The sequence below is a fragment of the Streptomyces sp. NBC_01635 genome (assembly GCF_045209715.1).
GTDB classification, from domain to species: Bacteria; Actinomycetota; Actinomycetes; order Streptomycetales; family Streptomycetaceae; genus Streptomyces; species Streptomyces hirsutus.
Genome location: NZ_CP109277.1, coordinates 5015475 through 5073145 on the forward strand (window position 1 = coordinate 5015475; position 57671 = coordinate 5073145).

Consider the following 57671-nt stretch of genomic DNA (forward strand, 5'->3'; position numbering starts at 1 on the left):
GACGATGTCGAGGTCAGTGCCGGGGAGCACGGCGGATCGATCCGCATGAGGTGGTCCACCACGCCGCCGGCCACCTTCCCCGTCTGACCCGGCTGACTCGACCGACTCGGCCGACCGGACGTATTCGGCTCACCCGACTGCGCCGGTCCCGTCCGATCGCACCTGTCTCACCCGACTGCGCCGAATCACCTGATTCGCTCGCTTCACCCGAACAGCGACCCGTGTCGAAGGGCCCCACCCGTGGGGCCCTTCGGCATGTGCGGGTGTCATCGCCCGCGCCTACAGTGGGCCCTGTGCCGGCCGTCCCCGCCGAGCGGCCCCTGTGGGAGCAGTCCCGGTGCGAGCGGTCCGCAGTACCGTTCACCGCGTGAATTGATTCACGATCAGCCGGGTGATCGAAGAGGTTTTTGCGTGATCACCGAAAGGATCATTCGCCTGATCAGGTGAATGATCCGTCGAATGCCCCAGTGGTATTACAGATTTCGGTTGCCGGGCCGTCCGGCGATCATTGCGCGAAGAGCATGTGCGGCGATTTACATTTAACGCACTCTGTTTTGATCAGGTTCCTGGTACCTACAATCCCGTCCACATCTTGAGCTCAGCCCAAGCGTCAAGGAGGACGAATGGCGGGGCTTTCCCTCTCACATCAGCCGAGCCAACCCATCTCCCTCGCGGCTGCCGTGCTGACCGACGACAACCGCGTGCTCGTGGTGGTCATCGGGGTCGTAGCGCTGGCGGCACTGGCCGTCGCGGGGGTCCTGGTGCGCCAGGTCCTCGCGGCCGGCGAGGGCACCGACAAAATGAAGGAGATCGCCGCGGCGGTCCAGGAGGGCGCGAACGCCTATCTGGCCCGCCAGCTGCGCACGCTCGGTGTATTCGCCGCCGTCGTGTTCTTCCTGCTCCTGCTGCTGCCCGCGGACGACTGGAATCAGCGTGCCGGACGATCGGTGTTCTTCTTGATCGGAGCGGCGTTCTCGGCGGCCACCGGATATATCGGCATGTGGCTCGCCGTCCGCAGCAATGTGCGAGTCGCCGCGGCGGCCCGCGAGGCCACACCGGCTCTCGGAGAGCCGGAAAAGGATCTCACCGCCGTCTCGCACAAAGCGATGAAGATCGCTTTTCGCACGGGCGGCGTGGTCGGCATGTTCACCGTCGGGCTCGGCCTGCTGGGCGCCGCCTGCGTGGTGCTCGTGTACGCGGCCGACGCGCCGAAGGTGCTCGAGGGCTTCGGGCTGGGGGCCGCGCTGATCGCGATGTTCATGCGGGTGGGCGGCGGCATCTTCACCAAGGCCGCCGACGTCGGCGCCGACCTGGTCGGCAAGGTCGAGAAGGGCATTCCGGAGGACGATCCGCGCAATGCCGCGACCATCGCCGACAACGTGGGCGACAACGTCGGCGACTGCGCGGGCATGGCGGCCGACCTGTTCGAGTCGTACGCCGTGACGCTGGTGGCCGCGCTGATCCTGGGCTCGGCCGCGTTCGGCGACGCCGGACTGGCCTTCCCGCTGCTCGTGCCCGCGATCGGCGTCCTCACCGCGATGGTCGGCATCTTCGCGGTGGCCCCCAGACGCGCCGACCGCAGCGGCATGAGCGCGATCAACCGCGGGTTCTTCATCTCCGCGGTGATCTCACTCGTCCTGGTCGCGATCGCCGTGTACAGCTATCTGCCGTCGTCGTACGCCGGCCTCGACGGCGTCACCGACGCGGCGATCCAGGGCAAGGACGGCGATCCGAGGATCCTCGCGCTCGTCGCGGTGGCCATCGGCATCGTGCTCGCCGCCCTGATCCAGCAGCTCACCGGCTACTTCACCGAGACCACCCGGCGTCCCGTCAGGGACATCGGGAAGACCTCGCTCACCGGCCCGGCCACCGTCGTCCTCGCCGGGGTCTCCCTGGGGCTCGAATCGGCCGTCTACACCGCCCTGCTGATCGGCCTCGGTGTGTACGGGGCGTTCCTGCTCGGCGGCACGTCGATCATGCTGGCGCTGTTCGCGGTGGCGCTGGCCGGCACCGGCCTGCTCACCACGGTCGGTGTGATCGTCGCGATGGACACCTTCGGGCCGGTCTCCGACAACGCTCAGGGCATCGCCGAGATGTCCGGCGACGTCGAGGGCGCCGGCGCCCAGGTGCTCACCGACCTGGACGCCGTCGGCAACACCACCAAGGCCATCACCAAGGGCATCGCCATCGCCACGGCGGTCCTCGCGGCGGCGGCCCTGTTCGGCTCGTACCGTGACGCCATCACCACCGGCGCGCGGGACGTGGGCGAACGGCTCAGCGGTGAGGGCGCGCCGTTGAGCCTGATGATGGACATCTCGCAGCCCAACAACCTCGTCGGACTCATCGCGGGCGCGGCGGTCGTCTTCCTCTTCTCGGGGCTGGCGATCAACGCGGTGTCGCGTTCGGCGGGTGCGGTGGTCTTCGAGGTGCGGCGGCAGTTCCGCGAGAAGCCCGGGATCATGGACTACAGCGAGAAGCCGGAGTACGGCAAGGTCGTCGACATCTGCACCAAGGACGCCCTGCGCGAACTCGCCACGCCCGGTCTGCTGGCCGTGATGGCCCCCATCTTCATCGGGTTCACGCTCGGCGTCGGGGCGCTCGGCGCCTTCCTGGCGGGCGCGATCGGCACGGGCACGCTCATGGCGGTGTTCCTCGCCAACTCCGGTGGCGCGTGGGACAACGCCAAGAAACTCGTCGAGGACGGCCACCACGGGGGCAAGGGCAGCGAGGCCCACGAGGCGACCATCATCGGCGACACCGTCGGCGACCCCTTCAAGGACACCGCGGGGCCGGCCATCAACCCGCTGCTGAAGGTGATGAACCTGGTGGCGCTGCTCATCGCGCCCGCGGTCATCCAGTTCTCCTACGGCGCGGACAAGAACGTCGGCGTGCGGGTGCTGATCGCGGTTCTCGCGCTGGCGGTGATCGTCGGCTCGGTGTACGTGTCCAAACGGCGCGGGATCGCCATGGGTGACGCAGGCGATGCCGAACCGGATTCCAGAACGGCCGATCCGGCGGTGGTGTCGTAGGACCGGCCACCGAGGACAGCACAAGGTGCGGGCGGACGGCGCGTGTTGACGACGCGTCGCCCGCCCGCGCTGTGCGCTGCGCGCCCCCGCCGTGAGCCTTCTCTCGATGGTGCAAATGGCTCTAAACGTGATCTTAATGGACGTTCGACGAGGAGATGTCGCGCATCTGCCGTGTATGTTCCGGGGCCGGGAGCCATGGAAGGGGCCGATCCGGTGAACAAGAAGCTCGCGGCCGCGCTGTCCGGCGGCGCGGTACTGGTACTGGCGCTGACGGGATGCGGCGGCGGTGACGACAACAACGAGAAGCTGAACTCCTGGGCGGACCAGGTCTGCGGCGCGGTGCAGCCGCAGGCGAAGAAGATCCAGTCCGCCAACGCCGCGATCCAGAAGGAGACCTCGGACAACAGCACCCCGGAAGAGGTCCAGAAGACCGACTCCAAAGCCTTCCAGGACATGTCCGACGCCTACAAGGCGATCGGTGCGGCCGTGACCAAGGCGGGGGCGCCGGACGTGGAGAACGGCGAGAAGAAGCAGACGGACGCGGTCAAGGAGCTCAACAGCATCTCCGCGTCGTACGCCTCCCTGAAGAAGCAGGTCGACGGACTCGACACGGACGACCAGGCGAAGTTCGCCGACGGCCTGAAGGACATCGCCACCGAGCTGGACAAGCTCAGCAAGAGCGGCAACGACGCCCTCAAGACGCTGGAGGAGGGCGAGGTCGGCGAGGCGATGGCCCGGCAGGCCAGTTGCAAGACGGCCACCGGTTCGGGGCAGGCCACGACGGGCTGACGGCGCGACAACACGACAGCGCACAGCCGCCCTCACCCCGCGCCCCCGGAGCCGCCGCGGCAGTCGCTGCGGTCACGGCGGCCGCCACCGCCGTGACCGCCGTGACCGCCCCGGCGGTCACGGCACGCGCGGGGTGAGGGCGGCGGCCACAATGGAGGGTGTGAGTAACCCCGGCCTGCCGCCCCTGCCCTCGTCCGACCGTCCCGACACCGCCGCCCGTCTCCGGGACGCGCTGCTCGGGGCCTCCTTCACCGCTGACGGACTGCTCGAACTGCTCGGCGCCCCCGCGTACGCGGCGCTGGCCCGCAGCGAGACCGTGCCCGCCTTCCGGGCCACGCGCGGGGACACCCCGCTGGAAACCCTCGTACGACTGTTCCTGTTGCAGCAACCCGTGCCGCACGCGCGCGTGGCGGCCGTGCTGCCCGTCGACGCCTGTCTGGAGGACGGGTGGCTGACGCGCGCCGGCGCGGGCGACGTCGTCGCGACCGTGGACGTACGGCCGTACGGCGGGCTCGCGGACGAGGACTGGTTCATCGTGTCCGACCTCGGGTGCGCGGTCGGCGGCGCGAGCGGCATCGGCAGCGCGCACGAGGGCGTCGTCCTCGGCGTCGGCGGGGCGTCCACGACCCTGGCCGGCATCACCGTCCGCACGCCCGTCGCCTCCGCGCTCGACCTCGGCACCGGCTCCGGCATCCAGGCGCTGCACGCCACCCGGCACGCCACGCGCGTGACGGCCACCGACGTCAACCCGCGCGCGCTGCGCATCACCGCGCTCACCCTGGCCCTCTCCGGGGCCCCGGCCGCCGACCTGCGGGAGGGATCGCTGTTCGCGCCGGTCCGCGCGGACGAGAAGTACGACCTGATCGTGTCCAACCCGCCCTTCGTGATCTCGCCGGGCGCGCGGCTCACCTACCGCGACGGCGGAATGGGCGGGGACGATCTGTGCCGCACGCTCGTTCAGGAGGCGGGGGAACGGCTCGGCGACGGCGGGTTCGCGCAGTTCCTCGCCAACTGGCAGCACGTCGAGGGGGAGGACTGGCAGGACAGACTCAGGTCGTGGGTGCCCCGTGGGTGCGACGCCTGGATCGTGCAGCGCGAGGTGCAGGACGTCACCCAGTACACCGAGCTGTGGCTGCGGGACGCCGGAGACCACCGCGGTGACACGGCCGAGTACCGGGCGCGGTACGACGCCTGGCTGGACGAGTTCGAGGCGCGCGGCGTGAAGGCGGTCGGCTTCGGCTGGATCACGCTGCGCAGGTCGGGCAGCGACCGGCCGTCGATCACGGTGGAGGAATGGTCGCATCCGGTCGAGCAGCCGCTCGGGGACACGGTGCGGGCCCACTTCGAGCGGCTCGACCATCTCCGTGCGCACGACGACGCGGCACTGCTCGAAGCGCGCTTCAGGCTGGCCGCCGAGGTGGTGCAGGAGCAGGTCGGGCTGCCCGGCGCGGAGGACCCGGAGCATGTGGTGCTGCGCCAGAACCGCGGCATGCGCCGGGCCACCCGGGTGGACACCATCGGCGCCGGCTTCGCGGGTGTGAGCGACGGCACGATGAGCGCGGGCCGCATCCTCGACGCCATCGCCCAGCTGCTCGGCGAGGACCCGGTCCTGCTGCGCGACCGCACACCGGCCCAGATCCGGCTGCTCGTGGAGCAGGGCTTCCTGGAGCCGGTGAAGTGACGGGACGGGCCGGTCGGTCCTGGGACCGGCCGGGGGAACGCGGGTCCTGAGGCCGGTGGTGAGGCCGGTGGGGCGTGTGAGTCCTGAGGCCGGTGGTGAGGCCGGTGGGGCGTGTGAGTCCTGAGGCCGGTGGGGCGCGTGGGTCCTGGGAGGCGGCGGGGGCGGGTGGGTCCGGAGGCCGATGAAGGGGTGACAGGGGCTCGGGAGGGTGGTGGGTTCGCCAACTTTCGAGTTGTTTCGGACACCTCGCCGAGGGCCGGCCGCCGTCGCTCCCGCCCCCGTCGCCCCTGCGTTCACTTCCGGTTCGCCTTCCCGCCGCTCGCGCGTGCCAGCCTCACCCCGGGCCCGGCATCAGCGGCCGGGAAGAAGGGCACGGGAGACCATGGAGAACGGACCGGCGATCTTCGCGGGGATGGTGTTCTGCCTGTTCGGAGGTGGGTTGTTGGCCTGGATCGCGACCAGTGTCCGCCGGCATCGCCCCGTGGCCCACGGTGTGAGTCAGGTCGCCTCGGTCACCGTCGCGAGCCTCGTCTCGCTTGCCTCCCTCGTCGTCGGGGCGTGGTGTTTCACCTGGCTCTGAGCAGCACGGGCGAACAGGGGATTCCGGTGAGCGAGAGGTCGCGCTCCGCATAGGGGCGGGCAGGGTCTGGACAGTCCGGGCGGCAGGAACGGTGCAAGTCGGGTTACCGTTCGAGTGGCCGTTGCGGGCTTTTCCCGTTTGACACGGGGGCGGGATGTACCGTCACACTCCGCAGCGTCACGAACCGTGAGTGCAGACCCGACCCCGGGACGACAGCCCGGGGGGCCCCAGCGTCGATCCGGAGAGAAGAGCGAAGTTGTCCCCGACCAGCGAGACCGCGAAGAGCGGCCGCCGACTCGTCATCGTCGAGTCGCCTGCCAAAGCGAAGACGATCAAGGGCTATCTCGGCCCTGGCTACATCGTCGAGGCGAGCGTCGGACATATTCGCGACCTTCCCAACGGCGCCGCGGAGGTGCCCGAGAAGTACACCGGTGAAGTCCGCCGTCTCGGTGTGGACGTCGAACACGACTTCCAGCCGATCTATGTGGTCAACGCCGACAAGCGGGCCCAGGTCAAGAAGCTCAAGGACCTGCTGAAGGAATCCGACGAGCTCTTCCTCGCCACCGATGAGGACCGCGAGGGCGAGGCCATCGCCTGGCACCTGCAGGAAGTGCTCAAGCCGAAGATCCCGGTCAAGCGGATGGTCTTCCACGAGATCACCAAGGACGCGATCCGCGCGGCCGTGGCCAACCCGCGCCAGCTCAACCAGAAGCTGGTCGACGCCCAGGAGACCCGCCGCATCCTCGACCGTCTTTACGGCTACGAGGTCTCGCCGGTCCTGTGGAAGAAGGTCATGCCCCGGCTGTCCGCCGGCCGTGTCCAGTCCGTCGCCACCCGGCTCGTCGTCGAGCGGGAACGCGAGCGCATCGCGTTCCGTTCCGCCGAGTACTGGGATCTGACCGGCACCTTCTCCACGGGCCGCGCCGAATTCGAGGGGAGCGAAGCGACTTCGTTTGAGGGTGGCGGTGGGCGACGGGAGGGCGCCTCCGATCCGTCCTCGCTGCTCGCCCGCCTGCAGACCGTCGACGGCAGGCGGGTCGCGCAGGGCCGCGACTTCGACTCCCTGGGACAGCTGAAGAACGCGAACACCCTCCAGCTCGACGAGGCGAACGCCCGCGCCCTGGCCGCCGCCCTGGAGAACACCCGGTTCTCCGTGCGGTCCGTCGAGTCCAAGCCGTACCGCCGCTCGCCGTACGCCCCGTTCCGTACGACGACGCTGCAGCAGGAGTCGAGCCGCAAGCTCGGCTTCGGCGCGAAGGCCACGATGCAGATCGCGCAGAAGCTGTACGAGAACGGCTACATCACCTATATGCGTACGGACTCGACGACGCTGAGCGAGACGGCGATCACCGCGGCCCGCACCCAGGTCACGCAGTTGTACGGCGCCGACTACCTGCCGCCGCAGCCGCGTACCTACGCCGGGAAGGTGAAGAACGCGCAGGAGGCGCACGAGGCGATCCGCCCCTCCGGCGACCGCTTCCGCACCCCTGCCGAAACCGGCCTGACCGGCGACCAGTTCCGGCTCTACGAGCTGATCTGGAAGCGGACCGTCGCCTCCCAGATGAAGGACGCCACCGGCAACTCCGTCACCGTGAAGATCGGTGGCACGGCGGCCGACGGCCGGGACGTCGAGTTCACCGCGTCCGGCAAGACCATCACCTTCCACGGCTTCCTGAAGGCCTACGTCGAGGGCGCGGACGACCCGAACGCCGAACTCGACGACCGCGAGCGCCGGCTGCCGCAGGTCGCCGAGGGCGACGCCCTCACCGCCGAGGAGATCACGGCCGACGGCCACGCCACCAAGCCCCCGGCCCGCTACACCGAGGCGTCGCTGGTCAAGGAGCTGGAGGAGCGGGAGATCGGCCGCCCGTCGACGTACGCGTCGATCATCGGCACGATCCTCGACCGCGGCTATGTGTTCAAGAAGGGCACGGCCCTCGTGCCGTCCTTCCTCTCCTTCGCCGTCGTCAACCTGCTGGAGAAGCACTTCGGCCGGCTCGTCGACTACGACTTCACCGCCCGCATGGAGGACGACCTCGACCGCATCGCGCGCGGCGAGGCGCGGTCCGTGCCGTGGCTCAAGCGGTTCTACTTCGGCAAGGGCGCCCCCGACAGCGAGTTCCCCGCCGGTGGCAGCGGCAGCGGCGCGGCCGAGGCGGGCAACGGCGACGGGGACCACCTCGGCGGCCTCAAGGAGCTGGTGACCGACCTGGGCGCGATCGACGCGCGCGAGGTGTCGTCGTTCCCGGTGGGCGACGGCATCGTGCTGCGGGTCGGGCGCTACGGCCCGTACATCGAGCGCGGCGAGAAGGACTCCGAGAACCACCAGCGCGCCGACGTCCCCGAGGACCTGGCGCCCGACGAGCTGACGGTGGAGTTCGCCGAGGAGCTGCTCGCCAAGCCGAGCGGTGACTTCGAGCTGGGCACCGACCCGGCGACGGGCCACCCGATCGTCGCCAAGGACGGCCGCTACGGCCCGTACGTCACGGAGATCCTCCCCGAGGGCACCCCGAAGACCGGCAAGAACGCGGTCAAGCCGCGCACCGCCTCCCTCTTCAAGTCGATGTCCCTGGACATGGTGACGCTCGACGACGCGCTGAAGCTGATGTCGCTGCCGCGCGTGGTCGGCACCGACGCCGAGGGCGTGGAGATCACCGCGCAGAACGGCCGGTACGGGCCGTACCTGAAGAAGGGCACCGACTCGCGGTCGCTGCAGTCCGAGGAGCAGCTCTTCACGATCACGCTGGAGGAGGCGCTGGCGATCTACGCCCAGCCCAAGCAGCGGGGCCGGGCCGCGGCCAAGCCGCCGCTGAAGGAGCTGGGCGAGGACCCGGTCAGCGGCAAGCCGGTCGTGGTGAAGGACGGCCGCTTCGGCCCGTACGTCACCGACGGCGAGACCAACGCGACCCTGCGCTCCGGCGACAGCGTCGAGGCGATCACCCAGGAGCGCGGGTTCGAGCTGCTCGCCGAGAAGCGCGCCAAGGCACCCGCCAAGAAGACGGCCAAGAAGGCCCCGGCCAAGTCGGCGGCCGCCAAGAAGACGGCCGCCAAGAAGGCTCCGGCGAAGAAGACGGCGGCCGCCAAGAAGACCGCGGCGAAGAAGACCACGAGCGCCGCGAAGACGACGGCGGCGCGGAAGACGACGGCGTCCACGGCCACGTCCACGGCCACCGCGACGAAGTCCGCCGCCGCGAAGAAGGCGACGGCCGCGTCGAACGGTACCGACGCCGAGGACTGAGGATTCTTCAGGGCCTGATGAGTGTGCGGGAGTTCCCAGGGGCCCCGGAGTCCCCTGGGACTCCGGGGCCCGGGGACTCCGGCGAAGCTCCCGCAAAGCTCCCGCGGAACCCTCAGGACCTGCCCGTCCCCCGGTACGGATCTTCGCGAGGGTTCGGAATGCGAACGCCCCGGCCACACTTCGGTGTCGGGACGTGCGCATGTCAGGGCAGAAGCCCGAGGTATCGGTGCGGGCCGATAGGCTGAACGCATGACGCGATCCGAGCCGCCAACGGCCCCTCAAACGGCCCCCGACGACGCCCTGGTCGCGGACTCCCGCGAGCGCGCGGTCCGCGCCCTGCTGCGTCGCCCGCAGCTGAAACGCCTCTGGAGCGCGCAGCTCGTAGGCGGTGTCGGCGACGTCCTCGCCCTCCTGGTGCTGGTGCTCCTCGCTCTCCAGGCGGCGGTCGCCGAAGGATCGTTCGGCGGCGGCTACCGGGGCGTGGCGTTCGCAGTGGCGACCGTTTTCGGGGTGCGGATCCTCGCGACGCTGCTGTTCGGCGCCGTCCTCCTCGGCCCGCTCACCTCGCTCACCTCCCCGGGCGGCCCTCTGGACCGCCGCTGGACCATGATCGTCGCGGACGGACTGCGGGCGGTCCTGCTCATCGTCGCGCCGCTGTGGATCGACTGGACGCCCGACGACGCGCTCGCCCTGCTCCTCGTCACCGCCTTCGTGACATCGGTCGCCGAGCGGTTCTGGACGGTCTGCCGCGAGAGCGCGGCGCCCGCGCTGCTGCCCGCCCCGCCCCTGGAGGGCGCGACGGTGCGGCCGCTGCCCGACCACATGGACGCGCTGCGCCGCCTGTCGCTGCGTACGGGCTTCGTGGCGGTGCCGGCCGCGGCCCTCGTCCTCGTCGTCGCGGGACTCCTCAACAACCTGCTGGGCACGGGCATCGACTGGTTCGAGCAGCACCAGGCGGCGCTCGCCTCGTACGTCGCGGCCGGACTGTTCGCCGCGTCGCTGTCCATGGTGACGTTCCTCGAACTGCCCGGTACGCGCACTCCCCGCGCGCGGTCGCCGCTGGAGGGGCTGCGCAGCCCGAAGAGCGGCACCGGCTCCGACAAGGGCCGCACCGGTGCCGTGCCGCTGCTGGTGCTCGCCTCCGCGTCCGTGGCCGCCGTGGTGTCGGCGGCCGTCGCGGTGTTCGTGCTGCACGCCACGGACCTGGGCGGCGGGCCCGTGCTGTACGGCCTGCTGGTGGCCGCGCTGACCGGCGGTGTCGTCGTCGGCATACGGACGGCACCGGCCCTGCTGCCGTCGCTGTCGCGGCGCCGGCTGCTCGCGCTGGCACTCGCCTGCACCGGCGTCGCGCTGCTCGCCGCCGGACTTGTACCGGACGTCACCAGCGTGCTGCTGCTCGCCGCGCTGGCCGGTGTCGGCGCGGGCACGGCGGCCAACACCGGGCACACCCTGCTCGACCAGGAGACCGAGGACCAGCGGCGGGCGCGCACGACGGAGCACCTGCACGCGGTCGTCCGCCTCTTCGTGGCACTCGGCGTGGTGATCGCCCCGCTGGTGGCCGCGGGCATCGGACCGCACCGGCTGGAGAGCGGCCGGTTCGTCTTCGCGCACGACGGCGCCGCGTTCACGCTGATGCTGGTGGGGGCACTGCTGCTGCCGGTGGCCGCGCTTGTCCTGGCCAAGGTCGACGACCGTTCCGGGGTGCCGCTGCGCCACGACCTCCGGGACGCGCTGCTCGGCGGCGACGACCCCGAGCCCGCAGTGGCGGGCGACGGCTTCTTCATCGCCCTGGAAGGCGGCGACGGGGCCGGGAAGTCCACCCAGGCCGAGGCGCTCGCCGAGTGGATCCGGGGCAAGGGCCACGAGGTCGTGCTCACGCGTGAGCCGGGGGCGACACCGGTCGGCAAGCGGCTGCGGTCGATCCTGCTGGACGTCTCGAGCGCCGGACTGTCCCACCGCGCGGAGGCCCTGCTGTACGCGGCGGACCGCGCCGAGCACATCGACACGGTCGTACGGCCCGCCCTGGAGCGCGGCGCGGTCGTCATCTCCGACCGGTACATCGACTCCTCGGTGGCCTACCAGGGCGCCGGGCGCGACCTGTCGCCGACCGAGATCGCCCGCATCAACCGCTGGGCCACCGACGGCCTCGTACCGCACCTCACCGTGCTCCTCGACGTGGCGCCGGAGACCGCGCGCGAGCGGTTCACCGAGGCGCCGGACCGGCTGGAGTCGGAGCCCGCCGAGTTCCACGCGCGCGTGCGGGCCGGTTTCCTCACGCTGGCCGCGGCCGACCCCGGCCGGTACCTGGTCGTCGACGCCGGTCAGGAGCCGGACGCGGTGGGTACCGTCATCCGGCACCGGCTCGACCAGGTGCTGCCGCTCTCCGAGGCCGAGGTCAAGGCCATCGAGGAGGCCCGGCGCAAGGCCATCGAGGAGGCCCGCCGCAAGGCGGAGGAGGAAGCGGCGCGCAAGGCCGAGGAGGAGCGCCTGGAGCGCGAGCGCCAGGAACAGCTGGCACGGCTGCGTGCCGAGGAGGAGGAGCGCAAGCGGCGCGAGCTGGAGGAGGCGCAGCGGCGCGAGGCCGAACGGCAGGCGGAGGAGGCCCGGCAGCGCGCCGAGGAGGCCGCCCGCCGTGCCGAGGAGGAGCGGCAGCGGCTCCTCGCCGAGGAGAAGGCGCGCGCGGAGGCGGAAGCCCGCCGCAAGGCGGAGGAGGAGCGCCGCCGCAAGCAGGCCGAGGAGGCGGAGCGGCTGCGCGCCGAGGCCGAGGCACTGCGCCTGGAGAAGCAGCGCAAGGCCGAGGAGGCACTACGGCGGGCCGAGGAGGCCCGACGCCTCGCGGAGCGGGCCGCGGCCGCGGCGGAGGCGGGGCCCTCCCCGGTGAACTGGGCCGACGCGGCGCGTGGTGCGGATGCGCCGAGCAGGTCGGACGCCTCGCGAAGGTCGGGCGCGTCCGACGGTACGGATGCGTCCGGTGGTCCGGATGTGCCGAGCGGGTCGGCCCCGGCGGACGAGACGGCGGTGCTGCCCAAGGTGACGGGCGACGCGGCGGGAGAGGACGGGCCGGGCTCCGGCGAGTCCTCGGGCCGGTTCCGCAAGGGCGGGCGTGACTCCGCGTGGGGCGGGAGCGAGGGACGGTCCGGCTGGGTCAGGTCCTCCCAGCCGTCCGAGGCCGAGGCGACGACCGAGCTGCCGCAGGTGTCGGTCGCGCCGGGGGCGGCCGACGAGACCGAGGTGCTGCCGGCCGTGCCGCCGCCGAGCGCCACGGAGGAGACGGCGGTGCTCCCCGCGATCACCCAGGACGAGGACGAGGTGGCCAGCACGCGCGAGCTGCCCCGGGTCGACCTCGAGAACCTGCCGGACCGGCGCAGGCAGCGCTCGGACTGGGCCGAGGAGACCCCGCTGGACGACCTGCCGACCCTGGCGGACGAACTGCTGGGCCAGCGCGACAGTGAACCGGGTGAACCGGGTGAACCGGGTGAACCGGGTGAACCGGGTGAACCCGACGAGGGCGGCCGGGGCAAGGGCAAGGGACGGCGCCGCTGACACGAGCGGCGGCCCACCGAGGTGCCGATGCCGGGCGGGGGCGGAACGACGGCCCCCGCCCAGCGCCGTTCCCCGGGCCGGTCCCGCCACCGGTCCGGGACTGTCGGTGGTCACCCCCACAATGGTTTCGGGCAGTGCCTCCACTGCCCGGATCCGGACAGTGGATCCGGCGGTGGAATCGGCCGGTGGACAATGAGTGGCGAACGCGACGAGCGTGACGAACATGACGGAAGGGCGGTGTGACCCATGACCGTGTGGGACGACCTCGTCGGGCAGCAGCGGGTGAGCGACCAGCTCGCCGCCGCCGCGCGGGACGCCGATGCCCTCGTCACGGCCGCGGCGGCCGACGCCCCACCGCCGGAGGCGTCGAGGATGACGCACGCGTGGCTGTTCACCGGACCGCCCGGCGCGGGGCGGAACCAGGCGGCGCGCGCCTTCGCCGCCGCGTTGCAGTGCGTCAGCCCCGACCGCGCGCTCGGCGGGGCCCCGGGCTGCGGATTCTGCGACGGCTGCCACACCGCCCTGATCGGCACCCACGCCGACGTGAGCACGATCGCCGCCGTCGGCGCGATGATCCTGGTGCGCGACATGCGCGACACCGTCCGCAAGTCGTTCACCGCACCGGCGAACGGCCGCTGGCAGGTGATCCTTGTCGAGGACGCCGAGCGGTTGAACGAGAGTTCCGCCAACGCCGTCCTCAAGGCCGTCGAGGAGCCCGCGCCCCGCACGGTCTGGCTGCTCTGCGCCCCCTCCGTCGAGGACGTCCTGCCGACGATCCGCTCCCGCTGCCGCCACCTCAACCTGAGCACGCCCTCCGTGGACGCCGTGGCCGATCTGCTCGTACGCCGTGAGGGCATCGAGCCGGACGTCGCCGCTGCCGCGGCCCGCGCCACCCAGGGGCACGTCGACCGGGCCCGCCGGCTGGCCACCGACCCGGCCGCCCGCGAGCGCCGGGCCGCCGTACTGAAGCTGCCGCTGCGCGTCGAGGACATCGGGAGCGCGCTCAAGGCGGCCCAGGAACTCGTAGACGCCGCCGCCGAGGACGCCAAACAGCTGGCCGAGCAGAGGGACACCAAGGAGACCGACGAGCTGAAGGCGGCTCTCGGCGCGGTGCAGGGCGGCCGGATGCCGCGCGGCACCGCGGGCGTGGTCAAGGAACTGGAGGACATGCAGAAGCGCCGCAGAACCCGTACCCAGCGGGACAGCCTCGACGTGGCCCTGACCGACCTCACCAGCTTCTACCGCGACGTCCTCGCCCTCCAGCTCGGCTCCCGCGTGGCCATCGCCAACGCGGACGCGGAGGACGCCCTGGAGCGCCTGGCCCGGGACAACTCCCCCGAATCCACGCTCCGCCGCATCGAGGCCATCGACGCCTGCCGCGACGCCCTCGACCGCAACGTGACCCCGCTCCTGGCGGTGGAAGCGATGACGATGGCCCTCAGAGCAGGTTGACCCGACCCGACCCGACCCGACCCGACCCGACCCGACCCGACCCGACCCGACCCTGACCCCGAATCCGAATCCGAATCCGAAAACCGCGTCCCGTAGCCCGAAAATCACGACGCGCACGGCACGCGAAACCCACACAGGGCGCTCGTTCCATCGCGCAGAGTTACGCTCGCAGCATGTACACAAGGCGCATCCTCCGCAGGACCCGTACCGGAGCCACGCTGCTTGCCGCCGCCGCGCTCCTGGTCTCCGGCTGCTCCTCCGGAAGCACGACGAGCACCACGAGTTCCGCGAGCTCGGCGGCGAAGGAGGAGGCGGCGGCGCTGGCCCCCCTGCCGCGCTCCACGCCCAAGGCGCTCACGCCGTACTACGAGCAGAAGCCGGCCTGGCGCGACTGCGGAGTGCCCGGCTTCCAGTGCGCCACGCTGAAGGCCCCGCTCGACTACGCGGACCCGGCCGCCGGCGACATCCGCCTCGCCGTGTCCCGCAAGAAGGCCGAGGGCCCGGGGGAGCGGCTGGGCTCCCTGCTGGTCAACCCCGGCGGCCCGGGCGCGTCGGCGATCGACTACCTCCAGGCGTACGCGGGCATCGGCTACCCCAAGGAGGTGCGCGCCCGCTACGACATGGTGGCCGTGGACCCGCGGGGCGTGGCCCGCAGCGAGCCCGTCGAATGCCTGGACGGCCCCGAGATGGACGCGTACACGCAGACGGACTTCACGCCGGACGACGAGAAGGAGGCGGACACGCTGGTCGCCGGGTACCGGAAGTTCGCCGAGGGTTGTGGGGCGGACGCGCCGAAGCTGCTGCGCCACGTGTCCACCATCGAGGCGGCCCGGGACATGGACATCGTGCGGGCGGCCCTGGGCGACGAGAAGCTGAACTATGTCGGCGCCTCCTACGGGACCTTCCTCGGGGCGACGTACGCGGGCCTGTTCCCGGACCGGACGGGCCGGCTGGTGCTGGACGGCGCGCTGGACCCCTCCCTGTCCGCGCGACAGCTCAACATCGAGCAGACGGCGGGTTTCGAGACCGCGTTCACGGCCTTCGCGAAGGACTGCGTACGGCAGAGCGACTGCCCGCTCGGCGACCGGAACACCAGCTCCGAAGAGGCCGGCAAAAACCTGAAGGAGTTCTTCGCCAAGACCGACGCCCAGCCGATCCCCACCGGTGACGCCGACGGCCGTGAGCTCACCGAGTCGCTGGCCACCATCGGCGTGATCGCCGCGATGTACGACGAGGGCGCCTGGCCGCTCCTGCGCAAGGCCCTGACGGCGGCGATGAAGGAGAACAACGGCGCCGGACTCCTCGCCCTCTCCGACAGCTACTACGAACGCGACGCCGAAGGCGAGTACGCCAACCTGATGTTCGCCAACGCCGCGGTGAACTGCCTGGACCTCCCGGCCGCCTTCGACTCCCCGGACCAGGTGAGGGACGCGCTCCCCGACTTCGAGAAGGCGTCCCCGGTCTTCGGCGAGGGCTTCGCCTGGGCGGCCCTGAACTGCACGTACTGGCCGGTCGCCGCCACGGGTGAGCCCCAGCGCATCGAGGCGAAGGGCGCGGCGCCGATCGTCGTCGTCGGTACCACGCGCGACCCCGCGACCCCCTACCGCTGGGCGGAGGCCCTGGCCGGCCAGCTCGCCTCGGCCCGCCTCCTCACCTACGAGGGCGACGGCCACACCGCCTACGGCCGGGGCAGCGACTGCATCGACTCCGCGATCAACGCCTACCTCGTCGACGGCACCCCGCCCGCGGACGGAAAGCGCTGCTCATAGCGGGTGCACCCACCCCGGAGGCAGGCCCCCCGGCCCGCCTCCGGGGCAGGTACGAAGCACCATTCGAAACTGTGTAGACTTACCGACGTCGCTGACCGCACCATGGTGCCGACAGCGCGCCGCCTTAGCTCAGATGGCCAGAGCAACGCACTCGTAATGCGTAGGTCTCGGGTTCGAATCCCGAAGGCGGCTCTGTGAAAGCCTCAGGACTCACTCGCCGTGACCTGGGGCTTTTGCTTTTCCGTGGCCTTTCCCGCCGAGGGTTGAAGCGCTTGGCGAGCCCGTCGGCGGTGATGCGAGGCCGAGGTGCGGCCATTTCTGCAGCGGCGCTGCAGAGGTGGGGGTCGGGGCGTGTGAGCCGTGAGTCGGCGAGGCGGTTGCGGCTTTGTTCGATTCCACAGGCGCCGAGGCCTGCTGACGATGTCGCGGCGGCGATGGCGGGGCGCGCGAACTGGGTGGATTCGCGGGACCTGGGCTTGGAATGTTCCATGGCTGTGGCGGCAACTGGTTTCGCTCTCCCCGAGCGTTTCTGGTCCAGGGGCCGCCGCTGCACGCGGGAGCTCCGCAGAGCAGTCAAGGTGTACTGCTACGCCACCATGGAGGAACCAGAGGCGGTGGACCTGGAGATCCGCAGGGCACGTCGTTCCTCGGCCTCCCCGGCCGCGACGAGCATCGTCCTGGCGGTGTCCAGGAGGAGTCCGGACCCGCGTTCCGGCGCCTTCCGCTTCGCACGCCCGCTGTCCGTCAGGGCCGGACGGGCCGGTCCTCCACTTGTTTCGTACGGCATCGTCCCTGCTCGTCCTCGGAGCCGACAGGAGTCCTGTCCCTGGTGCCGGTGCGCGCCCGCACCGACTGAGGTGGTGGCCTTGCTGAAGGAGGGCTCACTGCATCGGACGGTGCTCATCGACCAGCCGGCATCGCTCACAGAAGTCCTGGCCCTGCGGGCGGACGAAAGCCGATTCGGCCGAGCCGGATCGGTGCCGTACAGTTCACCGTACCGACGCGGGGTGGAGCAGCTCGGTAGCTCGCTGGGCTCATAACCCAGAGGTCGCAGGTTCAAATCCTGTCCCCGCTACTCGAACGTGAAGGCCCGGTGGATACCGGGCCTTCACTGCGTCTGGCCCCGCTCGAACCCGGTCCTTGGGGGACAGGGCTCCGGGACGAAGACGGCATCGGCACCCTGGGCACGAAGCCACGCGTTGTGACATCTCGGAGATCTGGCCTCCGTGAGCCGGCTCGGGGGCCCGCCTTGGAAGCGGACCCGCTCTCCGAACCGGCCGTCGCTTGCGGACCGGTCCCCGCCCTCCTTCCCGAGCGTGCCGCCGGGGAGTCCGGTCTCCGTGGTCACTTGGCGTCCGCGTAGCACTCCACCACCGCCGTGGTGAACGGGAACCGCACCGGGGTCGGGCCGAACGTCAGCCGCCCGGCCAGCTCCGCCGCCTCCCGGATCGCCGTCACCACCGTCTGCGCCTCCTCCTCGGGGCAGTGCACGATCACCTCGTCGTGCTGGAAGAAGACCAGCTCGGCCGCCATGTCCCGCACCGCCTGCCGTAGCGCGGCGAGCAGCAGCAGGGTCCAGTCGGCGGCGCTGCCCTGGACGACGAAGTTGCGGGTGAAACGGCCTCGCGCGCGGGCGTCGGTCGAGGCGTAACCCGGTACCCACTGTCGGGCGGCGTCGGATTCCTCCTCCGTGAGCGGGATGCCCGCCTCCTCCACCGCGTCGTCCGTCGTACGGGTCGCGGGCGGGCAGGTGCGGCCGAGCCAGGTCCGTACGAGCCGGCCTTCCTCACCGGCGCGGGCGGCCTCGTCGACGTAGGCCACGGCCCGGGGGAAGCGGCGTCTGAGGGCGGCGAGGTTCTTCAGGCCGTCGCCGGACGTCTGGCCGTAGACCGCGCCGAGGACGGCGAGCTTCGCCTGCGCGCGGTTGCCGGAGAAGGCGCGGTCGGACACCGACTGGTAGAGGTCGGTCTCCCGGCCGGCCACCTCCATCAGCCCGGGGTCGCGGGAGATCGCCGCGAGGACACGTGGCTCCATCTGGTCGGCGTCGGCGACGACGAGCCGCCAGCCCGGGTCGGCGATGGCCGCGCGGCGGATCACCTTGGGGATCTGCAGCGCGCCCCCGCCGTTGGTCACCCAGCGGCCGGTCACCGTCCCGCCCGCCAGGAACTCGGGCCGGAAGCGGCCGTCGCGCACCCAGTCCTGGAGCCAGGACCAGCCGTGGGCGACCCGGATGCGGTACAGCTTCTTGTACTCGATCAGCGGTTTCACCGCCGGATGGTCGAGGGACTCGAGCTCCCAGCGGCGGGTCGAGGAGACCTTGATCCCGGCCTGCGCGAACGCCTTGACGACGTCGGCGGGCAGGTCGGGCCGGACCCGGCGGCCGAAGGCGGCGGACACCTCGTCGGCGAGCTCGGCGAGTCTGCGGGGCTCGCCGCCGCCCGCGTACCGCTCGCCGAGCAGGTCGTGCAGCACCGCGCGGTGCACGTCCGCCCGCCAGGGCAGCCCCGCACGGTTCATCTCGGCGGCGACGAGCATCCCCGCCGACTCGGCGGCCACCAGCAGCCGCATCCGGTCCGGGTGCGCGGTGGCCTCGATCCGGCGCTGCTGGTCGGCGTAGACCGCGAGGAGGTCCGTCAGAGGGACGTGGGCGCCCCGGGGTTCGAAGAGCGACGACTGCGCGCCCGGCTCGGCCGGGCGCTGCGGCGGATCGGGCGGTACAGGGCCTCCGCGGAGCCGCGCCAGGGCGGCCGCGGCCGAACGGGGCTGCCCGTACCGCCCCTCGTGGCCGAGCAGGAGAGTCTCGGCGGCCTCGACGTCGTAGCACCGCTCCACTCGCACCCCCGCGGCGAGCAGGCGCGGATAGACCTCGGCGGTGGACCGCCACACCCACCGGGTGACACCGGGACGGCTCCGTACGGCCTCGGCGGGACCCGCCTCCCGCCGCACCGGAGCGGCGGGCAGCCCTTCCGGGCCGAGGGGGGCGACGTCGACGCCACCGTCCTCGGCCGAGGAGAGAGCCCACCGGTCGGCCATGACGTGAGTGTGACAGGGGGGTCTGACAGCCGAATCCGGCAGCCGGGCCCGACAGCCGGGTTCGGGTGCGGGGCCCGGCGGAAGGGTTCGGCAGCGGGGTCCGGCGACGGCCCGGATCAGCTCTCCGGCGAGGCTTCCTTCTCCTGGTCCTCCTCCTGCCGCGTCTCCACGACCTGCGCCAGCAGGTCGGCGACGTACCGCTCGGTGGTCGTCTTGTCGACGCCCAGGCCGCTGAGGACGCCCTCGCCGTTCTCGTGCTCCAGGAGGGCGAGCAGAAGGTGCTCGGTACCGACGTAGTTGTGGCCGAGGCGGAGGGCCTCGCGGAAGGTGAGTTCCAGGACCTTCTTGGCCGCCGGGCCGTACGGCACCAGCTCGGGGGCGTCCTCGACGGCCGGCGGGAGGGCCGCGACGGCGGCCGCGCGGACCGCGTCCAGGGTGACGCCCTGTTCGGTGATCGCCTTCGCGGCCAGGCTGCCCGGCTCGGCCAGCAGGCCGAGGACCAGGTGCTCGGGCAGGCCCTCGGCGTTGCGTGCGGCCTTGGACTCGTTGTGCGCGGCCATCACCACGGCGCGGGCGCGGGTCGTGTAGCGGTTGAAGCCCTCGTTCGGGTCGAGGGCGGCCGACTCCTTGGTCACGAAACGCTTCTGGGCCGCCTGCCGGGTGACGCCCATGCTCTTGCCGATGTCCGTCCAGGAGGCGCCCGAGCGCCGGGCCTGGTCCACGAAGTGGCCGATCAGGTGATCCGCCACATCGCCGAGGTGCTCGCCCGCGAGCACCGCGTCCTGAAGCTGCTGAAGGGGTTCCTCGTGGACCTTCTTGATGGCTGCGATGAGGTCGTCGAGACGTACGGATGACTTGATGCCGGGATTCGTCGTCATGTGTCAACGGTAGGTTGACAGTGCGAGGGTGTCAACCGCGAGTTGACACTTGGGGGTGAAGACCCACGGCATGGCACCATCGGCCCGTGAGCACGTCCAGCACCGTCGACCGCGCCTTCCGGGCCGCCCTGTACGCCACCACCGACGACGCCCTCGACACCGGCGCGTCCCTGCTCGCCGGCGACCCGGCGGCGGACGCCGAACTCGCCCGGCGGGGCGAGGAGTTCGTGTCGAAAGCCTGGCAGCGCGGCTGGCAGCCCGCCGACCTCGTACGGATCGTCCGGCGCGAACTGGACGACGTGCACCTACGGCTCGTCACGGGGCTGATCCGCGCGCAGGCGCCGCACGACCGGCCCCGGGGCCCCCGCTGGACCGCCCAGCTCGATGCCCTCGGCGACTCCGGCGCCGCGTCCGCACCCCGCACCGATCGCTTCTCGCGCGCCACGGCCGTACTGGAGGCGTACCGGCTGCTGCTGCGCCTGCCCATGCTCGAATCCCTCGACGGGGCGGCGGCCGAGGCCGCCGGCGCGGCGGGACCGGAGGGGCGGGACCGGCGTCCGGAGTCCCGCATGCTCGGCCGCATCCGCGCGCTGCTGGCCAAGGCGGAGGCGACCGGATTCCCGGAGGAGGCGGAGGCGCTCACCGCCAAGGCGCAGGAACTGATGGCGCGACACAGCGTCGACGAGGCCCTGCTCGCGGTACGGACGCACGCGGCGACGGTGCCGGGCGCGTGCCGGATCGGGGTGGAGGCGCCGTACGAGCAGACCAAGGCCGTCCTGCTCGACGCGATCGCCGACGCGAACCACTGCCGGGCCGTGTGGAACGAATCCCTCGGCTTCTCCACCGTGGTCGGCTTCGACGCCGACCTGGAAGCGGTCGAACTTCTCTACACCTCACTGCTCGTACAGGCCGGTACGGCCATGACGAAGGCGGAGGCGGCCCAGAAGGCGGGCGGACGCAAGCGGACCAAGACCTTCCGGCAGTCCTTCCTCGCGGCCTACGCCCACCGCGTGGGCGCACGCCTCGCGGCTGCCGCTGAAGGCCGGACGAGCGGGCTGAGCGACGACCTGCTCCCGGTGCTAGCCTCCCGCGACGTCGCGGTCACCGAGCGGCTGGACCACTTGTTCCCGGAGACGACGACCACCCGGCTGCGCGGGGTGAGCGACGTGGCGGGCTGGGAGGAGGGCGCGCGGGCGGCGGACGACGCCCAGGTCGAAGCCCGCAGACGACTCGGCTGAACCGGAGCCCGCACCCTGCGACACTCTGCGTGTTTTCGGCAGGATGAATGGGAGCCACTCCGGCACTGAGGTCGAGAGCCACGTTGCCCCATCCGTGGTGGGAATGGACACGACGCAAGTCCGTGATCGGCAATGAGATTGAGAGCCACCTCGATCGGGTGATTTCTGGCTGTGGCGGTGATGGCTCGACGCGCGAATGCCGGATGTGCGGCAGCCCCGTTGCTCCGCTGCACCGCTATGCCTCCAACGCTGCCCTGTGACAGAACTACGCACCGCTGGCGCCGCGGTCCGCGCCATACGCTGCCATCAACTACGCGTGGGTTCCTTGGTAGCTGGTGTCAGAGAGGTAACCTCGCCCATCTCTCCCCCCGCGGTAGCGGTTGAGGCCACGGCGGTGGCTGAGGCAAAGGTGGCGGCCAGGGTGGCGGCCAGGGTGGCGGCCAGGGTGGCGGCCACACGGCGATCACTACTGGTATCCGTTCGGCGAGATCCATCGTGCACCTGCCAAGAGCTTCACGGGCTGTGGGGTGGAGGGGATGAAGGTCCATCTCGGTGAAGTCAGCCGGGTCGTGCAGATGACGGGCGACTGGCGGTCCGAGACCAGGCGGGGTGGGACGAACTCGGCGGTGCTCCGCACCGACGGGCTGACCGGTGCGGGCTAAACAGGGCCTGCGGCGCCGCCTTCGGCCTCCTGGATCCGCTGGCCCTCCGCGTCGACCGCCGGCAGGGGCACCGCGTCGGGGATTTCGGGGGTGGTGCCGGTAGCGGCGAGGATCGTCGCAGCCGGCATGCGGTTGCCGGTCCGCGCGGCCATCGCCATGGCCGCCGCCGCGGCTGGCGCGGTGGCCCACGGCGGAACCACGAGAAGCATGAAGTGGTCGTTGAGCCCGCGGGTCACGCTCATCGTGTCATCGCTGGCGGTGAACCAGCCGATGTGAACGACGCGGCCGTCGATCGTGAGGCTGCGTGGGATGTCGTCCCAGGCGTCCTGGTCCAGCCCGACGCGCAGGATCGCGCCGAGGTGCGCGCTCAGTGCGGTGATGAGGCCGGGCAGCTCGGCGCGGACATCGCGGGAATGCGGCCACCACGCGCCATCGAACATTCCCGCGCGGGCCAGCGTAGGCTCCAGGGTCAGCCGGACTGCCGAGGGCGCCGTCGGCTGCGGGAAGAGGCTGGGGGAGCGCCCCCATACGAATGCAGTGCTGTGGTTCGGCAACATGGCGTGCCGCCCGTCTCGGTTCTCGACGGAACCGGTTTGGTCTAGGGCGACGCCGACTCGGCTGCCAACGGTGAAACGTCCTGGTGACTGCAATTGTACTCTGTGCAACCGGTGGCGGAGCGGGGGCCCGCGCTCAGGCGGTTCGCTCCCGCAGAGCCCGCCCGACGATCTTTCCCCCCCGCTGGCTCCGGGTGTGAGTAGTTGAGGTACAGGAAGCAGCGCCGAGATTGATCATGGTCGTGCGCTGGAGATGCATCACGTACGCGCCGCCCAGCCGCACCACGCAACCGGCCGGTCAGCCGCGCGCCGGCCGGTATCTGGGCGAGCTGCTCGGTGAACGACCACCGGGGACACCGCGGCTCACGGCAGAACCAGCGGCGCTTGTGCCACAAGAACTCCAGGCCGCTGTCCCCGTAGGGAAGATCGCGGGGCCGGGTCACCGCCGAGCCCTTCACCCGGGAGGCGAATGCCCCGCAGGCCGGACAAGCCCGCGCCGACTCGTTTGCCGTGACCGATGGAACCGGCGTCTGCCGCCCTCGGGCCGCTCGACACGTGCGACGGACACCCCGTCGAGGTCGAGCAGCAACGCCGTATCGTTGACCAAGCCCGTGGCTCCTGCGTGATCGTTCTGCGTCGAGAACAGAAATGATCAGGTATGACCACGGGTGCTCTGCATTCGGATGCCGAAAACCACCACGACTGTCACCATCGTGACGACAGGTCAGCACCGCCAGCCGAGTGCACCGCTCAAGTTCGAAGACCCGTCAAAACGCCCTGATATCCGTCGCCCTGAAACCGCCCGGCGGGTTGTATCCGGGAGTATCCTGAAATTACCGAGGACATTTCGCATAGGAGTTTCTAAGCTCCTGTCGTTCTCGGCGATTCACAACACCGGGCCGGTGTACACCGGCCCGGGGACAGGTCCGCGTCATGACCGCGACCATTGTGTATACGTCGGCGGTCGAGGAGCGGACCTTTTCGCTGCCCCTGCGTCTCGCGCTCGCCTCAACGGACACCCCTGGTGCTCTTCTGGACGGTGCCTGGTGGCCCCGCTCCCGCGACCTGGCGGCGGAACTTCCTGCGTTGACAGCGGTGCTGGATCCCCTTTGGGGGCGCATCACCCATGTCACGGTGAACCCGACCCTTTGGCCGGTCATCCCACGGAAGGTGCCCGTTGACGGGCACGTGGTGAGCGTCGGCTGGTTCAAGGCCGAGCAAGACCCCCACAAGCTGTTGCTGCTCTCCTACACCGTCGGCCGCTGGGACCTGCTGGTGATTCCGCCGCAGACGGATCCGGCCGTCGCCGCCTGGCTGATGACCGCGGCTACCGGTCCGCTGCGCAGCCACACAGCGAGTGATCTGCTGGCGAGGGCCGATTCCAACGGATGGTGACAGAAGCCGACCAGGCCCGAGAAGCGGTCTGGGACTCCGAGGGCGGCCATGGCGCCCGTGTGACCGCGCCGGCACGCTCAGCGTGATCCTCGAAACGGCCCCGGTGAAACCGCCGGGGCCGTCCTTTCAGGCGCAACACGTGAGAGTGCGCAACCCACAATCCACGGTACACCTGCAGGTAGTTTCCGACGTGATTCCGTAGGCTGACGCGAAGCATGAGCACATTCTGCTCGGACCTCAAGCACCGACGACCGGGCTCAGCAGCCGGCAGCGCCCGGCCGCCGGCAGAGTGCTTGCTATTCCGCACTACCGCGCCACTGCCCCTGGACACGGAACCAGAGTCCGGGAGCGTAGATCGATTCGACGACAGCGGCTTCGCCTTTGGTCACCCTGAGGATCCGCAATGCTCCGCTCGGAAGCAGGTCGTACTCGTACGTGGTGGGCGACTCACCTTCGGTGATGTCGTCGTAGGAGATATCTGCAGCCGCCGGCTCCGCGTATTCCTTGGGGGGCCGGTTCTCCACCAGCTTGATGAACACGCTCATACCTTGACGATAGATCCCTCGCGGTTTTCTCGCGTGACATGCCAGATCTCCCCGCCAACGGCCGCACCACCAGTCGGGCGGTATCGGCTCATTCCAGGGTGGCAAGGTGGTCGGCGGCGCCCCCGCGCCACTCGATCAGGAAGAGGGTCGCGTCGTCGCTGGTCGTGCCGCCCCGTTCCTCCATCAGGGCGTGGGAGAGAGAGCGCACCACCGCCCGCACTCCCTTCTCGGCGTGCTCGATGCGGTTGACCCAGGCGATGAGTTGTTCCACGCCGAACTGCTTCCCGCCGGCTTCGTGCTCCTCGATCAGGCCGTCGGTGAAGCACAGCACCCGGTCGCCGACCTGGAGCGTCTGCTCGCTGAGCCGGGGCTCGTCGCCGCCGAAGCCGACCGGCAGGGTGGTCGCACTCTCCAGTTGCCGGACGACCTGGTGGTTGCGGATCAGCAGCGGTGCCGGGTGGCCCGCGTTGACCCGTTGCAGGTGGCCGGTTGCGACGTTCAGGCGCATCATCTGCGCGGTGACGAAGTGCTCGGGCCCGAACTGCCCGGCGATGGCCCGGTCCATGAACGCGTAGATCTCGGACAGCCCGACTTCGGCGCGTCTGGCGTGGCGGTAGGCGCCGATGGCGACGGTTGCCATGGTGGCGGCGTCCAGACCGTGGCCCATCGCGTCGATCGTGGCCACGTGCAGGATGTCGTCGTTGAGGGCGTAGTCGAAGCTGTCACCGGCGACGCTGTAGGCGGGCTCGAGGATGCCGGCCACCGCGACCTGCGGGGTGGACATGGCCACTGGCGGCAGCAGGGACCACTGGATCTCCGCAGCCACGCTCATCGGCTCGCGCCGTCGGGTCTGGAAGAACTGGTCGGTGTAGCTGTGTTTGGTGACCAGCATGTCGGCGACCAGACCGGCGAGTCTGCGTAGCAGCCGCCGGTCGTCGTCATCGACGGTGTCCAGGGTGAGGGCCATCACTCCCACCTGGTCGCTGCCGTCCAGCAACGGCAGGTACATCCGGACGCCGTCGGCCTGCGGTACCTCCACAGGGGTCGCATACAGGAAAGCCGTGCCGGCGTGGGAGTCACCGATCGGCTCGGGCTCCCCGACGAACAGCCGCCTACCCGCCAGCGGCACCAGCACCCGCTGGCCGTAGTCCTGCAGCAGGATCGAGACGTCGCGGCCACCGACCCTGGCCACCTCTTCCGCGATCAGCGGGGCAATCAGCTGCGGCGGCATCTCGTGCGCCCGATCCAGCAGCACCCCCAGCAGCCGCTCACCGAACCCTTCCGACCGGTCCACCATGGCCTTGTCAGGCCGCCACCCACCGTCCGCCACAGCCGCTCCCTTTCACCACAGCAGAACCGGTTTCGCCCGCTGGGTGATCCTCTCCAAGGGGCCGCTCACCAGGCGGCTGGCCTCGGCCTTGGGGCTTGGGACAGACCCGGCTCACCTTGCAGATCCGCTCGAAGACCCACTCACGCGATCTGTACACCCGGGTTCCTGACCGACCGTGATCAACCCGCACAGAGTGACGCGGCTGACTAGCCTAAAGGGCTCATTACGCCAAAAGCGGCATGTCGCACCCGGTCGGGACAGGTGGCTCTCAACTTCGATGCCCAAACAGTGGCTCCCGATCTCGCTGTCCGAGCGGCTCCCATTCACCCTGTCGAAAACACTCTGCGGCACCCCGCCCCGCCCCACCCCGCCCGCGTGGTCCGGAACCCGCGCAGGCGGCGGGCCGAGGATCGCCCGGCCCAGCGCGGGGGCGGGTTGCGGATCGCGCCTTCCGCGCGGGGCACGCTGTGGGGCGTGGGGCGTCCTGTCCGGAGGCCGGCGGTCCGGTCGGTCATCCTTCCGCCGGTCGGCCGTCCTTCTGTCGGTCGGCCGTCCTTCCGCCGGTCGGCCGTCCTTCCGCCGGTCGGCCGTCCTTCCGTCGGTCAGTCGCCCGTCCGCTGGAAGGCGCCCACGGAGGCGTCGGCCGCGTCCTCGGTCCCTTCCTTGAGCGCCACCGGGCCGTACGACCAGGGGAGGTCCCGGGTGGCGGAGCCGCCGGGGAGACCGACCTGCAGGGTCTTGACGTCCAGGCTCTCGCCCGCGCCCTCCGGCCCGCGCACGTAGGTGATCGTGAAGGAGACCGATTCGCCCTCGGCCAGGGTCAGCTTCTGCGCCGTCGCGCCCTCGACGGGGGCCAGCGCGACGAGCTCGTCCCCGGCCGCCAGGCCCGCCTCGGGGAAGCCGTCCAGGACGCAGGCGGCACCCTGGTTGACGAGGTTCACGGGGACCTCGCCGGTGTCACCGGCGGCCGGGGCCTCGCTCGCGGGGCCGGCCTCCATGTCCACCGTCGCGCTCGAACAGGCCCCGCTCTCCTGCTTCGCGTCGTCCTTCGCCCCGTCCCCACCACCCTCGCCGCCGCAGGCGGTCAGCAGGAGGAGGGCGGTGACAGCGGTGACGGTGATCGGCATGGTGCGCATGAGGATTCCCCTGGGGTCGTGGAGCAGCCCCCAGATCATCACACCCCGGGGATCCCTCCCTGTGCATCCGGAGGGCCGGTGTCCTTGCAGCAGGAGGAGGCCCTATGACCCCAGTCCCGCGGTCGGAAGCCCCGACGGCAGCCGGCCGCCCTCGGCCTTCGTGTACGTCTCGGTGCCGAGGGAGCCCTCCCAGGTGACCTTCAGGGTGGACCCGCTCACCGAGTCGACCGTGCCGCTCGCCCGTTCCTCGTCGCCACCCGCGCACTGGAGAGTGATCGTCGGGGTTCCGGCATCCTCCTGTGTGGTGCCGCTGCACACGGTGCCGCCCGTGGCGAAGAGGGCCGCCTGCTCCCCGGTGAACATCAGCGCCACGGCCTTGCCGTCGACCGTGGTGATCCAGCTTCCCTCCAGCTCGCCCGCCGGGGCGCTGCTCGTGGCCGAGCCACCCGTCTCGTCCGTCCCGCCGGTGCCACCGCCGGTACCCCCGTCGGGATCGGCGTCGGCCGAGGAGGACGCCCCGGCGGACGGCGTGGAGTCGTCGCCGGAGTCGCTGTCGCCGCTGCACCCGGTGAGGACGAGCGCGCCGGCCAGGCCTGTGGCCACGACCGCGAGCCGTACGTGCCGGCGCGACACGGCGCGCCGGGAGCGCGACGCGGACGAGGCGGCCACTGAAGCCCTTACCGAGGACCCCTTCGAAAGCCTCTCCGAAGCCCCTTCCGAAGGCGCGTCCGAAGCTGCGTCCCGAGGCGCCCCCGAAGCCTCGCCCATGGCCCCCGACGAGCCGGCCGAGCCCGCCGACGTCCCCGTACCGCCCTGATCCACCGATGTCACCGCAAGCCCCCTGCCCTGTAGCCGGCCACGTCGGCCGGAACGACCGCAGTCAGCTAACAGGACGTACCCGGCACCCCACCAGCCCGGTGACCCACCCCGCACCGCACCGTCGCCGCGTGGTGACGGGAACGGGAAGGGGGAGGGGACGGGAAGGAGGAGGGAACGGCGTGGCGGCGAGGACGGCACCCGCCGCGCTGCGCGGCGGCAGCTCGTGAGAGTGGTCGGGAAGGCTCGGGAGACGGCCCTGCTTCGCTTCCTTGTGGCGAAAGCCAGTCGGCGGAGAAAAGAGACCGCTTGCAGGACTGGCGGGGGTGCGGGAGGACAGAGGGAGAAACGAGGGAACATGAAGGCCCCCGTACGCGTCTCAACCCACACGGGGTCCGGCAGGTCGGGCCGCAGGGCTGTAACTGCGGGAACACCCCGCGTGCACGTGCATCTGCCCATGCATTTGCACTTGAACAAAGCTATGATCCGGGTCAGTTGACCACTGCATCAATGGCAGCACCAGCCAGTGCACAACGGGGAGCGACCTGTGGACCACGACGTGTACGACGGTGATGTGTACGACGGCGACGTGTATGGCGTCGCCGGCGCGTCCCGCGTGTTCAACGGCATGGCGGCCACCGGGCTGAACGGCGTGGCCTGGCAGAAGAGCCGGCACAGCAACTCGCAGGGTTCCTGCGTCGAGTTCGCCCGGCTGCCGGGCGGCGAGGTGGCGGTGCGCAACTCCCGCTTTCCCGAGGGGCCCGCGCTCGTCTACACCAGGGCGGAGATCGAGGCGATGCTCCTCGGCATCAAGGACGGCGAGTTCGACCACTTGGTCGCCGGCTGAAGAAAGCGCCCGCCACGCCCACCGGCCGCATCGGCGCCGGCCTCGCCCGCCGCGTCGGCCTCGCCTGCCGTACCGGCCTCGCCCGGCACCCCCCGAATCCCGCGCGACGCGCGTAGAAGCGCGGCGCCCCGAGGTGCCGCTTCCGTCATGCGCCGCCGGGCGGCCGCAGCAGGAAAAGCGCCCAGACCATCTTGCCGCGCCCGCTCCGCATCGGCTGCCAGCCCCAGCTGTCGCTGAACGACTCGACCAGGAGCAGCCCGCGGCCCGACTCCGCGGAGAAGTCGTCCGCGGCACGGGTGACGGGACTGTCGTGGCTCGGGTCGCGCACCGCGCACACCAGCCGTCCGGTCCACCGCAGCAGATGCAGCCGCACCGGAGCTTCCTGGTCCGTCAGCCGCGGCGCGCAGGCCGGCAGGCCGTGCCGCAGGGCGTTGGTGACCAGCTCGGAGACGACCAGGCACACGTCGTCGAAGCGGTCGTCCAGGTCCCACTGGTCGCAGGTCTTCCGGGTGAACTGCCGCGCCTCGCGGACCGCTTCGTAGCGGGTGGGCAGGGAGCAGGAGGCGGCGTCGGACACGGCCGCGGGGTCCAGTGGCGGAAGGCCCTGCCGTAACGGCTCGAGCATGGTCGATCCATTCGTCCCCATGCGAGGCACTCCCGGGATTCGCGGTCGTAGCGATGCGGCGGTGGTGCGGAGACCATGGTTTCGGATGCGCACGGCAGATGCAAGGGCAGATGCACGTGCAGCTGACCGAAATAGGCCCTGCCGTACCGCTTGTTGGTCAATTTTTCCGCCATATTCACGCCCCTCCTGTCACTTCCGTGGCCTGCTCTCGGCTCCTTCCTGCTCGAAACCTCCACCCCGGTTCCCTTTCCGTAACCGGGCGAGTACTGCTCGAAGTGTTTTAGTGGCAGACTTCGGCCCCTGGCAGACGTTGGGGAGGCTGGCGAACGTGAGCGCGGGAGAGCCGGGATCGGTGGTGCGGCGCATGCTGCTCGGATCACAACTCAGGCGACTGCGTGAGGCTCGGGGGATCACGCGCGAGGCGGCGGGCTATTCGATCCGCGCCTCCGAATCGAAGATCAGCCGGATGGAGTTGGGCCGGGTGAGCTTCAAGACCAGGGACGTCGAGGACCTGCTGACGCTGTACGGCATCGGGGACGAGCAGGAGCGCGCCTCGCTGCTCTCCCTGGCCAGGGAGGCCAATGTCGCGGGCTGGTGGCACAGTTACTCGGACGTGCTGCCCAGCTGGTTCCCCACCTATGTGGGCCTCGAGGGTGCCGCCGCACTGATCAGGGCGTACGAAGTGCAGTTCGTGCACGGTCTGCTGCAGACCGAGCAGTACGCGCGCGCGGTGGTCCGGCGCGGCATGCAGGGCGCGAGCGGGGCCGACGTCGAACGACGGGTGGCACTGCGCCTGGAGCGGCAGAAGTACCTGTTCGCGGAGAACGCGCCCGAGTTCCACGTGGTGCTCGACGAGGCCGCGCTGCGCCGGCCGTACGGCGACCGCGAGGTGATGAAGGGGCAGCTCCAGCACCTGATCGAGGTCTCCGAGCGGCCCAACGTCCGGCTGCAGGTCATGCCGTTCGGGCTCGGCGGCCACTCCGGCGAGTCCGGCGCGTTCACCATCCTCAGCTTCCCCGAGTCCGACCTCTCGGACGTCGTGTACATGGAGCAGCTGACGAGCGCGCTGTACCTCGACAAGGCCGAGGACGTCGCCCAGTACGAGAAGGCGCTCAAGGAGCTCCAGCAGGACAGCCCGGGCCCTTCGGAGAGCCGGGACCTTCTGCGAGGTCTCCTCCAACTCTCTTGAAACACAAGTACGATGACGGCCGATCAGGCGCGCGCGGGACGGATCGCCACCGGGTCGTGCGGCCGGACCGGTCGCACCCCGATCGCCCGGCCGGTCGCACGCCGGTCGCATGCCGATCGCCCGGCCGGTCGGGGTGTGAGCCGATCCGGGGTGGGCCCGCTTCGGCAGCGAGGGATTGAGGGGTTGAGGGATCACATGTCGTCGTACTTCACCGACCTGGCCCAGCAGTACATCGACGGTGAGTGGCGTCCGGGCACCGGCTCCTGGGACATCATCGACTTCAACCCGTACGACGACGAGAAACTGGCGTCGATCACGATAGCCACCGTCGACGAGGTCGACGAGGCCTACCGGGCGGCGGCCCGCGTGCAGAAGCAGTGGGCGGCGACCAACCCGTACGCGCGCCGCGCGGTGCTGGAGAAGGCGCTCGAGCTGGTCGAGGAGCGCGAGGAGGAGATCACCGAGGCCATCATCGCCGAACTCGGCGGCACGCACCTGAAGGCGGCCTTCGAGCTCCACCTCGCCAAGGAGTTCCTGCGCGAGTCGGTGCACCTGGCGCTGCGTCCCGAGGGCCGGATCATCCCCTCGCCGGTGGACGGCAAGGAGAACCGCGTCTACCGCGTGCCCGTCGGCGTCGTCGGCGTGATCAGCCCGTTCAACTTCCCGTTCCTGCTGTCGCTGAAGTCGGTCGCCCCGGCGCTCGCGCTCGGCAACGGCGTGGTGCTCAAGCCGCACCAGAACACCCCCGTCGTCGGCGGGTCGCTGATCGCGAAGATCTTCGAGGACGCGGGCCTGCCCGGCGGTCTGCTGAACGTCGTCATCACCGACATCGCGGAGATCGGCGACGCCTTCCTCGAGCACCCGGTCCCGAAGGTCATCTCCTTCACGGGCTCCGACGCGGTCGGCCGCCACGTGGCCACCGTCTGCGCCCGCCTCTTCAAGCGCTCGGTCCTCGAACTCGGCGGCAACAGCGCGCTGGTGGTCCTCGACGACGCCGACGTCGACTACGCGGTCGACGCGGCCGTGTTCAGCCGGTACGTCCACCAGGGCCAGGTCTGCATGGCCGCCAACCGGGTGCTGGTGGACCGCTCGGTGGCCGAGGAGTTCACCGAGAAGTTCGTCACCAAGGTCAAGTCCCTCAAGGCGGGCGACCCGCGCGATCCCGGGACCGTCATCGGCCCGGTGATCAACTCCCGGCAGGCGGACTCGCTGGAAGGTGTCGTGGAGCAGGCGCTCGCCGAGGGCGCGACCGCCCTGGTGCGCGGCGCCCGGACCGACAACCTGGTCGAGCCGTCCGTGCTCACCGGCCTCCCCGCCGACTCCGCCCTGCTCCGGCAGGAGGTCTTCGGCCCGGTCGCCTTCCTCGTCCCGTTCGACGGCGAGGAGGAGGCCGTACGCCTGGTCAACGACACCCCGTACGGACTGAGCGGCGCGGTGCACACCGGGGACGTCGAGCGCGGGGTCAACTTCGCCAAGCAGATCGACACCGGCATGTTCCACGTGAACGACGGCACCGTGCACGACGAGCCGATCGTCCCCTTCGGCGGCGAGAAGCACTCCGGCAGCGGCCGGCTGAACGGCGAGGCGATGCTGGACGCCTTCACCACGCTGAAGTGGATCTCGGTGCAGCACGGCCGCAGCGGGTTCCCCTTCTGATCGGTTCGACCAGTCACTCTGATCGGTTCGATCAGTCACTTCTGACTCGCTCCTCCTTCCCGGGCCCTTGCGGACAGCAGCTGACCGCAAGGGCCCGTAGCGTCGTCGGTGTCAGAGAAACCGGGGCGGAAGCCCTCACCGACGAAAGGCGGCCGGCATGGTCACTCACGTGTCCGCGGAGACCCGGGGCGACGAGCGCGGGGCGCTGCTGGCGTTCATCGAGGAGCAGCGCGGGGGCATCCGCCGGTCGGTGCTCGGCCTCACCGACGAGCAGGCCGCGTCGCGGCCCAGCGCCAGTGAGCTGTCCCTGGCCGGGCTGCTCAAGCACGTCGCCGAGATCGAGCAGGTCTGGATCGCCCGTGCCAAGGGCGAGCCGCCGGCCGTCCACCGGGACGAGTCGAACTGGCACGAGTGCTTCCGGCTGGTCGGCGACGAGACCGTGGAGTCGTACCTCGCGTACTACGAGAAGGTGGCCGCCGAAACGGAGTCGTTCATCCGCGCGGTGCCCAGCCTCGACGACACCTTCCTGATGGCGAAGACGTCCTGGAACCCGAAGGACGAGTGGCTCTCGATGCGCTGGCTGTGCCTTCACCTGATCCGCGAGACCGCCCGGCACGCCGGCCACGCCGACATCATCCGCGAGTCCCTGGACGGCGCCACGGCCTTCGAGCTGGTCACGAAGGAGCGGGGCAGCTCCTGGGAGTGACCGCCCGCGGCCTACGCTGGAACCCATGTCAGCGATCCGTCTCCTCGTGCTCGGCGCGGTGCGCCAGCACGGGCGGGCCCACGGCTACCAGGTGCGCAACGACCTGGAGTTCTGGGGCGCGCACGAGTGGTCCAACGCCAAGCCCGGCTCGATCTACCACGCCCTGAAGCAGATGGCGAAACAAGGGCTGCTGCACGCGCACGAGATCGCGCCCTCGACGGCCGGGGGCCCGCCGCGCACCGAGTACGAGATCACCGCGGCGGGCGACGACGCGTACTTCGCACTGCTGCGCGAGGCCCTCGTCTCCTACGACCAGAAGATGGACGTGAAGTCGGCGGCCATCGGCTTCGTCGTCGACCTGCCGAGGCAGGAGGCGACGGCGCTGCTGAAGGAGCGGATCCGGCGCATCGAGGAGTGGCGGGCCGCGGTCACCGAGCACTATGTGCCCGAGGGCGGCCCCGAGCCGCTGGGCCACATCGGCGAGATCATGAACCTGTGGGTGTACACGGCCGACGCGGAGGCCGAGTGGACCAGGGGCCTGATCGGACGGATCGAGGGCGGCTCCTACACCTTCGCCGGGGAGGGCGATCCGTTCGTCGGCATCCTGGCCGAGGACCAGGAGAACCCGTACGCGACGGGGGAAAATCATCCCGGCGACGCTCGCTAATCGAATGTGATCAGTGTGTGGCAAGGGTGCACCGTCGAACGAATAGTCAACTTAGTGGTGAGGGGCCCGGTGGCCTACGCGGCGACCACCATCGAGGAAGCACGCAAGGCGTATGGCGGAAACGGTCGTAAAGGCGGCAGGCCCGCACTGGACGGGCTTGATCTGACGGTCGCGCGTGGCACGATGCGCTGCGTGCTCGGTCTGGTGGTGCTCCTCGCCGTCATTGCTGTGCTTGGCCGGCGCACTGGGGCGGTCCGGTCGGCTTCCTGGACACCGTAGGACTGCTCCTACCTCTTCCGCTTCGCGATGCTTTGACATCCTCCCCCTTCTGGAGAAGAGGGATTTCAACCCAGGTGGGTTGAGGTTCACGGGCGCTCGAGCGGCCGGTGGCCGCTGTCACCCCTCCGGCACCGGCTGTGCGCCGGGGGCGGGGGATCCCGCCCTGTCCTGCCGCGACGTTGACTGCTGCGTTCTCATCGGCGTTGCAGGCGAACCCGCAGGACACGCAGATGAACTCGGCTTGGCTCTTGCGCGAGTCCTTCTCGATCCATCCGCAGGCGCTGCACCGCAGTGCCGTAAAAGGCGCGGGGACATCCTCGACCCGGCCCGGAGCCTTCTCCCCGGTGCGCCGCCGCAGCAGGCCCCAGCCCTGGGAGAGGATCGCCCGGTTCAGCCCGGCCTTCTGTCGGACATTCGTACCGGGCTGCTCAGTAGTTCCCTTTGCCGAGCGGGTCATGGTCGTGATGCTCAACTTCTCGAACCGGATCAGATCGTACGATCTGGCGAGCATGGTGCTGGTCTTCTCGCACCAGTCTTTGCGCCGGTCTGCCTCTCGGGCCTTGAGTCTGGCGACCTCTGCGTACTCAGCGGCCTTGGCTTCGCTGCCTTTCGGCGCGCGGGCGGCGCGCCGTTGGTGTTTGCGAATCTGCGCGCACTCGCGGGTGGTGAGCTGCGGGCAGTTCAGTTTCCGGCTGTCGGAGAGGGCGACTGTGATCTTGATGCCCCGGTCGATGCCGATGACTTCGCCCGTGCCCGGTGCGCCGATCGGCTCAGGGATGACGGCAAAGGCGATGTGCCATTGGTTGTTGCGGAAGGTGACTCGGAACGTCTTCGCGGTAGGTAGCTCGGTGTGGGTGAGGCGGAAGCGGACCCAGCCGCAGCCGGGCACCTTTGCCCGCGCCCACCGGCGGTTCAGCTTCTGCACCACCACCGAGCGGCCCATCACCTGCCTGCCCCTGGCGTTCAGCCTCGGGGTGCCGTCGGCTTCCGACTCCGGCACGCGGTCGGTGCCGATGACGCGGAAGCCCTCGTGTACGTGCTTCCTGCGCCAGGTCGGCTTCCCGAACCCGGAGGTGAAACGGGCGGCTTTGGCCTTGGTGAAGTCCTTCAGGGCCTGTTGCTGCACATCCGCGTTCCCCGCAGCGAGCCACGCGTTCTCGCGTCGGGCCTCGGTGAGCTGGCGGCATTGCTCGGCGAACCCGGGCGCGGCCCTGCGGCCCGGCTGCCAGTGCGCGTGCTGCTCGACGGCCAGGTTCCACACGTACCGGGCATGCGCACAGTGCAGCAGCATTTGCTGCTCCTGCGGGCCAGTCGGGTACATCCGGAAACGTGACATGCCGCCAACCTAGCCCTGCCACTCGCTTTCCTCTTCGAACCCGGTCACGCTCACCCGAACGAGCGATCGACCCCACCGCCACCCACCTCTCCTGGCCCTCAGCTGCGCGCTGCCGTACCCGCTCATGACCAGACTCGTCGCCGTCGCCTGGCCCCTGGCCCTGCTCGCGGTGTTCTTCCCGCTGGCGGTACGGAGGTTCGCGCGGCTGAGCCGTTAGCCGTCCCCGGGGCCCGGAGCCGGGTCCGCTCATCACGGAGCGGGCCCGGAGCCGGATCCGCTCAGTGGTGGAAACCGGTGGCCGCGTTCTTGTCGCGGACGAGGGGCTGCGGCTGCCGGCGCAGCTCCGGGAGGAGCCGGGCCAGGTCCTCGACGAACAGGTCGGCGAGGTCCTCGGAGAAGCCGTTGCGGCACACCACCCGCAGCACCGACAGGTCCTCGCGGTTCGCCGGGAAGGTGTACGCGGGCACCAGCCAGCCGTTCTCCCGCATCCGCCGGGACACGTCGAAGACGTCGAACGCCGTCACCCCGGGCGCGGTCGTGAACGCGAACACCGGCAGCTCGTCGCCCCGGGTCAGCAGCCGGAAGTCGCCGAGCTCCGCGATCCGCCCGGCGAGCCCGCCGGCCACGTCCCGCGAGGCCTGCTGCACCGCGCGGTAACCGTCGCGGCCCAGCCGCAGGAACGAGTAGTACTGCGCCACCACCTGGGCGCCCGGCCGGGAGAAGTTCAGGGCGAACGTCGGCATGTCGCCGCCCAGGTAGTTCACCCGGAAGACCAGTTCCTCGGGCAGGGCGTCCGCGTCCCGCCACAGCGCCCAGCCGACGCCCGGGTAGACCAGGCCGTACTTGTGCCCCGAGGTGTTGATCGACGCCACGCGCGGGAGGCGGAAGTCCCACACCAGGTCCTCGTCGAGGAAGGGCGCGACCATCGCGCCGGACGCCCCGTCGACGTGCACCGGGACGTCGAGGCCGGTGCGCTCCTGGAGCTCGTCCAGCGCCGCGCACAGGTCCGCGACCGGCTCGTAGGACCCGTCGAAGGTGGAGCCCATGACGCCGACGACCCCGATGGTGTTCTCGTCGCACATCCCCGCGGCGGCCCGCGGGTCGAGATGGAACCGGTCGCCCTCCATGGGCACCTGACGGGCCTCCACCTCCCAGAAGGTGCAGAACTTCTCCCAGCAGACCTGGACGTTGACCCCCATGACGAGGTTCGGCCGGGCGTCCTTCGACGGGTACCGGTCGGCGTTGCGCCCCGACCAGCGGTGCTTGAGCGCCATCCCGGCGAGCATGCACGCCTCGCTCGACCCCGTCGTCGAACAGCCCACGGCCGCGGACGGGTCGGGCGCGTGCCACAGGTCCGCGAGCATCGACACACAGCGCCGCTCCAGCTCGGCGGTGCGCGGGTACTCGTCCTTGTCGATCATGTTCTTGTCCCGGCACTCCGCCATCAGGAGACCGGCCTCCGGCTCCATCCAGGTGGTGACGAAGGTGGCCAGGTTCAGCCGTGCGTTGCCGTCCAGCATCAGCTCGTCGTGCACCAGCTGATACGCCGTCGTGGGCGCCATCGGCCCGTCGGGCATCCGGTGCTTGGGCGGCGCCTGGGTCATGTCCCCGATGGGGTTGGCCGGGCCCAGGAAGGGATTGACGGACAGGGGGCGCTCATCGCGCTGGGGAGCATGGTGCAGCGGCATGGAGACCTCCGGGATTTCGTACGGGAGTTCGTGCGGGTGGGGGCCACAAGGACCACGGGGGCCACAGGGGCCACGGGGAGTGCGGGGAGCATGGGGAGCACGGGGGACGAGGGGGAGACGTCGCCGGGCCGGGGCGCACGGGCGGCCGGGCGCTCACCGGACCGGTGTCCCGTCCGCCCGCAGCTGCATCTGCGGGCGTCCCGTCACCAGCAGCCAGGCCGGCAGTGACGCGATGCACAGGAGCACGAGGACGCTCGGCGAGGCGACCAGGGCGGCGGCGACGAACAGGCTCACCCAGCCCTGCCGGGTGATGGCCAGCAGCACCCCCAGCACTCCCGCCGACACGCCCACCGCCGGCTGCACACCGGGTACCAGGGCGTGGGCGCACAGCCCGAGCGCGGTGCCGACGAACACGGCCGGGAAGATCCGCCCGCCCCGGAAACCGCAGGACGTGGCGACGAGCAGAGCGGCCAGTTTCACCACCGTCATGGTGGCGAACTGGCCGGCCGACCAGCCCCCGGGATCGGCCGCCAGCTCGGCGACCTCGTCGAGCCCCTTGAACAGCGTCAGAGGCCCGCCCAGGGCCGCCAGCGCGCCCAGCACGGCCCCGCCCGCCGGGAGCATCAGCATCGGGTGCCGAAGCCGCTGGAAGGCCCCGTGGACGTACGGGAGGGCGTGGACGGCGCACATGCCGAGCAGCGCGCCCACCGCGGCGACCGTGAGCGCCGCCAGCAGATCGGCCCAGCCGGGACTGCCGAACGGCGGCAGGCCCAGGTCGAAGCTGGGCTGCGACACCAGTGTGGCGGTGAGCGCGCCGGAGGCGGCGGCGGTCAGCGGGGCGAAGAGGCTGTCCCACAGACGCCCCTTGATCCGCTGTCCCGCCAAGGCCTCGGAGATGACGAGGGCGGCGGCCACCGGTGTACCGAACAGCGCGCCGATCGTCGCCGCCTCCGCGAGCACCATCCAGCCGCGCCCGGGGGCCCGGGGGGCGGCCCGTGCGCCCAGCCAGACCGCCAGAGAGACGTTCACGGCGATGATCGGGTTCTCGGGCCCCAGGCTCGGCCCGCCGGCCAGCATCAGGGCACTCGCCAGCAACAGCCCCGGCAGCACCATGGGCGGCAGCGCGGGGGCGTCCAGGCCGGTCGTCGCCGGGTCGGGACCGGCGTGTCCCGGTACCTTCCACACCACCAGACCGACCGCGATCCCGGTGGTGACCAGCACGACGAACATCCACAGCACGGAGTACCTGCCGACCCCGAGCGCGTCCGGCAGGACCTGCCACAGCACGTCCTGGAGCTCCTCGGCCGCCAGGCTCACGCCCGTCAGCAGCAGGCTGCACGCCACGCCCACGACCAGCGCGGGGACGACGGACGGCAGCAGGTCGCGTGCCCGGGTCGCCGGGGCGGCGGGGGGCTCCTGCTGCGCGCTGTCCTGGACCACGCGCACACGATAGACGGATCAAGCACCCAAAATTGTGCGAAACGGTCAGCGTGGAGCGGTCGGCGTAAAGGGCCGGTACGGACGGGCGGCCGGCGTGGAACGGTCGGAGGGCATCCGGCTTGCACCTCACGTGGCGTGAGGATCCAGGGTGGAGTGCGTACCGAGAAGGGAGCGGAAGTGAGTCATTCCGTGGGACAGGTGGCCGGCTTCGCCGGGGTCACGGTGCGCACCCTGCACCACTACGACGACATCGGCCTGCTCGCTCCGAGCGAGCGCAGCCGCGCGGGGCACCGGCGTTACACCGACGCCGACCTCGACCGGCTGCAGCAGATCCTGTTCTACCGGGAGCTCGGCTTCCCGCTCGACGAGGTCGCCGCCCTGCTCGACGATCAGGCCACCGGAAAAGCGGACCCGCGCGCGCACCTGCGCCGGCAGCACGACCTGCTGACCGCCCGGATCGAGAGGCTGCGGAAGATGGCGGCGGCCGTGGAGCACGCCATGGAGGCACACACGATGGGGATCGGTCTGACACCCGAGGAACGGTTCGAGGTGTTCGGGGACTTCGACCCGGACCAGCACGAGGACGAGGTCCGGGAGCGCTGGGGCGACACCGACGCCCACCGGCAGTCCCGGCAGCGGACCGCGTCCTACACCAAGGACGACTGGAAGCGCGTCACCGAGGAGTTCGACTCCCTCCACCTGCGCATGGCCGACCTGATGTCCGCCGGCGCCCCGGCCGACTCCGAGGAGGCCATGGACACGGCGGAGGAGCACCGGCTGTTCATCACGGGCGCGTACTACGACTGCGGGCACGAGATGCACACCTGCCTGGGCGAGATGTACGTCGCCGACCCGCGCTTCACCCGGACGTACGAGGACATCCGTCCCGGCCTGGCGGTCTACCTGCGCGACGCGATCGTCGCCAACGCGGCCCGGCACAACGGCTGAGCCCGTACCGCGCGGCGCCCACCGGGCGCTCCCCGGAGCCCGCCCGTCCCCTCCCGGGGGACCGGGCGGGCGCCGGGGTCACTCGCGTACGAGCACCACCGCGGTGCCGTACGCGCAGACCTCGGTGCCCACGTCCGCGGCGTCCGTGACGTCGAAGCGGAACGCCAGCACGCCGTTGGCGCCCCGCGCGCGTGCCTGTTCGACCAGGCGCTCCATGGCCTGGTTGCGGGTCTGCACGAGCGTCTTGGTCAGCCCTTTGAGTTCGCCGCCGACCATCGACTTCAGACCCGCGCCGATCTGGCTGCCGAGGTGCCGGGACCTCACGGTCAGGCCGAAGACCTCTCCGATCACCTCCTGCACCCTGTACCCCGGGACGTCGTTCGTCGTGACCACCAGGACGTCGGTCCCGGGGCCCTGTCCACCGCCGTGCTCCTCGATGCTCATGGCCCCCAGCTTCGTGGGGGAGGGGGCACGGTGCAATCCTGGGTACGCCCGTGGAACCTGGGCCGGGACTGCTGCGTTGATAGTTTTGGCAGCCACTCTCGCCCGCCCCCTCAAGCAGCAGGAGCCACACTCCCGTGACCACCCTTGCGCTCGGCCCCGAGTGGCTGAGCCCGGATTATCTGATCGAGACCTTCAGCCTTACCGGCATCCTGCTGATCGTCTTCGCCGAGTCCGGATTCTTCGCCTTCCTGCCCGGTGACTCCCTGCTGTTCACGGCGGGCCTCTTCGTGGCCGAGGGCAGCTACATCAGCCAGCCGCTGTGGCTGGTGTGCACGCTGATCGTGATCGCCGCCGTCCTGGGCGACCAAGTCGGCTACATGATCGGCAAGTTCTTCGGCCCGAGGCTCTTCAGCCGCCCCAACTCCAAGCTCTTCAAACAGGAGAACCTGGAGAAGGCCCACGAGTTCATGGAGAAGTACGGCCCCAAGGCGATCGTCCTGGCCCGCTTCGTGCCGATCGTGCGCACCTTCGCCCCCATCACGGCCGGTGCCGGCCGGATGAAGTACCGCACGTTCCTCACGTACAACCTCATCGGCGGTGTGGCCTGGGGCTCGGGCGTCACGCTCGCCGGCTACTGGCTCGGCCAGATCGGCTTCATCAAGGACAACGTCGAGACGATCCTCATCCTGATCGTCTTCCTCTCGGTGGTCCCGATCATCGTCGAGTTCCTGCGGGAGCGGGCCAAGAAGAAGCGCGGCGACGGGGACGCGGTCGCGGACGCCCCGCAGCAGGGCGAGTACGAGGCGTACGCCGCCCGGCAGGCGACCCCGTACGCCCAGCCGGTCATGGACGACGCCACGACCCAGCTCCGCCGCATCACCCCGGACGGACCGCCGCCCCCGCAGCACCGGCAGCAGGCCCCGCAGCCCCAGCAGCCCTACGGCAACCAGGGCCACCCTCAGCAGCCCCAGCAGCCGTATGGCAACGGCCAGGACGGCGGCTACGACCAGTACTACGGCGGGCAGTACCCGCAGGGACAGGGCGGTCAGGAGCAGGGCGGCCGGGGCCAGGCCCCGGACCCCCGCCGGCAGCAGCCCTACGACCAGGGCTACTGAGCCGCCGCACCGAACCACCCGTCCCCGGGGCGCGCGACACCCGCGCACCCCGGGGATCCGTGTGTCCGGGGGCCGGACGGCCCCGCCTCAGAAACCACGCGTCCGCTTCGCCGCCCTGCGCTTCTCGGCGGAGCCGATCCGCAGGAACAGCCGGGAGATCTCCGAACCGAGGTTCACCCCGATCGCGATGGCCATGGCGAGCGCCACGGCCTTCGAGAGGGACACCAGACCCGCGTCCACCTCGTTCTGGGCGATCGCCAGCAGACCGAAGTACGTGGCGGAACCGGGCAGCAGCGGCCCGATCGCCGCCGTGGTGTACGGCAGCGCCGAAGCGAACCGGTACCGGGCCAGCAACTGCCCGAACAGCCCGACCAAGCCCGCCGCCGCGGCCGTGGAGGCCACCGGGGAGATGCCGCCCGCGTAGGCCATCGCGCCGTACACCACCCAGGCGACGCCGCCGTTGAGGGTGACCAGCAGCACCGTGGCCCGCTCCTGCTGGAGCAGCACCGCGAAGGCCAGTGACAGCCCGAGCGACGCGGCGATCTGCCACAGCGGCCGCTCGGTCAGGACGAGTGCCGCGTCCGGGCTCAGCTGGGCGCCCAGCTGCACGCCGAAGTAGAGCGCCACCAGCACCCCGATCACGATGGCCGTGAAGAAGTACAGGACCTCCAGGAGCCGCGCGGCCGCGGTGATGTAGAAGCCGGTCAGGCCGTCCTGCACGCCCGCCACCAGGGCCCGTCCCGGCAGCAGGGCGAACAGCCCACCGGTGATCACCGCGGACGCCTTCACGTCCGCGTGCGCCAGCGTCAGCGCGACGCCGATCGCGGCCGGCGGCATCGCCGCCATCGTGAACTGGTAGAACTCCGGCAGCCCCCGGTCGGCGCACTTCCACGCCAGCCGGTCCCCGAGCATCGCGCCCATCGCCGCGGCGAGGAACACCAGGACGCCACCGCCGACCAGCACCGACGCCGAGCCCGCCAGCAGCCCGCTGGCCGCGTTCAGCACCCAGATGGGATAGGGGTGCCGGTTGCGGCGCATTTCCGCGAGCCGCCGGTAGGCCTCCTCCAGGGAGATGTGCGTCTCCTCGTCGCTGAGGTCGTCCACCAGCTGGTACACGGCCGCGAGACGGGTGTAGTCGGTGCCCCGGCGGCGCACCGTGCGCGACGCGGTCACCGGGTCCTCCACCAGCGACGGCTGGTGGGAGATCGACAGCAGGGTGAAGGTGACGGTCGGCTCGCACCGGTCCAGGCCGTAGGAGCGGCAGACGGCGAACATCGCGCCCTCCACGTCCTCCGCGCCCTCACCGCCCGCCAGCAGCAGCTCCCCGATACGCAGCGTCAGGTCGAGCACGCGCGGTACGGCGGGCCCGGTGTCGTCGTCGTGCCGCTGCACCAGCTCCGGCGCGGGCCGCTCGGTCACCGGCATGCGCAGCATGGTGCGCATCCGGTCCTGCCAGGGCGCGTCCCGGTGCAGTGCCACGGCCGGGACCCCGCGCGGCGGGGCGAACGCCGACGGAGCCTGCTTGGCCTGGTAGGTGCGCGGCGGGTTGAACGCCGAACCCTCGGTCTCGGCGGGCGGCTGCGGAGGCGCGTCCAGGCCCTGGGGCAGGGCGAACTCCGACGTCGTCTCCGACTCCGTGGGGCCTCGTCCGGCGCTCATCAGCGCCAGCCCTTCCGGAACGGCGAACTCCGACGTCGTCGACTCGGTATCAGCCGTGGCCGTCAGCCCGACCGGAGCGCTGAAGGCGCTCCTCGCCTCGTCCGACTGGGGCTTGCGGTCCTCCGCGTCCGTCACCTGCGCTGCACTCCCTGTACGACACGCCCGTTGTACCTCTGTGCCCCCGTCGGGGCCAGGTAGACAGTCCCCAGGGCTTCAGTATGCGCACGAGACGCGGAACGGGCCGCACGCATATGCGTGCGGCCCGTTCCGCGTCTCGTGCGACGAGGGCTCAGTGGCCGCCCGTCTCCTTGAAACGCTTGTAGGACCGCTCGATCTCGATCTCGGCGTCCGTCCGGCCGACCCAGTTGGCGCCCTCGACCGACTTGCCCGGCTCCAGGTCCTTGTAGACCTCGAAGAAGTGCTGGATCTCCAGACGGTCGAACTCCGACACGTGGTGGATGTCCCGCAGGTGCTCCACGCGCGGGTCCGTCGACGGGACGCACAGCAGCTTGTCGTCGCCGCCGGCCTCGTCCGTCATCCGGAACATGCCGATCGCGCGGCAGCGGATCAGACAGCCCGGGAACGTCGGCTCGTCGAGAATGACCAGCGCGTCCAGCGGGTCGCCGTCCTCGCCGAGAGTGTTCTCGACGAAGCCGTAGTCGGTCGGGTAGGCGGTCGAGGTGAAGAGTCGACGGTCCAAACGGATCCGACCCGTCTCGTGGTCCACCTCGTACTTGTTCCGCGAACCCTTCGGGATCTCGATCGTGACGTCGAACTCCACCGGTGGCTCCTCCATGATCAGCACATAGTTCTGGTGGTTAAGTGTCCCTCACGCAGGTGTGTGATCGCGAAAGGGGCTGGTGGTCGTGCCGGAGCTGAGGCCTTGGCGGGCCGCGAGACCGCATGTGGCACGGTTCGCGGGCGCCGTACGACCCCGTCTGGCACGGACCGCGGCGGCTGTCCGACCGCGTCTGGCGCGGTTGCGGCCGAGCCGTCCCGCGGGTGCCGGCACGGCCGCCGGGTCACGGATCACGCGGTCGGCGGCCTGGCCGGGGACCTGGCCGGGGGCCTGGCGGTTCACCGTGGTCGCGGCCACCGCCGGGACGGTGCTGGCCGCGGGAGCGGTGACCGCCGCCGGTCCCTGGGACTCCACGGGTCAGCGTACGGCCGAGCAGGACCGGGCCGTGGCCCTGGAGGCCACGCGTGGCACAGATCACGGCGGCCGCGGCAACGCCGGTACACCGCCCCGCGGCCCCCGTACGGCCCCCAGCGCGCCCTCCGTGCTCACCGGTCTCGGCGGCGGCGCCACCACCGTGAAGTCGGCACCCGGGGGCAAGGCCCTCACCGGCGCCCTCGCCCCGCTGCTGAAGTCCCCGGCGCTCGGCGACCTCTCCGCCTCCGTGGTCGACGTGTCCACCGGCAGGAGCGTGTACGGCGACGACACCGGCGACGCCCTCACCCCCGCCTCCACCACGAAGATCGCCACCGCCGTCGCCGTCCTCACCGCGCTCGGTCCCGACCACCGCCTGACCACCCGCGCCACCTTCGAACCCGACACGAAAGAGGTCATCCTCGTCGGCGGCGGCGACCCCACCCTCACCGCCCGCGAGAAGAACCCCACCGGCTCGGCGAGCCTGCGGGACCTCGCCGGCCGCACCGCCGCCGCCCTCGCCGAACGCGGCGTGCGCGAGGTGACCCTGTCGTACGACACCACCCTCTACCCGGGCGGCCAACGGCACCCGATCGGGGTCAACCCCAACCTCGCCGCCCTCACCCCCCTGATGGCCGACGAGGCCCGCCGTGACAACTCCGCCGCCGGCCCCGCGGACCGCGTCGCCGACCCCGCCGCCGACGCGGCGCGGAAGTTCGGCGCCCTCCTGAAGGAGTACGGCATCAAGGCCACGCCCCCCGGCCCGTCGAAGTCCACGACCCGCGCCGGCGCCCTCGCCGCGGTCTCCTCGCCCCCGCTCGCCACCCTGGTCGAACGGATGCTCACCCACAGCGACAACGACCTCGCCGAGGCCCTCGCCCGCCAGACCGCGATCGCGACCGGCGGACGGGCCGACTTCGCGGGCGCCTCCGCCGCCGTCCGCGCCCAGCTCCAGAAGCTCGGGGTCCCGCTGAAGGGGGCCGTGTTCAAGGACGGCAGCGGCCTCGACCGCGGCAACCGGCTCACCGCCGGCCTGCTCACCGCGCTGCTCGTGAAGTCCGGCGACCCCGCCCGCCCGGAACTGCGCCCGGTCCTCACCGGCCTGCCCGTCGCCGGCTTCACCGGCACCCTCGCCGGCCGCTACGCCGACGGCGCGGCCGGCGTCGTACGGGCCAAGACGGGCACTCTCACCGGCGTGAACGCCCTGGCGGGGACGGTCGTCGACCGGGAGGGCCGGCTGCTCGCCTTCGCCTTCCTGGCGACCGGCACCACCGACCCGACGGCCGCCCAGGCGGCCCTGGACAAGGCGGCCACGGCCCTGGCGGCGTGCGGCTGCCGGTGACTTCCGGCCTCCGGCCGGGTGTCTCGCCGCCCTGCCCCGCGCCGCGCTCCTCACGTACCGTTGCAGCATGACGAGTTTCGGTGGTGCTGCCTCTTCCGGGATGGTCGACTGGGATCTCGCGGTCACGACCGCGACCCGGCTCATGCGGCCGGGCCCCGAGGTGAGCCGTGACGAGGCCAGGGCCATCGTCGCGGAACTGCGCGAGCACGCGAAGGCGTCCGAGACGCACGTCCGGGGCTTCACCCGGCTGGGCACCGACGAGACGCACGACACCCCCGTCCTCGTCGTGGACCGTCCCGGCTGGGTCCGGGCCAACGTCGCGGGCTTCCGCGAACTGCTCAAGCCGCTTCTCGACAAGATGCAGGAGCGGCGCGGCACTTCGCCCGGCGGCGCCCTCCTCGGCACCGTCGGCGGCAAGGTCACCGGCGTCGAGGTCGGCATGCTGCTGTCCTTCCTGGCCTCCCGCGTCCTCGGCCAGTACGAGACCTTCGCCCCCGCCACCCGCGACCTGCCGGCCGGCGGCCCGCCCGGCGCGCCGAACGGCGGGGGCAGGCTGCTGCTCGTCGCCCCCAACATCGTCCACGTGGAACGCGAACTCGACGTGGACCCCCACGACTTCCGGCTGTGGGTGTGCCTGCACGAGGAGACGCACCGCACCCAGTTCTCCGCCGTGCCCTGGCTGCGCGACCACATGCAGGGCGAGATCCAGTCGTTCCTGGGGGAGACCGACGTCGACCCCATGACCGTCCTGGAGCGGGTCCGCCAGGCCGTCCAGTCCTTCGCCGGCGGCCGGCCCGAGGGCGAGGAGGACGAGGACGACGGGCGCTCCCTCGTCGAACTCGTGCAGACCCCCGCCCAGCGGGAGATCCTCGGCCGGCTCACGGCCGTGATGTCCCTGCTGGAGGGGCACGCCGACTTCGTGATGGACGGCGTCGGGCCCGAGATCGTGCCGAGCGTCACCGAGATCCGTGAGAAGTTCCAGCAGCGCCGTGCGAAGGGCGCCTCCCGCCTGGACCTGGCCCTGCGCAAACTGCTCGGCCTGGACGCCAAGCTCCGCCAGTACCGCGACGGCGAACGCTTCGTCCGCGCGGTGGTCGAGGAGGTCGGCATGGACGGCTTCAACCGGGTGTGGACCTCGCCCAACACCCTCCCCACCAAGGCGGAGATCGCCAAGCCCGCGGAGTGGGTCACCCGAGTGCACCGCAAACCCGAGGCGTGAATCGAGCGTGCGCCGCGCGTGCACCCGAACGCCGGGCGTGCGCCGCGCGGGTACGGGGCGGCGCGACGCCCGGTAACAGGGCTGGAAACAGGGCCACATGGGACGACGTGAAGCGAATCCGGCGAACGGGCCCTCAATCACCCTTCCGAGGGACCGTGAGCGAAGAGTAGGCGTGCAATGCTCGGGGAACGCCCCTTCTCTGTCACCATCTACACACTCTGAGTGACCGATCCCGGGCTCACTCCCCCCGAAAACTTCATGAAGGGAACCGGACATGGGTCCCCATCCTGCGGTCGCGGCGATACGCCTGGCGGTCCGCCGCGTACTCCACGACATCCTCGACGAACACACCCGAAACCCCGGCGAACACGGCAGGCCCTCCGACGGGCCCGGCCGTATCCCCGACGCCCCGCGCGAGCGTGAACCGTCCCCGCTCGTGCTCGTGGCCTGCTCCGGCGGCGCCGACTCCATGGCGCTCGCCTCCGCCCTCGCCTTCGAGGCCCCCCGCCTCGGTGTGCGCGCGGGCGGTGTCACCATCGACCACGGCCTCCAGGCCGGCTCCGACCTGCGGGCCGCCGAAGTGACGCTGCGCCTGCGCGAGCTGGGCCTCGACCTCGTCGAGTCCGTCGCCGTCACCGTCGGCCGCGAAGGCGGTCCCGAGGCCGCCGCCCGCGACGCCCGCTATGCCGCCCTCGACGCCGCCGCCGAACGGCACGGGGCCACCGCCGTCCTGCTCGGCCACACCCGCGACGACCAGGCCGAGACCGTCCTGCTGGGGCTCGCCCGCGGCTCCGGCATCCGCTCCCTGTCCGGAATGGCCGCGGTCTCGGGAGCCGACGGCCGTTACCGCAGGCCCTTCCTGCGGCTCGACCGGCAGACGGCCCGCAAGGCGTGCATGGCCCAGTCCCTCCCCGTCTGGGACGACCCGCACAACACCGACCCCGCCTACACCCGCTCCCGGCTGCGCCACGAGGGCCTGCCCGCCCTGGAGAAGGCCCTCGGCAAGGGCGTCGTCGAGGCACTCGCCCGGACGGCCCGGCTCTCCCGCGACGACGCCGACGCCCTCGACGCCTGGGCCGGCCGGGCCGAGGCCGGCGTCCGCGACGCCGACGGCCGTCTGGAGTGCGCGGGGCTGCACGCCCTCCCGCCCGCCGTGCGCCGCCGTGTGCTGCGCCGCGCGGCCATCGACGCGGGAGCCCCGGCCGGTTCGCTGTTCGCCCGGCACATCGAGGAGGTCGACCGGTTGATCACCGGCTGGCGCGGCCAGGGGGCCATCAATCTCCCCGGCCGGGTCGTGGCCCGTCGCCAGGGTGGCAGACTGGTGATTCGGCAAGGCTGAAAAACGTATCCTCGGCAGAGCCGCGGACGGGTACGGGACAGCCGCTGGGACGACCGAAAGTGATGCGGGTGGACGCGAAAGACATGGGTGCCGACCTCGAGAAGGTGCTCATCACCAAGGAAGAGATCGACGCCAAGCTGGCCGAGCTGGCCGCGAAGATAGACGCGGAGTACGCGGACAAGGAACTGCTGATCGTCGGTGTCCTCAAGGGCGCGGTGATGGTCATGGCCGACCTCGCGAGGGCGCTGTCCACCCCGGTCACGATGGACTGGATGGCCGTATCCTCGTACGGAGCGGGCACCCAGTCCTCCGGTGTGGTGCGGATCCTCAAGGACCTCGACACCGACATCAAGGGGAAGCACGTCCTGATCGTCGAGGACATCATCGACTCCGGCCTGACCCTGTCATGGCTGATCTCCAACCTCGGCTCGCGCGAGCCCGCCTCCCTCAAGGTGTGCACGCTCCTGCGCAAGCCCGAGGCCGCCAAGGTCAACATCGACGTGGAATGGGTCGGTTTCGACATCCCCAACGAGTTCGTCGTCGGCTACGGCCTCGACTATGCCGAGAAGTACCGCAACCTCCCGTTCGTGGGTACGCTCGCGCCCCACGTATACGGCGGTTGAGCAACTGCGGTCGCGACGCCGTATGTGATCGGGAACCCCGGCGGCGTCCGCGCCGTTGGAGCATGCGTGGACGCGAATGCCGACTGTCCCTCGCAGCTTCGGGGGGCAATGCTGGGGTACCGTCCGAAGAACAGTCTTTATCAAACTCACTATGGCAGGAGGGACGGGGCGGCACCGCTCCGTATGGATGGACGTGAAGCGATACTTCCGTGGGCCGGTCATGTGGATCGTGCTGGCCGTCCTCGCCGTGGTCGTGTTGATGCAGGTCGTCGGCTCTTCCGGCGGCTACAAGACGGTGGACACCGGCGAGGTCGTCCAGGCGATCAACGAGAACAAAGTCGAGTCGGCCAAGCTGACCACCGGTGATGAGCAGATCATCAAGGTCCAGCTCAAGGGCGACGAAAAGGTCAAGGACAGCTCGAAGATCCAGGCGAGCTACATCGGTGACCAGGGCGTCACCATCGCCAACACGCTGCAGGACAAGTTCCAGAACAAGCAGATCCCGGACGGCTACACGGTCTCGCCGTCGAAGCAGAACCCGTTCGTGAGCATTCTGCTGTCGCTGCTGCCCTTCGTCCTCATCGTCGTGGTCTTCCTCTTCCTGATGAACCAGATGCAGGGCGGCGGCTCCCGCGTCATGCAATTCGGCAAGTCCAAGGCGAAGCTCATCACCAAGGACACGCCGAAGACGACGTTCTCCGACGTCGCCGGATCGGACGAGGCGGTCGAGGAACTCCACGAGATCAAGGAGTTCCTGCAGGAGCCCGCGAAGTTCCAGGCCGTCGGGGCGAAGATCCCCAAGGGCGTGCTGCTGTACGGCCCGCCCGGTACCGGCAAGACCCTGCTCGCGCGCGCCGTCGCGGGTGAGGCCGGGGTTCCCTTCTACTCGATCTCCGGTTCCGACTTCGTCGAGATGTTCGTCGGTGTCGGTGCCTCCCGGGTCCGTGACCTGTTCGAGCAGGCCAAGGCCAACGCCCCGGCGATCGTCTTCGTCGACGAGATCGACGCGGTCGGCCGCCATCGCGGCGCCGGCCTCGGCGGTGGTCACGACGAGCGCGAGCAGACCCTGAACCAGCTCCTCGTCGAGATGGACGGCTTCGACGTGAAGGGCGGCGTGATCCTCATCGCCGCCACGAACCGTCCCGACATCCTCGACCCGGCTCTGCTGCGTCCCGGCCGCTTCGACCGCCAGATCGCGGTCGACCGTCCGGACATGCAGGGCAGGCTGGAGATCCTCAAGGTCCACCAGAAGGGCAAGCCGGTCGCTCCGGACGTCGACCTGTCGGCCGTCGCCCGCCGCACCCCCGGCATGACGGGTGCCGACCTGGCCAACGTGCTGAACGAGGCCGCGCTCCTGACCGCGCGCAGCGATCAGAAGCTGATCGACAATCACATGCTGGACGAGGCGATCGACCGAGTGGTCGCGGGCCCGCAGAAGCGGAGCCGGATCATGTCGGACAAGGAGAAGAAGATCACCGCGTACCACGAGGGCGGACACGCCCTGGTCGCGGCGGCCTCACCGAACGCCGACCCCGTCCACAAGATCACGATCCTGTCGCGAGGCCGTGCCCTCGGCTACACGATGGTGCTGCCGGACGAGGACAAGTACTCCACCACGCGCAACGAGATGCTGGACCAGCTGGCCTACATGCTGGGCGGCCGCGCGGCCGAGGAGCTCGTCTTCCACGACCCGACCACCGGTGCGGCCAACGACATCGAGAAGGCCACCGGTCTGGCCCGCGCGATGGTCACGCAGTACGGCATGACCGAGCGTCTGGGCGCGATCAAGTTCGGCGGCGACAACTCCGAGCCGTTCCTCGGACGTGAGATGGCTCACCAGCGCGACTACTCGGAAGAGATCGCCGCGCTGGTCGACGAAGAGGTCAAGAAGCTCATCGAGACCGCGCACAACGAGGCGTGGGAGATCCTGGTCGAGAACCGCGACGTACTCGACAACCTGGTCCTCGCGCTCCTCGAGCGGGAGACGCTGGGCAAGGAGGAGATCGCCGAGGTCTTCGCTTCGATCGTCAAGCGTCCGGCCAGGCCCGCCTGGACCGGCTCCTCCCGCCGTACGCCGTCCACCCGCCCGCCGGTGCTCTCCCCCAAGGAGCTGGCACTGACGAACGGGGTGAACGGCGCGGCGCCGGCCATCTCGACCGTGAAGAGCACCGTCGCGGAGCCGGTGCCCGAGCCGGCTCCGGAGGACCGTCCCGAGAGCTGACCGGCTCCCCCGGTGGTCCCACCGGGCCCGGAATGGATGCCGCGCCCCCCAGGTTCTAGCCTGGGGGGCGCGGTTCTTTTGCGTATCCGCAGTTGAGAGCACGTGCGGTCAGGTCCGACACGCGCGCAGGCACAGGAACGAGGCATCACATGACCGACCCCGTGACGCTGGACGGCGAGGCCATCATCGGCGAGTTCGATGAGAAGCGTGCCGAGAACGCCGTACGCGAACTGCTGATCGCGGTCGGCGAGGACCCGGACCGGGAGGGCCTGCAGGAGACGCCGGCCCGGGTGGCGCGGGCGTACAAGGAGCTCCTGGCGGGTCTTCGGCAGGAGCCCGAGGACGTTCTGACGACGACGTTCGACCTGGGGCACGATGAGATGGTCCTGGTGAAGGACATCGAGATCGTCAGTCTCTGTGAACATCACATGCTGCCGTTCCACGGTGTTGCGCATGTCGGCTACATCCCGGCGGAATCCGGCAAGATCACCGGTCTGTCGAAGCTGGCGCGGCTGGTCGAGGTGTTCGCCCGTCGTCTGCAGGTGCAGGAACGACTCACTACGCAGGTCGCCGATTCCCTCATGCGGATTCTCGAAGCTCGTGGCGTGATCGTCGTGATCGAGGCCGAACACATGTGCATGTCTGTGCGCGGCATTCGCAAGCCCGGCGCCAAGACCACGACCTCGGCGGTGCGTGGGCAGCTTCGGGACTCCACGTCCCGGGCCGAGGCAATGAGCCTGATACTGGCACGCTGAACCGATTGCCGGTGGCGCCCGATGCCATCCCGCGGCAGTACGTGGGCGGGGACCCGCATCACATGCGGCAACGCTTTCCGCGAGTGGTTCTCCGGGACATCGACACGTTCGCGGGCTTTTTGGACGGCTGTGCCGAGGGAGACGGGTTTCGCCACAAGAAAGGGGACGGGCGCACTGTGATCAGTTCGCATGTGCCGTTCTCGTGGAATCGGCCCAGATCATCGGTGCGAGGTTCACACCAAGGCCCAAGGGGTCTTCTTCCCCGTCGGTCACCACTGACCGATGGCAGGAGCGAGGAACTTTTGTGCCCGAGCGCCACCCCTGGGAACCGAACGAGTCGGCCTGGGCCGGGGTGAACGAGATCCGGCGTCGTGCGGCAGCCGGGACGAAGCCGTTCATCCTCTACGACTACCACCTCGATCCCTGCCCGGGCTTCCTGGTCGACGGGCACTCGGTCCGTCGACCCCGGTGACCGTCACGTTGCCGGAGCTGTCCCCGGGCTGTCGTCGTCGTCCTCCGGGAGCTTGCAGACGTGCTCCAGGAAGAGGGCCGCCGCTATGACGGCGATCCCCGCCACGACCGAGGCCCCCGCGTAGATGGCCTGGTCGCGGCGGGCGGGGATGTCGAGGGACTCCAGGAGGAAGACGCCGGTGCCGCCGTACATCCCGGCGACGAGGGCGGCGACCAGGGCACTGGCCTGGCCGAAGACGACCGCGCGGGCCGCCATCATCGGGTCGACGCCCTTGGCGCCGGGGCGGCGCTCGCGCTGGTCCTTGAGGCGGGCGCGCAGGGACAGCGCCGTGGCCGTGAGGACCACGGCGATCAGGGCGAGGACGACGGGCGCGGCCAGCGGAACGCTCGGCAGGGTGCCGAGGGAGTTCCAGAGGCGGGCGCCGGCCCAGGACAGGATGCCGGCCACGACGAAGACGCCGGCCAGCACCCTGATGCGCAGCTCTCTCACGGTGTCCCTTCGGTTCCTCCGGTGCCCCGGTGTGCGGTCCTGCCGACCTTAACGGCTACTCGGGCAGCCGGAGTTCCAGGTCGCCGCGGGGCGTGACGCCCTCCCGGGCGACCGTGCCCAGCAGGGCGGCGACGGGTCCGCGTCCGGGGAGTTCGGCCTCGGGGTCGACGTCGTGCCAGGGCACCAGCACGAAGGCGCGTTCGTGGGCGCGGGGGTGGGGGAGCGTCAACTGCGGGTCGTCGGAGAGAAGGTCCGCGTAGGAGACGATGTCCACGTCCAGGGTGCGCGGGCCCCAGCGCTCGTCGCGCACCCGGTGAAAGGCCTCCTCGACCGCGTGGGCCCGCTCCAGCAGGGAGGACGGGGGCAGGGTGGTCTTCAGGACCACGATCGCGTTGAAGTACGAGGGCTGGCTGCCGGGCTCGACGCCCCACGGCTCCGTCTCGTACACGGGTGAAACCGCCTTGACCCGGATGCCGGGGGTGTCCTCCAGGGCGTCGACGGCCCCCTGGAGGGTCTCCAGCCGGTTGCCGAGGTTGGCGCCCAGGGAGACGACGGCCTGCTTCGGGTTGTGCAGGGTGGTGTCGGCGGCGTCCACCCGCTCGACCACGGAGGCGGGAACGGGCTGGACGGTCGGGTCGCTGTGGCCCTGGGTGGACGGCCTGGTCATGCGCGGCTCCGGATGATGGTGATGGTCACGTCGTCGAAGGGCACGGTGATCGGCGCGTCCGGCTTGTGGACGCGGACCTCGACCTCCTGGACCACGTCGTGCTTGAGGCAGACCTGTGCGATGCGCTCGGCGAGCGTCTCGATGAGGTTGACGGGCTCGCCCTGGACGACCGCCACGACCTCCTCCGCCACGATGCCGTAGTGCACGGTCCTCGTCAGATCGTCGTGGGCCGCGGCCGGCCGGATGTCCAGGCCGAGGACCAGGTCCACGATGAAGGTCTGTCCCTCTTCGCGTTCCTTGGGGAACACACCGTGGTGCCCGCGGGCCTTCAGGCCGTGCAGCGCGACACGATCCACACGAATCCACTCCTGCAGTCGTCGGTCCGGCCGGTCGGCGCCGTGTGCGGACGGCGCCCTTGCCTCAGTCGAATTTACCCGCGGGTACCCACAGGGCGGACCCCGAGGGGGGCGGATCCGATGTGTGCCGGGAGGTTTCACCGTGCGTTTTCCCCAGGAAGGCCTGGAGCTCACGGACAGCTAGCGGCCCCTACCCGCACGGAGGTGGTGCCAATCACTTCCCGGGCGGGGAAGGGAACGGCGGGGTCCGGCCGGGTTCTGTGATCGGGCAGGCCGGGTCGGTCCCGTGGTCGGTCCGCTCCGGGTCCGGGCCCGGACCGGGTTCGGTCCGGGCCGGTGGTCGGCCTGTTCCCCTCAGGAGGGGCGGTCGGTGTCGTCGGGGGCCTCGGAGTCCTCGGAGTCCTCGTTCTCGTCGTTCTCGGCGAGCACCGGAGAGGCGTGGTGGGACCAGAGCTTCCAGCCCACGGGGGTGCGCCGGAACACGTTGGTGGAGACGACCAGTTGGCCGAGCAGGGGGCCGAGCTCCTCGCCGGCCTTCGGGGCGGGGCCGCCGCTGAGGATGTTCTCGGTGCAGGTCACGACGGCGGTGTCGCCGGTGACGGAGACGTGCACGTCGGTGAGGAAGAACTGGATGTAGTCGGTGTTCGCCATGATCAGGGCGTACGACCGGAGCACCTCGCCGCGTCCCGTGAGCACCGGCCAGCCGGGGTGCACGCAGGAGATCACGCCGGTGTCCGCCGGGTCGTGGTAGGTCTCGTCGACGCCCAGGTCGGCCGGGGTCAGCCAGAGTGACGCGACCTCTTCGAAATCGCCCTGCTCGAGCGCCTCGTAAAAGGCGGCGTTGGTGGCTTCGACCTGCTCGACATCGGTGTGCGGGGCGCTCACCGGGTCCCCTCGGCACCGTGCGCGCCGGACACGGGGGGCGAGCCGTCCGGGGTACGCGCCTGCGCGACGGCATGGGCGACCCGTACGGCGTCCGCGGTGGCGCGCACCTCGTGCACGCGGACCGCCCAGGCGCCGCCCTGGGCGGCGAGGGCGGAGACGGCGGCGGTGGCCGCGTCGCGTTCCCGGGCGGGCGGGGGCGCGCCGTCGGGGCCGGCCAGGACGTGGCCGAGGAACCTCTTGCGGGACGCGGCCACGAGCAGCGGGTGGCCGAGCGCCCGGAGCCGGTCGAGGCGGGCGAGGAGGGCGAGGTCGTGGTCGGCTCCCTTGGAGAAGCCGAGCCCGGGGTCGACGATCACGCGGTCGGCGGCGATGCCGCCCTCCAGCACGGCGTCCACGCGCGTGCGGAGTTCGTCGACGACCTCGGTGACGACGTCCTCGTACGTGCCTTTCACGTTGCCGCCCTCCAGCAGGCCGCGCCAGTGCATGACGACGAAGGGGGCGCCGGCGTCGGCGACCACGGGGATCATGCCGGGGTCGGAGAGACCGCCGCTGACATCGTTGACGAGCGCGGCGCCCGCCGCGAGGGACTGCTCGGCGACGGAGGCGCGCATGGTGTCGACGGAGATCGTGACGCCCTCGGAGGCGAGCCCCCGGACCACGGGGATGACGCGCTTGAGTTCCTCGGCCTCGTCCACTCGCGTGGCACCGGGGCGGGTGGACTCCCCGCCGACGTCGATCAGGTCGGCGCCCTGGGCGACCAGGTCGAGGCCGTGCTTGACGGCGGTCGTCGTGTCGAACCAGCGGCCGCCGTCGGAGAAGGAGTCGGGCGTCACGTTCACGACGCCCATGACCGCGCAGCGGCCCCAGTGGGGGAGGCCCGAGACGTGAAGGTGTCCGCTCCTGTTGCTCATATGTTCAGCGTAGGCCCAGGACGGGGCCGGGAAGCACCTGGATCCGGGGGAGGCGGCCGGAAGCCTGCTGCGGGATCTCGTGACCGGGCCCGGGAGACCGGAGCCCCGGAACCGGACTGCGACCCGGTATTTCCGGCGGGCGCGAGAGGGCCGGGGCGTATCCGGATCTCGCCGGGCATCCCGGAAAGCGGCGGGAGCGGGAGGGGGGCGCCTCGGGACGCGACTCGGGTACGACTCGGGCACGACTTCCTTACCCTGGAGTAGGTTCTTTTGGGGCGGAAGCCCGAGTGGATCACTGGGTGCCGGAGAGGCGGTGCGCAACGGGCCCGGGCCCGGCCCGGGACGGGCCCGCCACCGGTGCGGGAGGTGATCCGCCGAGGGGCGGGGGAGGTGACGGAACCGGCTTTCCGCCCAGAAAATGATCTTGATAATTGCGGCGCGGGTCTATTCACGGTTCGGCGGAGTTCCCTGTTGCCTGTGAAAGCCCCGGTGCGGCTTTGTTTTTACGGGGCGGGGCTCCAACATTCCCCTACGCGCGGTAAGTTTCTGGCCATGCCACGTGGACGTCACCGTCATTCCCCGCCCCTGCACAGGATGTTGCCCCCGTCGGCGATCGCAGGCGTCTCGCTCGTCTGCGCCCTGGGGCCCTGGGTGTTCACACAACCGATGACGCTTCGCCTCCTGGCCGCTGCCGCGGCGGCCGTGGCGGTCCTCGGTGCGGTCGTCATGCGGCACTGGGACGCCCAGGCCGGCAGGCAGGTCGCCGACCTCACGCGCGCGCGTGCCAGTGACGAGTGGCGTTTCGAGGAACGGGTCGCCGAACTGGAGTCCGACCTCGAGGAGTCGCGCGAGCTGCGCCTCAAGCTGGAGCACCGGCTGCGCGCCAAGCGTTCGGAGCTGGCCGGGCTGCGCAACGAGCACGCGGCACTGCTCAGGCGGTACGCCGCGGCGGAGACCGGCCGGGCGACGGTCCTGGAGGAGCGCCGGGTGCTCGAGATCGAGGCGACGGTCCCGGCCCGCGCGCTGACGGCGGGACCGTCGGCCCCCGAGTCCGGTGCCGTGCCCGACGACGAGGCGACCGTGCCGGCGGCCAGGACCGAGGGCGCAACCGCGGGCGGACCCGAGGAGGGGACGACCGCACCCGAGTCCGAGGTACCCGCGGACGGCGGGGAGGAGGCCGGGCGGCCCGTGGCCCTCCGGGTCTTCTCGCCGGCGGGGTCCACGCTGTTCCTGCGGGCCGACGCGGCGCTGGCACGGCTCGCCGCCCACGGCGAGGGGGACGACCGCCCCGTGCGGGACATCACCGGTGCCGCTGATGCCGCTGATGCCGCCGACGCGGCCGACGCGGTCGGTAGGACCGATGTGACCGACGCGGAGACTGCGGAGACCGCGGAGACGCCGGCCGACGATGCGCCGACCGGCGCCGACACCCCTCGGGGCGACCACTCGGCGAAGGGCGGTGCCTCCGTGTCCGCGAGGGAGGACACCCGGCCCGGGAACCCCGCCGGGTCCCCCCGGAGCGGTGACACCCCCGAGGACGACGGCCCCGAGCCCCCCAGGGCGAGGAAGCCGCGGCAGCCGCAGGAGGACGGGGCGGAGGGGCAGCCCCGGGCGGTCGCCGAGCCCGGGCGCGCGACCGCCTCCTCCGGATCGGACGGTTCGGACGGCTCGGACACCGGCACCCCGCCCGAGCAGCCCGCCCAGTCCGCACAGCCCGCCCTGCCTGCTCCGCCGCCCCTGCCCGGCAGTTCCGTGCGGCGGCCCCCCGGGCACTTCACCGTGCCGACCGCGGTCGCGGTGGCACCGCCGACCGAGCCCGTGCGGCGCCCGGTGTCCGACGGTGCCTTCGACTTCTTCGGCACGCAGCACGAGGCCGAGGCGGCCGAGGCGGCCGAGGAGGAGGCGCCGGCCCCGCACCGGGCCGAGGCCGAGCCGGAGTTCGGGCCGGCCGAGGACGCGCGGGGCGTCGGCCAGGTCATCGACCTGACGGCGCACGACGAGCCGGAGCCGGCCGGCGAAAAGGCAGAGGCGGAGACCGGCACGAAGGGACTGCGCAGCGCGGTCTCCTGAGGCCCGGGAGAGCGCACGGCGGGCCGGCCGCACGGCAGACCCGCCACACGGCGAACGGGGCTACGCGAACGGGGTCCCGCACGGGAGGCGTGCGGGACCCCGTTCGCGTGTCCGGGCCGGGCGCCGGACGCCCGGCACCCGGGTCAGGCCATCCACCGGTCCGGGCGGGCGTCCCGGCGGCCGGTCCGGGACCGTTCCGCCTGGGCCCGCAACAGCTCCGCCGCCTCGTCGGCGTCCCGGAGCCGGGCGACCACGGACTTGTCGGCCCCGGTGTCCACATGGACGTCCGCGACGCCCCGGGCGCGCTGCCAGGGCCCCTGGACCAGCCGTACGCTCTGCACCTTGGCGTGCGGCACCAGTGCAACGGTCCGGGTCAGCCGGCCGTGCCGAGCGGCGAACACAGTGCCGGTGACGGCGAGTCCGTAGCCGCGCCACCACACCGGCACGCACCACCGCGCGCGCCGCGGCGGCCGGGACAGTTCCGCGTGCGACGGCACGCCGACGCCGGGCAGCACCCGCGCGACGACGGATTCGGCGATCTCGCGCGGAGCGACCGGCAGCAGCAGGGAGTTGGACGAGCCCGCCACGTCGAGCTCCACCCGCACCCAGCCCCGGCGCCGCCACAGCAGCGGCTCCACGATCCGCACGGTCTGCACCCGCCCCGGCGGCACCGTCTCGTGCGCCCGGTCGAGGAGACCGTGGTCGATCCGCAGCCCGTCGGGCGACTCGCCCAGGGTCCAGTCGTACTCGGTGACGAACCGGCCGACGCTGCTCGCGCCCACCGCGCCGGCCACCGGGACGGCGGCGGCGAGGAGTGTCCACAGGCTGTGGGTGGCCATCCACAGCAGCGGCAGCGCGACGACGGCGACGATCAGCCAGACCCAGGTCGCGGCGGTCAGCACGAG

At 71.1% G+C, this 57671-nt stretch carries 48 protein-coding genes, 2 tRNA genes and 1 pseudogene (2 of these 51 cut by a window edge); 29 read left to right on the forward strand and 22 right to left on the reverse strand.

Translation table 11 applies throughout. The features are described 5' to 3' along the window. The 10 genes from OHB56_RS23430 to OHB56_RS23475 form a co-directional block, all read left to right on the forward strand. Positions 1–87: the 3' end of an ATP-binding protein gene (locus OHB56_RS23430; protein ID WP_055595623.1), read on the forward strand. Its footprint begins 339 nt before the window's first position; 87 of the gene's 426 nt are visible here — the last part of the coding sequence; its start codon lies off the left edge, out of view; the stop codon is at positions 85–87. Between the two features lie 536 nt (positions 88–623). Further along, positions 624–3029 (forward strand): sodium-translocating pyrophosphatase, encoded by a 2406-nt coding sequence (locus OHB56_RS23435; RefSeq protein ID WP_326754004.1) that lies wholly within the window; start codon positions 624–626, stop codon positions 3027–3029. Positions 3030–3224: 195 nt separating this feature from the next. Further along, the gene (locus tag OHB56_RS23440) at positions 3225–3818 is read left to right on the forward strand and encodes a small secreted protein (protein WP_326754005.1); all 594 of its coding nucleotides are present in this window, start codon (positions 3225–3227) and stop codon (positions 3816–3818) included. 151 nt (positions 3819–3969) lie between these two features. Next, entirely contained in the window at positions 3970–5499 is a 1530-nt protein-coding gene (locus OHB56_RS23445; protein ID WP_406355480.1) for a methyltransferase, read from the forward strand. Between the two features lie 382 nt (positions 5500–5881). Further along, positions 5882–6079 (forward strand): hypothetical protein, encoded by a 198-nt coding sequence (locus OHB56_RS23450; RefSeq protein WP_326754007.1) that lies wholly within the window; start codon positions 5882–5884, stop codon positions 6077–6079. Between the two features lie 256 nt (positions 6080–6335). After that, positions 6336–9317: a type I DNA topoisomerase gene (topA, locus tag OHB56_RS23455; RefSeq protein ID WP_326754008.1), complete on the forward strand. Its 2982-nt coding sequence runs from the start codon at positions 6336–6338 to the stop codon at positions 9315–9317. Positions 9318–9566: 249 nt separating this feature from the next. Beyond that, complete coding sequence (tmk, locus tag OHB56_RS23460) at positions 9567–12860, forward strand: dTMP kinase (RefSeq protein ID WP_406355482.1); 3294 nt, start codon at positions 9567–9569, stop codon at positions 12858–12860. 246 nt (positions 12861–13106) lie between these two features. Next, positions 13107–14312 (forward strand): DNA polymerase III subunit delta', encoded by a 1206-nt coding sequence (locus OHB56_RS23465; RefSeq protein WP_326754010.1) that lies wholly within the window; start codon positions 13107–13109, stop codon positions 14310–14312. Between the two features lie 173 nt (positions 14313–14485). Next, positions 14486–16081 (forward strand): alpha/beta hydrolase, encoded by a 1596-nt coding sequence (locus OHB56_RS23470; RefSeq protein ID WP_406355484.1) that lies wholly within the window; start codon positions 14486–14488, stop codon positions 16079–16081. Between the two features lie 118 nt (positions 16082–16199). Next, positions 16200–16273 (forward strand) — tRNA-Thr (locus OHB56_RS23475). Positions 16274–16667: 394 nt separating this feature from the next. On the opposite strand, the gene OHB56_RS23480 is transcribed toward OHB56_RS23475, so the two are convergent. Then, entirely contained in the window at positions 16668–16868 is a 201-nt protein-coding gene (locus tag OHB56_RS23480; RefSeq protein WP_406355486.1) for a hypothetical protein, read from the reverse strand. A 214-nt stretch (positions 16869–17082) separates the two neighbouring features. Between OHB56_RS23480 and OHB56_RS23485 the strand changes: the two genes are divergently transcribed. After that, positions 17083–17156 (forward strand) — tRNA-Met (locus tag OHB56_RS23485). Positions 17157–17425: 269 nt separating this feature from the next. Here OHB56_RS23485 and OHB56_RS23490 read toward each other — a convergent pair. Next, positions 17426–19114 carry a bifunctional 3'-5' exonuclease/DNA polymerase gene (locus OHB56_RS23490; RefSeq protein WP_406355488.1) on the reverse strand — a complete coding sequence of 563 codons (1689 nt, stop codon included), beginning with the start codon at positions 19112–19114 and terminating at the stop codon, positions 17426–17428. Between the two features lie 116 nt (positions 19115–19230). Continuing rightward, positions 19231–19992 carry a Clp protease N-terminal domain-containing protein gene (locus OHB56_RS23495; RefSeq protein ID WP_406355490.1) on the reverse strand — a complete coding sequence of 254 codons (762 nt, stop codon included), beginning with the start codon at positions 19990–19992 and terminating at the stop codon, positions 19231–19233. A gap of 86 nt (positions 19993–20078) precedes the next feature. Between OHB56_RS23495 and OHB56_RS23500 the strand changes: the two genes are divergently transcribed. Both OHB56_RS23500 and OHB56_RS23505 read left to right on the forward strand, forming a co-directional pair. Further along, the gene (locus OHB56_RS23500) at positions 20079–21230 is read left to right on the forward strand and encodes a DUF2786 domain-containing protein (protein ID WP_406355492.1); all 1152 of its coding nucleotides are present in this window, start codon (positions 20079–20081) and stop codon (positions 21228–21230) included. A gap of 536 nt (positions 21231–21766) precedes the next feature. Continuing rightward, positions 21767–21892, forward strand: coding sequence for a hypothetical protein (locus tag OHB56_RS23505; protein WP_276204801.1), 126 nt, complete (start codon positions 21767–21769; stop codon positions 21890–21892). Here the strand turns inward: OHB56_RS23505 and OHB56_RS23510 are convergent. Both OHB56_RS23510 and OHB56_RS23515 read right to left on the reverse strand, forming a co-directional pair. Beyond that, a complete protein-coding gene (locus OHB56_RS23510) occupies positions 21889–22449 on the reverse strand; it encodes a DUF5994 family protein (RefSeq protein ID WP_406355494.1) in 561 nt (186 codons plus the stop codon). The genes OHB56_RS23505 and OHB56_RS23510 overlap by 4 nt on opposite strands. Positions 22450–22490: 41 nt before the next feature. Beyond that, positions 22491–23177 (reverse strand): transposase family protein, encoded by a 687-nt coding sequence (locus tag OHB56_RS23515; protein WP_406355496.1) that lies wholly within the window; start codon positions 23175–23177, stop codon positions 22491–22493. A 202-nt stretch (positions 23178–23379) separates the two neighbouring features. On the opposite strand from OHB56_RS23515, the pseudogene OHB56_RS23520 reads away from it, so the two are divergent. Continuing rightward, positions 23380–23927: pseudogene (locus OHB56_RS23520) on the forward strand (DUF5994 family protein). A 210-nt stretch (positions 23928–24137) separates the two neighbouring features. On the opposite strand, the gene OHB56_RS23525 reads toward OHB56_RS23520, so the two are convergent. The 4 genes from OHB56_RS23525 to OHB56_RS23540 all read right to left on the reverse strand — a co-directional run bounded on the left by OHB56_RS23525 (position 24138) and on the right by OHB56_RS23540 (position 27455). Continuing rightward, positions 24138–24386, reverse strand: coding sequence for a hypothetical protein (locus tag OHB56_RS23525; RefSeq protein ID WP_326754016.1), 249 nt, complete (start codon positions 24384–24386; stop codon positions 24138–24140). A gap of 88 nt (positions 24387–24474) precedes the next feature. Continuing rightward, complete coding sequence (locus OHB56_RS23530) at positions 24475–25683, reverse strand: PP2C family protein-serine/threonine phosphatase (protein WP_326757105.1); 1209 nt, start codon at positions 25681–25683, stop codon at positions 24475–24477. Positions 25684–26318: 635 nt separating this feature from the next. After that, positions 26319–26852, reverse strand: a complete 534-nt coding sequence (locus tag OHB56_RS23535; RefSeq protein WP_406355498.1) for a DUF4232 domain-containing protein — start codon at positions 26850–26852, stop codon at positions 26319–26321. Positions 26853–26954: 102 nt separating this feature from the next. Continuing rightward, positions 26955–27455 carry a hypothetical protein gene (locus OHB56_RS23540; RefSeq protein WP_406355500.1) on the reverse strand — a complete coding sequence of 167 codons (501 nt, stop codon included), beginning with the start codon at positions 27453–27455 and terminating at the stop codon, positions 26955–26957. A 760-nt stretch (positions 27456–28215) separates the two neighbouring features. Here OHB56_RS23540 and OHB56_RS23545 point away from each other — a divergent pair. Next, complete coding sequence (locus tag OHB56_RS23545; protein WP_388438688.1) at positions 28216–28515, forward strand: DUF397 domain-containing protein; 300 nt, start codon at positions 28216–28218, stop codon at positions 28513–28515. Positions 28516–28660: 145 nt separating this feature from the next. Here the strand turns inward: OHB56_RS23545 and OHB56_RS23550 are convergent, their stop codons facing one another. Beyond that, entirely contained in the window at positions 28661–29140 is a 480-nt protein-coding gene (locus tag OHB56_RS23550) for an ATP-binding protein (RefSeq protein ID WP_406355502.1), read from the reverse strand. Between the two features lie 364 nt (positions 29141–29504). On the opposite strand from OHB56_RS23550, the gene OHB56_RS23555 reads away from it, so the two are divergent. The 4 genes from OHB56_RS23555 (at position 29505) to OHB56_RS23570 (ending at position 33358) form a co-directional block, all read left to right on the forward strand. Beyond that, the gene (locus OHB56_RS23555) at positions 29505–30329 is read left to right on the forward strand and encodes a helix-turn-helix transcriptional regulator (RefSeq protein ID WP_326757107.1); all 825 of its coding nucleotides are present in this window, start codon (positions 29505–29507) and stop codon (positions 30327–30329) included. A 195-nt stretch (positions 30330–30524) separates the two neighbouring features. After that, positions 30525–31985: an aldehyde dehydrogenase family protein gene (locus tag OHB56_RS23560; protein WP_406355504.1), complete on the forward strand. Its 1461-nt coding sequence runs from the start codon at positions 30525–30527 to the stop codon at positions 31983–31985. 157 nt (positions 31986–32142) lie between these two features. Continuing rightward, positions 32143–32691 (forward strand): DinB family protein, encoded by a 549-nt coding sequence (locus OHB56_RS23565; protein ID WP_406355506.1) that lies wholly within the window; start codon positions 32143–32145, stop codon positions 32689–32691. A 25-nt stretch (positions 32692–32716) separates the two neighbouring features. Continuing rightward, the gene (locus OHB56_RS23570) at positions 32717–33358 is read left to right on the forward strand and encodes a PadR family transcriptional regulator (RefSeq protein WP_326754020.1); all 642 of its coding nucleotides are present in this window, start codon (positions 32717–32719) and stop codon (positions 33356–33358) included. Positions 33359–33578: 220 nt separating this feature from the next. Here OHB56_RS23570 and OHB56_RS23575 read toward each other — a convergent pair whose 3' ends face one another. The 3 genes from OHB56_RS23575 to OHB56_RS23585 all read right to left on the reverse strand — a co-directional run bounded on the left by OHB56_RS23575 (position 33579) and on the right by OHB56_RS23585 (position 38101). Continuing rightward, complete coding sequence (locus tag OHB56_RS23575) at positions 33579–34973, reverse strand: RNA-guided endonuclease InsQ/TnpB family protein (protein WP_406355508.1); 1395 nt, start codon at positions 34971–34973, stop codon at positions 33579–33581. Between the two features lie 278 nt (positions 34974–35251). After that, positions 35252–36661, reverse strand: coding sequence for a glutamate decarboxylase (locus OHB56_RS23580; RefSeq protein WP_326754022.1), 1410 nt, complete (start codon positions 36659–36661; stop codon positions 35252–35254). Between the two features lie 153 nt (positions 36662–36814). After that, complete coding sequence (locus OHB56_RS23585; protein WP_326754023.1) at positions 36815–38101, reverse strand: ion channel protein; 1287 nt, start codon at positions 38099–38101, stop codon at positions 36815–36817. A gap of 177 nt (positions 38102–38278) precedes the next feature. On the opposite strand from OHB56_RS23585, the gene OHB56_RS23590 reads away from it, so the two are divergent. Continuing rightward, a complete protein-coding gene (locus tag OHB56_RS23590; RefSeq protein WP_326754024.1) occupies positions 38279–39049 on the forward strand; it encodes a MerR family transcriptional regulator in 771 nt (256 codons plus the stop codon). A gap of 78 nt (positions 39050–39127) precedes the next feature. Here the strand turns inward: OHB56_RS23590 and OHB56_RS23595 are convergent, their stop codons facing one another. Continuing rightward, positions 39128–39493, reverse strand: coding sequence for a YbjQ family protein (locus OHB56_RS23595; RefSeq protein WP_326754025.1), 366 nt, complete (start codon positions 39491–39493; stop codon positions 39128–39130). A 134-nt stretch (positions 39494–39627) separates the two neighbouring features. Here OHB56_RS23595 and OHB56_RS23600 point away from each other — a divergent pair, with 134 nt between their 5' ends. Next, the gene (locus OHB56_RS23600) at positions 39628–40608 is read left to right on the forward strand and encodes a DedA family protein (RefSeq protein WP_406355510.1); all 981 of its coding nucleotides are present in this window, start codon (positions 39628–39630) and stop codon (positions 40606–40608) included. 87 nt (positions 40609–40695) lie between these two features. Here OHB56_RS23600 and OHB56_RS23605 read toward each other — a convergent pair whose 3' ends face one another. Continuing rightward, a complete protein-coding gene (locus OHB56_RS23605) occupies positions 40696–42402 on the reverse strand; it encodes a threonine/serine exporter family protein (protein WP_326754027.1) in 1707 nt (568 codons plus the stop codon). 154 nt (positions 42403–42556) lie between these two features. Then, entirely contained in the window at positions 42557–43048 is a 492-nt protein-coding gene (locus tag OHB56_RS23610) for an inorganic diphosphatase (protein WP_042174359.1), read from the reverse strand. 79 nt (positions 43049–43127) lie between these two features. Here OHB56_RS23610 and dacB point away from each other — a divergent pair, with 79 nt between their 5' ends. The 7 genes from dacB to OHB56_RS23645 all read left to right on the forward strand — a co-directional run bounded on the left by dacB (position 43128) and on the right by OHB56_RS23645 (position 51388). Next, positions 43128–44759, forward strand: coding sequence for a D-alanyl-D-alanine carboxypeptidase/D-alanyl-D-alanine-endopeptidase (dacB, locus tag OHB56_RS23615; protein ID WP_326754028.1), 1632 nt, complete (start codon positions 43128–43130; stop codon positions 44757–44759). Positions 44760–44826: 67 nt separating this feature from the next. Continuing rightward, a complete protein-coding gene (locus OHB56_RS23620) occupies positions 44827–45978 on the forward strand; it encodes a zinc-dependent metalloprotease (RefSeq protein ID WP_326754029.1) in 1152 nt (383 codons plus the stop codon). A gap of 274 nt (positions 45979–46252) precedes the next feature. Then, positions 46253–47317: a tRNA lysidine(34) synthetase TilS gene (gene tilS, locus OHB56_RS23625; RefSeq protein ID WP_326754030.1), complete on the forward strand. Its 1065-nt coding sequence runs from the start codon at positions 46253–46255 to the stop codon at positions 47315–47317. 62 nt (positions 47318–47379) lie between these two features. After that, entirely contained in the window at positions 47380–47940 is a 561-nt protein-coding gene (gene hpt, locus OHB56_RS23630; protein WP_055596571.1) for a hypoxanthine phosphoribosyltransferase, read from the forward strand. 187 nt (positions 47941–48127) lie between these two features. Then, positions 48128–50161: an ATP-dependent zinc metalloprotease FtsH gene (gene ftsH, locus OHB56_RS23635; RefSeq protein WP_406355513.1), complete on the forward strand. Its 2034-nt coding sequence runs from the start codon at positions 48128–48130 to the stop codon at positions 50159–50161. Between the two features lie 149 nt (positions 50162–50310). Further along, positions 50311–50916: a GTP cyclohydrolase I FolE gene (folE, locus tag OHB56_RS23640; protein ID WP_326754031.1), complete on the forward strand. Its 606-nt coding sequence runs from the start codon at positions 50311–50313 to the stop codon at positions 50914–50916. 304 nt (positions 50917–51220) lie between these two features. Next, positions 51221–51388, forward strand: coding sequence for a hypothetical protein (locus tag OHB56_RS23645; protein ID WP_406355515.1), 168 nt, complete (start codon positions 51221–51223; stop codon positions 51386–51388). A gap of 3 nt (positions 51389–51391) precedes the next feature. Here OHB56_RS23645 and OHB56_RS23650 read toward each other — a convergent pair whose 3' ends face one another. The 5 genes from OHB56_RS23650 to folP form a co-directional block, all read right to left on the reverse strand. Further along, positions 51392–51877, reverse strand: coding sequence for a DUF3180 domain-containing protein (locus OHB56_RS23650; protein WP_326754033.1), 486 nt, complete (start codon positions 51875–51877; stop codon positions 51392–51394). 55 nt (positions 51878–51932) lie between these two features. Continuing rightward, positions 51933–52544 (reverse strand): 2-amino-4-hydroxy-6-hydroxymethyldihydropteridine diphosphokinase, encoded by a 612-nt coding sequence (gene folK / locus OHB56_RS23655; RefSeq protein ID WP_406355517.1) that lies wholly within the window; start codon positions 52542–52544, stop codon positions 51933–51935. Continuing rightward, entirely contained in the window at positions 52541–52900 is a 360-nt protein-coding gene (gene folB / locus OHB56_RS23660) for a dihydroneopterin aldolase (protein ID WP_055596576.1), read from the reverse strand. Before folB ends, folK begins: the two co-directional genes overlap by 4 nt. 354 nt (positions 52901–53254) lie before the next feature. Next, positions 53255–53785: a nuclear transport factor 2 family protein gene (locus tag OHB56_RS23665; RefSeq protein WP_326754035.1), complete on the reverse strand. Its 531-nt coding sequence runs from the start codon at positions 53783–53785 to the stop codon at positions 53255–53257. Continuing rightward, on the reverse strand, positions 53782–54696 hold the full coding sequence (folP, locus tag OHB56_RS23670; protein WP_406355519.1) for a dihydropteroate synthase: 915 nt from the start codon (positions 54694–54696) through the stop codon (positions 53782–53784). The genes OHB56_RS23665 and folP overlap by 4 nt, the downstream gene beginning before the upstream one ends. Positions 54697–55248: 552 nt before the next feature. Between folP and OHB56_RS23675 the strand changes: the two genes are divergently transcribed. Next, entirely contained in the window at positions 55249–56766 is a 1518-nt protein-coding gene (locus OHB56_RS23675; RefSeq protein WP_406355521.1) for a hypothetical protein, read from the forward strand. 143 nt (positions 56767–56909) lie between these two features. Here OHB56_RS23675 and OHB56_RS23680 read toward each other — a convergent pair whose 3' ends face one another. After that, a protein-coding gene (locus tag OHB56_RS23680; protein ID WP_406355523.1) for a PH domain-containing protein crosses the window boundary here: on the reverse strand, positions 56910–57671 show its 3' portion. Its footprint extends 573 nt past the window's final position; the window shows 762 of its 1335 coding nt (coding positions 574–1335); the start codon falls outside the window, past its right edge — the gene reads right to left on this strand; its stop codon occupies positions 56910–56912.

What these genes read in the sequence shown, in the direction of transcription:
- tilS (WP_326754030.1), top strand. Translation starts at nt 46,253, where the DNA reads ATGGGTCCCCATCCTGCGGTCGCGGCGATACGCCTGGCGGTCCGCCGC.
- OHB56_RS23470 (WP_406355484.1), top strand. Translation starts at nt 14,486, where the DNA reads ATGTACACAAGGCGCATCCTCCGCAGGACCCGTACCGGAGCCACGCTG.
- OHB56_RS23505 (WP_276204801.1), top strand. Translation starts at nt 21,767, where the DNA reads ATGAAGGTCCATCTCGGTGAAGTCAGCCGGGTCGTGCAGATGACGGGC.
- OHB56_RS23465 (WP_326754010.1), top strand. Translation starts at nt 13,107, where the DNA reads ATGACCGTGTGGGACGACCTCGTCGGGCAGCAGCGGGTGAGCGACCAG.
- OHB56_RS23575 (WP_406355508.1), bottom strand. Translation starts at nt 34,973, where the DNA reads ATGTCACGTTTCCGGATGTACCCGACTGGCCCGCAGGAGCAGCAAATG.
- OHB56_RS23565 (WP_406355506.1), top strand. Translation starts at nt 32,143, where the DNA reads ATGGTCACTCACGTGTCCGCGGAGACCCGGGGCGACGAGCGCGGGGCG.
- OHB56_RS23440 (WP_326754005.1), top strand. Translation starts at nt 3,225, where the DNA reads ATGGAAGGGGCCGATCCGGTGAACAAGAAGCTCGCGGCCGCGCTGTCC.
- OHB56_RS23445 (WP_406355480.1), top strand. Translation starts at nt 3,970, where the DNA reads ATGGAGGGTGTGAGTAACCCCGGCCTGCCGCCCCTGCCCTCGTCCGAC.
- OHB56_RS23550 (WP_406355502.1), bottom strand. Translation starts at nt 29,140, where the DNA reads ATGCTCGAGCCGTTACGGCAGGGCCTTCCGCCACTGGACCCCGCGGCC.
- folP (WP_406355519.1), bottom strand. Translation starts at nt 54,696, where the DNA reads ATGAGCAACAGGAGCGGACACCTTCACGTCTCGGGCCTCCCCCACTGG.
- OHB56_RS23435 (WP_326754004.1), top strand. Translation starts at nt 624, where the DNA reads ATGGCGGGGCTTTCCCTCTCACATCAGCCGAGCCAACCCATCTCCCTC.
- OHB56_RS23620 (WP_326754029.1), top strand. Translation starts at nt 44,827, where the DNA reads ATGACGAGTTTCGGTGGTGCTGCCTCTTCCGGGATGGTCGACTGGGAT.
- OHB56_RS23580 (WP_326754022.1), bottom strand. Translation starts at nt 36,661, where the DNA reads ATGCCGCTGCACCATGCTCCCCAGCGCGATGAGCGCCCCCTGTCCGTC.
- folE (WP_326754031.1), top strand. Translation starts at nt 50,311, where the DNA reads ATGACCGACCCCGTGACGCTGGACGGCGAGGCCATCATCGGCGAGTTC.
- OHB56_RS23675 (WP_406355521.1), top strand. Translation starts at nt 55,249, where the DNA reads ATGCCACGTGGACGTCACCGTCATTCCCCGCCCCTGCACAGGATGTTG.
- OHB56_RS23480 (WP_406355486.1), bottom strand. Translation starts at nt 16,868, where the DNA reads ATGCCGTACGAAACAAGTGGAGGACCGGCCCGTCCGGCCCTGACGGAC.
- OHB56_RS23535 (WP_406355498.1), bottom strand. Translation starts at nt 26,852, where the DNA reads ATGCGCACCATGCCGATCACCGTCACCGCTGTCACCGCCCTCCTCCTG.
- OHB56_RS23510 (WP_406355494.1), bottom strand. Translation starts at nt 22,449, where the DNA reads ATGTTGCCGAACCACAGCACTGCATTCGTATGGGGGCGCTCCCCCAGC.
- hpt (WP_055596571.1), top strand. Translation starts at nt 47,380, where the DNA reads ATGCGGGTGGACGCGAAAGACATGGGTGCCGACCTCGAGAAGGTGCTC.
- OHB56_RS23555 (WP_326757107.1), top strand. Translation starts at nt 29,505, where the DNA reads ATGCTGCTCGGATCACAACTCAGGCGACTGCGTGAGGCTCGGGGGATC.
- OHB56_RS23490 (WP_406355488.1), bottom strand. Translation starts at nt 19,114, where the DNA reads ATGGCCGACCGGTGGGCTCTCTCCTCGGCCGAGGACGGTGGCGTCGAC.
- folK (WP_406355517.1), bottom strand. Translation starts at nt 52,544, where the DNA reads ATGACCAGGCCGTCCACCCAGGGCCACAGCGACCCGACCGTCCAGCCC.
- OHB56_RS23530 (WP_326757105.1), bottom strand. Translation starts at nt 25,683, where the DNA reads ATGGTGGACCGGTCGGAAGGGTTCGGTGAGCGGCTGCTGGGGGTGCTG.
- ftsH (WP_406355513.1), top strand. Translation starts at nt 48,128, where the DNA reads ATGGACGTGAAGCGATACTTCCGTGGGCCGGTCATGTGGATCGTGCTG.
- OHB56_RS23560 (WP_406355504.1), top strand. Translation starts at nt 30,525, where the DNA reads ATGTCGTCGTACTTCACCGACCTGGCCCAGCAGTACATCGACGGTGAG.
- OHB56_RS23495 (WP_406355490.1), bottom strand. Translation starts at nt 19,992, where the DNA reads ATGACGACGAATCCCGGCATCAAGTCATCCGTACGTCTCGACGACCTC.
- OHB56_RS23450 (WP_326754007.1), top strand. Translation starts at nt 5,882, where the DNA reads ATGGAGAACGGACCGGCGATCTTCGCGGGGATGGTGTTCTGCCTGTTC.
- OHB56_RS23595 (WP_326754025.1), bottom strand. Translation starts at nt 39,493, where the DNA reads ATGAGCATCGAGGAGCACGGCGGTGGACAGGGCCCCGGGACCGACGTC.
- OHB56_RS23525 (WP_326754016.1), bottom strand. Translation starts at nt 24,386, where the DNA reads ATGAGCGTGTTCATCAAGCTGGTGGAGAACCGGCCCCCCAAGGAATAC.
- OHB56_RS23570 (WP_326754020.1), top strand. Translation starts at nt 32,717, where the DNA reads ATGTCAGCGATCCGTCTCCTCGTGCTCGGCGCGGTGCGCCAGCACGGG.
- tmk (WP_406355482.1), top strand. Translation starts at nt 9,567, where the DNA reads ATGACGCGATCCGAGCCGCCAACGGCCCCTCAAACGGCCCCCGACGAC.